Genomic DNA, 57,671 nt, shown 5'->3' on the forward strand with positions numbered 1-57,671 from the left:
CAATCTTCAGCCGCTTTCTACGAAACATGTTTCAACCACTTCTTCCGTGCTCCAAACGACAAAGACGGTGGCGATCTGGTTTATTACCAAGGTCACATCTCTCCGGGTATCTACGCGCGTGCCTTCGTTGAAGGTCGACTCACTGCGGATCAGCTCGACAATTTCCGTCAAGAAGTCGATGGCAAGGGTATCCCTTCCTACCCACACCCGAAACTGATGCCTGAATTCTGGCAGTTCCCAACCGTCTCTATGGGTCTTGGCCCTATCTCTGCGATCTATCAAGCCCGCTTCCTAAAATACCTCGATGGCCGTGGCTTGAAAGACACCACCGAGCAGCGTGTGTACGCCTTCTTAGGTGATGGTGAGATGGATGAACCAGAATCTCGCGGTGCGATTTCATTTGCTGCGCGTGAGAAGCTCGATAACCTATGCTTCTTGATCAACTGTAACCTGCAGCGCCTAGATGGCCCAGTAATGGGTAACGGCAAGATTATTCAAGAGCTTGAGGGCCTATTTAAAGGCGCTGGCTGGAACGTGGTTAAGGTTATCTGGGGTCACAACTGGGATGCACTACTGGCCAAAGACACCACAGGCAAACTGCTGCAACTGATGAACGAAACAGTTGATGGTGATTACCAGACCTTTAAGTCAAAAGATGGCGCCTACGTGCGTGAGCACTTCTTTGGTAAGTACCCAGAGACCGCAGCACTGGTTTCAGATATGACCGATGAGCAGATCTTCGACTTGCAGCGTGGTGGTCACGACTCTTCGAAGCTGTACGCAGCGTATAAAAATGCTGAGCATACCAAAGACCGTCCAACCGTTATTCTCGCTAAGACGGTGAAAGGTTACGGCATGGGTGAAGCAGCGGAAGGTAAGAACATCGCGCACCAAGTGAAGAAAATGGATATGACGCATGTACTTCACCTACGTGATCGCCTAGGTCTGCAAGATATCCTGACCGATGAAGCAGTAAAAGAGCTACCGTACCTGACTCTAGAAGAAGGCTCAAAAGAGCACGATTACCTGCACGCGCGTCGTCAGGCTCTGAAAGGTTACACACCTCAGCGTTTGCCTAAGTTTACTCAAGAGTTCGTCACTCCAGAAGTGGATGAGTTTAAGCCTCTTCTAGAAGAGCAAAAGCGTGATATCTCTACGACTATGGCGTTTGTTCGTGCGCTTAACGTGCTGCTGAAGAACAAAAACATTGGCGAGAACATTGTGCCAATCATCGCAGATGAAGCGCGCACCTTTGGTATGGAAGGTCTATTCCGTCAAATCGGTATCTACAACCCACACGGTCAGAACTATACGCCACAAGATCGCGATATCGTTTCTTACTACAAAGAGGCGACCTCAGGTCAGGTGCTTCAAGAGGGTATTAACGAGCTGGGTGCGATGTCATCTTGGGTAGCGGCGGCGACGTCATACTCGACCAATAACCTACCGATGATCCCATTCTACATCTACTACTCAATGTTCGGCTTCCAACGTGTGGGCGATATGGCGTGGATGGCGGGTGACCAACAAGCGCGCGGCTTCCTTCTTGGCGCAACTGCGGGCCGCACCACACTCAACGGTGAAGGTCTACAGCACGAAGACGGTCACTCCCATATTATGGCGGGCACAGTGCCAAACTGTATCTCTTATGACCCGACATTTGCTTATGAAGTAGCGGTGATCATGCAAGACGGTATTCGTCGCATGTACGGTGAAGACCAAGAGAACGTGTTCTACTACCTGACACTGATGAACGAGAACTACGCCATGCCAGCGATGCCAGAGGGTGCTGAAGAGGGCATTCGTAAGGGTATTTACAAGCTAGAGACCTACACTGGCGCGAAAGGCAAGGTTCAGCTGATGAGCTCAGGCACCATCATGAATGAAGTGCGCAAAGCAGCGCAGATCCTAAGCGATGAGTACGGTATTGCTTCAGATGTTTACTCGGTAACGTCTTTCAACGAAGTGACGCGCGATGGCCAAGCGGCGGAGCGTTTCAACATGCTGCACCCAGAAGCTGAGGCGCAGGTACCTTACATCGCACAAGTGATGGGCAGCGAGCCTGCGATTGCGGCAACGGATTACATGAAGAACTACGCCGAGCAGGTACGCGCATTCATTCCTGCAGAATCATTCAAGGTGCTGGGTACAGATGGCTTCGGTCGCTCAGACAGCCGTGAGAATCTGCGTCGTCACTTTGAAGTTAACGCCGGTTACGTCGTGGTTGCAGCGCTGACTGAACTCGCCAAACGAGGCGAAGTTGAAAAGTCTGTGATCAGCGATGCAATCAAGAAGTTCGACATCGACACTGAAAAAACTAACCCACTATACGCATAACACTGGCGCTTAATTAGAAGGAAGATTAGCAATGGCAATCGAGATTAATGTACCTGACATCGGTGCGGATGAGGTTGAAGTCACTGAGATTCTCGTCAGTGTTGGCGACAAGGTGGAAGAAGAGCAATCACTGATCACTGTTGAGGGCGATAAAGCCTCAATGGAAGTGCCAGCGTCTCAAGCGGGCATCGTTAAAGAGATCAAAGTGTCTGAGGGTGACACGGTTTCAACCGGCTCTCTGATCATGATCTTTGAACAAGAAGGCGCTGCTGCTGCGGCGCCTGCTCCTGCAGCACAGGCGGCTCCAGCAGCCCCTGTCGCAGCAGCAGAGCTAAAAGAGGTTCACGTACCAGATATTGGCGGTGATGAAGTTGAAGTGACTGAAATCATGGTTGCTGTGGGTGATAGCATCGAAGAAGAGCAGTCACTGATCACAGTGGAAGGTGATAAGGCTTCAATGGAAGTGCCTGCCCCATTCGCTGGTGTGCTAAAAGAGATCAAAGTCGCGGCGGGCGATACGGTTTCAACTGGGTCATTGATCATGGTGTTTGAAACGGCCGGCTCTGGCGCGGCACCTGCTCCTGCAGTAGCGGCTCCAGCCCCAGCAGCGCCGGCGGTTGCAGCGGCTCAGGATGTCAATGTACCGGATATCGGCGGTGATGAGGTTGAAGTCACTGAGATCATGGTTTCGGTGGGTGACACTATCGAAGAAGAGCAATCTCTTATCACGGTTGAGGGCGACAAGGCCTCAATGGAAGTACCGGCGCCATTTGCTGGTACGGTGAAAGAGATCAAAGTCGCTGAAGGCGATAAGGTATCAACTGGCTCATTGATCATGGTGTTTGAGACGGTTGGCGCAGCGCCATCCACAGCAGCCCCGGCGGCTGCAGCACCGGCCCCATCCGCACCTGCACCAGCAGCGAAGGCAGAGTCTGCCCCAGCCGCTGCGGGTGATTTCCAAGAAAACCACGAGTACGCTCATGCCTCACCAGTGGTTCGTCGCCTAGCGCGTGAATTTGGTGTCAACCTGTCGAAGGTCAAAGGCACAGGTCGTAAGAGCCGCATCCTCAAAGAAGACGTACAGAACTACGTCAAAGAGGCGCTTAAGCGTCTTGAATCGGGCGCAGCAGCGTCTGGTAAGGGTGATGGCAGTGCACTTGGTCTATTGCCGTGGCCAAAAGTGGACTTCAGCAAGTTTGGTGAGACGGAAACTAAGCCGCTGTCACGCATCAAGAAGATCTCTGGGGCCAATCTGCACCGTAACTGGGTGATGATCCCACACGTTACCCAGTGGGATAACGCAGATATCACCGAGCTTGAGAAATTCCGTAAAGAGCAAAATGCGATTGAAGCGAAGAAAGACTCAGGCATGAAGATCACGCCGTTGGTGTTCATCATGAAAGCCGTGGCGAAAGCGCTTGAGGCGTTCCCTGCGTTCAACTCTTCATTGTCAGAAGATGGCGAGAGCTTGATCCTCAAGAAATACGTGAACGTCGGCATCGCGGTCGATACGCCAAACGGTCTCGTGGTTCCTGTGTTTAAAGACGTCAACAAGAAGGGCATCTATGAGCTTTCTGAAGAGCTGATGGCGGTATCGAAGAAGGCACGTGCCGGTAAACTGACCGCAGCAGATATGCAAGGTGGCTGTTTCACCATCTCAAGCCTAGGGGGTATCGGCGGTACGGCATTTACGCCTATCGTTAATGCGCCAGAGGTGGGTATCCTTGGGGTGTCGAAGTCTGAGATGAAACCGGTGTGGAACGGCAAAGAATTTGAGCCGCGTCTGCAACTGCCACTCTCACTCTCTTACGATCACCGCGTGATCGATGGAGCGGAAGGTGCACGTTTCATTAGCTTCCTCAATGGCGCTCTATCTGATATTCGTCGCTTGGTTCTGTAACCTGCGGCATACTTGAGAGGCGGCAGCTGCCGCCTCGATTAAATTTAAAAGGCGAGAAAAGCCAAACATTTGTCGCCTAGCTCACAGGCTATGTTGATTTACTTTTCACACCATTAACATCTCGATAAACTATTGCTTGGTATGAAAAATATTTAGAACGACTCGGTCTAAACATAACAATCAACCCTCACTAAGCCTGTTAGGGATAATGACTACAAGAGGTCAAAATGAGCAAAGAAATTAAAGCCCAAGTTGTTGTACTAGGTTCTGGTCCTGCTGGTTACTCTGCAGCGTTCCGTTGTGCCGACCTAGGTCTAGAAACGGTTCTCGTTGAGCGTTACAGCACGCTGGGTGGTGTGTGTCTTAACGTGGGCTGTATCCCATCAAAAGCACTACTGCACGTATCTAAGGTGATCGAAGAAGCTAAGGCAATGGCCGATCACGGCGTAGTCTTCGGTAAGCCGCAAACGGATATCGAAAAGATCCGCATCTGGAAAGATAAAGTGGTTGATCAGTTGACTGGCGGTCTGACTGGCATGGCCAAGATGCGTAAAGTCACTGTAGTTAATGGTTACGGCAAGTTCACCGGACCGAACACGCTTGCAGTGGAAGGCGAGGGTGAAACCACTGTGGTCAACTTTGATAACGCTATCGTTGCGGCAGGTTCGCGTCCAATTCAACTGCCATTTATTCCGCATGAAGACCCACGTATTTGGGACTCGACTGATGCACTTGAGCTGCGTGAAGTACCGGAGAAACTTCTGATCATGGGCGGTGGTATCATCGGCCTTGAGATGGGTACGGTTTATCACTCTCTGGGCTCAAAAGTGGACGTGGTTGAGATGTTCGATCAGGTTATACCTGCGGCAGACAAAGACATCGTAAAGGTCTACACCAAGCGCATCAAGGATAAGTTCAACTTGATGCTCGAGACTAAGGTGACAGCGGTTGAAGCTAAGCAAGATGGCATCTACGTGTCGATGGAAGGCAAGAAGGCCCCTGCTGACGCTGAGCGCTATGACGCGGTTTTAGTGGCTATCGGTCGTGTGCCAAACGGCAAGCTACTCGACGCTGAAAAAGCAGGTCTTGAAGTTGATGAGCGCGGCTTTATCAATGTGGATAAGCAGATGCGCACTAACGTACCGCATATCTTTGCGATTGGCGATATCGTAGGTCAGCCAATGCTGGCGCACAAAGGCGTGCATGAAGGTCACGTCGCAGCAGAGGTGATCTCAGGTAAGAAGCACTACTTCGACCCGAAAGTGATCCCATCGATTGCCTATACCGAGCCAGAGGTGGCTTGGGTTGGTAAGACCGAAAAAGAAGCGAAGGCTGAGGGTATTAACTATGAGGTCGCTTCTTTCCCTTGGGCGGCGTCTGGTCGCGCGATCGCGTCCGATTGCTCAGACGGTATGACCAAGCTTATCTTCGACAAAGAGAGTCATCGCGTGATTGGTGGTGCGGTTGTTGGCACCAACGGTGGTGAGTTACTTGGTGAGATCGGTCTTGCAATCGAGATGGGCTGTGATGCAGAAGATATCGCCCTGACAATCCATGCTCACCCAACACTACACGAGTCAGTCGGCTTGGCGGCGGAAGTCTTCGAAGGTTCGATTACTGATTTGCCAAATAAAAAGGCTGTAAAGCGTAAATAATGGCCTCTAGATAGCAAAATGCCGCTGAATCAATCAGCGGCATTTTTTGTTTCTATCAGCCCAAGTTTACTGGGCTGGAGGAACAAATCACTATTTGTAGATGCAGAGCATTCTCAGATAATCATCGGTCAAGCTATCTAGGCACTCACCCTCTTCAGCGCGGTTAGCCTGTAGGAAGAGTGAGTACATCATGCCGTGGAACAGTGACGCCATATGGCGCGGCTCGTGCTCATCACATACCTCTTGACGCTCAATCGCTGCCTTGAACATGTTTTCTAGCAGCTTAAGGTTAGTCTGGTTGCTCGACAGGAATAGCGGCCAAACGTCGCTGCGTGTTGACGCGCTCCATTCAAACCAAACCTTAAGCCAACTGCAGTCCTCTTTGACCAACTGAATGATCGAGTTAGCGATACAGTTAAGGTTTTCTTTGATTGGTCTGTCTAGGTCGATGCAATCTGAAAGAAAGTTAGAATACTTGTATTCGATGAACTGAAGTACATCGTCAACTAAGTCTTCGCGAGTTGGAAAATAATTAAAAACCGTCGCAACAGAAACATTGGCGATTTCTGCTATATCTGCGTGGCCGCCACGGCCGATCCCACGACTGGCAAACACTTCCATCGAGATTTCCATTAGCTGCTCACGACGTTTTTGTGGTGATAAGCGAGTTCTAGGTCTAGATTTAGGTTTGTCCGGTGTGCCAAATTCGGGCTTTTGAGTAGATGAGTCCATAAGTATAAATACCTTGCCTAAGTAACGTTTATGCACGTCGGTTATTATTTATATGGTATCAACGTGCGGTGCAGCGATGAGCAACATCCCGATGAAGGGTAGAGACTCATATTATTTTTATAATTAGTCCTACTAAGTGTACTGATGCATATTCATTGGGTCAATAACATACAAATCGGACGTGTGCTACTAGGGAATAATCGACGCAAATATAACGTAGGCAGGTGGTTTGCTGGTGACATCAGCTATGGCATCGCCTTTGTCGATGATAGAATAGCGAAGTTTTTTCAGATAACGAGATGATTATGAAACATAAAGTAGAGATCATGATCACTGAACAAGAAGTTCAGGATCGAATTCGCGTGTTAGGTAAGGAGATCACTCAACACTATCAGGGCAGTGAAGACCTGGTGTTAGTTGGCCTTTTGCGCGGCTCATTTGTGTTTATGGCTGACCTTGCTCGTGCGATTGAGCTCACCCACCAAGTCGACTTTATGACCGCATCGAGCTACGGCAATGCAATGGAAAGCTCTCGTGATGTGAAAATTTTAAAAGACCTTGATGATGACATTAAGGGCAAAGATGTGCTTTTAGTAGAAGATATCATCGACACCGGCAATACTCTCAATAAGGTCAAAGAGATCTTGTCCCTGCGCGAGCCAAAGTCGATCCGCATCTGCACCCTGCTCGATAAGCCTTCACGTCGTGAGGTAGAGGTGCCGGTTGACTGGGTTGGTTTCTCTATTCCAGATGAGTTCGTGGTTGGGGTAGGTATTGATTACGCTCAGAAATACCGTCACTTGCCTTATATTGGTCGCGTCATACCACTCTAAGCGCACCAGTGTTTGTGTTGACTAGCCCACCTTAATGGTGGGCTTTTTGATCTGTGTCTCAGGGTTTTGATGATGATTGGCTTTTTTATGGTCGTTTTTTATCAAAATCAATTGCTTGTATATTACTTTGTTATAGCCTGTTTGATGATGTGCAAGGCAAGCTGAAAACAGTTTAGGATAAGAGAAATATGGATAAAGAAGTGCATGTAAATCCGCTGAGCTTTAAAGGGCAAGGCAGAGAGTTTTTTGGTATTTGGATCGTTAATATTCTGCTTTCGATAGTAACACTAGGCATTTACTCCGCGTGGGCAAAAGTACGTACTAAGCGTTACTTTTACGGCAATACTTTTGTTGCAGGGGACAGTTTCGAGTATCACGCGACACCGATGCAGATTTTACGTGGACGCCTGATTGCTGTGGGGCTGATGATCATACTTTTGATCGGCAATATGCTTTTTCCTGTGCTAAGCGGCCTACTTATGTTGCTTTTTTACATTGCATTGCCTTGGCTGTTGTGGAGCAGTGTGAGGTTTAATGCTGCGATGACCAGCTATCGTAATGTACGTTTTGCTTTTACCGCTTCGCTCAAGGACGCCTATAAAGTGATGCTTGGTAGAGGGTTCATCGCACTACTTGTCATGCTTGGCTTTATGATTTTGATGATACTAACGCTCGATTTTATGGCCGGCGCATTTATTCCGCTAGCCATCGTTGCACTTGTTGGGAGCCCCGCGCTGTATGCTTGGGTGCTGGCAGGTGTTTATCGCTATTTCGCCAATGGCTATTGCTACGGTGACTGGCGAGCTAGCGCGCAGATAGAGAATGGCTTCTTTGTGCGAACTTTTTACAAAGCGGCGGTATTAGGCGGGATAGTGGCATTGGTGGGCGTTACTTTTGCGTACCTTCCAATGTTTAATACGACTGGGCATCCCATTGTGACGGTCGCAAGCACTTACTTGGGCACTCTGACGGTTATGATTATCCTAACTGCTTATGTAAAGGTGCGTACTCGAAACTTTATCTTTTCTCGTTTGGTCGTGGAGCAGCTCGATAACCAAGAGAGCCACCCCTCAAGCTGTGATGCACAAACCCAAGATACAGAAAGCAAATCGAATCAATTTGGGCTAGGTTCCTCTTTCACAGTGTCTAGCTATTGCAAACTGGTGGTGACAAACTTCCTATTGCAACTATTTACTCTAGGTATCGCACGCCCATGGGTTATGGTGCGTACGGCCCGCTATAGCGCAGAAAATACCACGGTAATGGGGGATATGAGCCTGCTTGTTGCTAGTGATATCAATACTCAACCCAAGTCCGCAGTAACCGATGAGGTTTCGCAAGCCTTGAATGTCGACTTCGGACTAGGCTGATAATGTTGATTAATGGAACTGCGTTCGCACCCAATTCATCGAAGCGACACACTGCTCAATTAGATCTCGCACAAAAAGAACAAGTTTGCTTGATCATAGGTGGGGAGCGTTTTATTGCAGCTCGAGAGCAGCTTAACATTAGTGCCCAAGTGGGCAACTTACCGCTCCGATTTCATCTACCTAACGGTTGGATATTCGTCGCTGAGCGCAGCGCTCGCCTCGACCAATGGCTAAACGATAGCCGTCCGGGTTGGCTGGAGCGCGCCGAGTCTAACATTTTTGCGTGGCTTGCGGCGAGCCTGGCCTGTGTTGCGCTGCTTCTCGCCAGTTATTGGTATCTGTTACCATGGGCGACTCAGCAAGTGACACAAGCGGTTCCTGATAGTGTTGTCGTCCAACTCGGCGAGCGAGTATTTGAAAGTCTGGACACACACTGGCAGCCCAGTCAAATAGCAGTGCAAGACCAAGATGCTATCCGCGCTCGTGTCATAAGCCACATTGATCAGTTGGGCGAACTTCGTTATCCGGTTGAGGTGGAGTTTCGCGCTGTAGTTGGGGACGCCAATGCGTTTGCGCTACCTGGTGGAAAGTTAGTACTGCTAGATGGCTTAGTTGCAATGGCCGAGACACCAGAGCAATTAGACAGCGTGATCCTCCACGAGCTTGGTCATATTCATCACCAGCATATGATGAACCGTGTCGTGCGCAGCAGTATCCTCTCGATTGCGGTAGCATTGATCACTGGAGAGAGCTCTGGGATCATCGATAACCTTACCGGCATGGGGGTATTTTTACTTAACAGTGGCTATTCACGTGAAGCGGAAATGGAAGCCGATCAGTATGCCAAGCAAGCGATGCAGCTAATATACGGTACAAGCGAGCCGATGGCAGAGATGTTTGAGCGCCTAGCAGAAAAACATAGTCACGATGTGCCGAAATGGTTAAGTACTCACCCGGAAATGCAGCAGCGAATCATAGAGGCCCGAGTCGAGAATCGAGAATCGAGAGGCGAGTAATATGCGCTGTCATACCTCGACTCTCGCAGCAACGCGATCTCGCTTCTCGCCTCTTCCCGCAGGGAATAAAAAAGGCAGCGGAAACGCTGCCTTTTTTTTATAGTGCCGCAATCGTTGTTTTCTGCTCTTCAAGCTTAGTTAGGGTCTCTTTGTAGCCCTCAAGCTTTTCACGCTCTTTGGCGACAACCGCTTCTGGCGCTTTCGCTACGAAGCCTTGGTTACCTAGCTTGCCTTCGATACGCTTGATCTCACCGTGAGTCTTCTTGATCTCACCGTCAAGACGAGCCAGCTCGGCGTCTTTGTCGATAAGGCCTGCCATTGGGATCATCAGTTCAGACTTAGCCACTAGCGCGGTTGCGCAGGCTGGAGTCTCTTCGCCAGCTTCAAGGATGCGCACAGACTCAAGCTTAGCGAGAGAAACCAGCACTTGCTTGTTGGCCTCTAGGCGAGCTGCGTCTTTCTCATCAGCCGCTTTTAGCATCACCTCTAGAGGCTTACCTGGGTTGATGTCGTACTCAGCACGCAGGTTACGGATGCTAGAGATAAAGGTCTTCACCCACTCGATATCATCCAGTGCGTCTTGGTTGAAGTTTGCTTCATCATATTGAGGCAGAGCCTGTAGCATAATGGTGTCGCCTTCAACGCCGTCAACTAGCGGCTTGATGCTTTGCCAGATAGTCTCGGTGATATATGGGATCACTGGGTGAGCCAGGCGTAGCGTCTTTTCAAGCACAGTGATTAGCGTACGACGAGTACCACGTTGTTGTGCCTCGTTGCCTTTCCATAGAACAGGCTTGGTCAGCTCTAGGTACCAGTCACAGAATTGGTTCCAGATGAACTCGTAAATCGTGTTCGCAGCCATATCAAGACGGAAGTTATCAATGTGACCATTGAACTCTTTCGCTGCTAGCTCGAACTGAGACTCGATCCACTTATCTGCTAGAGAGAATTCAATCTCACCTTCACCAAAGCCACAATCTTGCTCTTCGGTGTTCATCAGCACGTAACGGCTTGCGTTCCATAGCTTGTTACAGAAGTTACGGTAACCCTCTAGGCGCTTCATATCCCAGTTGATGTCGCGGCCTGTCGATGCCATCGCAGCTAGGGTAAAGCGCAGTGCGTCAGTACCGTATGGTTCGATACCATTTTCGAACGTCTTACGCGTGTTCTTCTCGATCTTCTTCGCTAGCTGAGGCTGCATCATGTTGCCAGTGCGCTTCTCAACCAGAGACTCAAGATCGATACCGTCAATCATGTCGATTGGGTCAAGTACGTTACCTTTAGATTTCGACATCTTGTCGCCATTTTCGTCACGGATAAGGCCGGTCACGTAAACCGTCTTAAACGGTACTTGTGGCTTGCCGTCGTCGTCTTTACAGAAGTGCATGGTCATCATGATCATGCGTGCAACCCAGAAGAAGATGATGTCGAAACCGGTGACCAGCACATCTGATGGGTGGAAGGTCTTCAGATCATCCGTGTTTTCTGGCCAGCCCTGAGTACCGAACGTCCAAAGTGCAGAAGAGAACCAAGTGTCCAGTACGTCATCGTCTTGGCGCAGAACCACAACTGGTGCGAGACCATTCTTCTCACGAACTTCTTCTTCAGTGCGGCCAACATACACGTTGCCATCGTTGTCATACCAAGCCGGAATGCGGTGACCCCACCAAAGCTGACGAGAGATACACCAGTCTTGAATGTCACGCATCCAAGAGAAGTACATGTTTTCGTATTGCTTAGGTACAAACTGGATCTCGCCATCTTCAACTGCTTTGGTCGCTGTTTCAGCAAGCGGCGCTGTGCGCACGTACCATTGGTCGGTAAGCATCGGCTCGATAACCACGCCGCCACGGTCACCGTAAGGCACTGTTAGGTCGTGATCTTTGATTTCTTCGAGAAGACCGAGCTCATCAAATTCTGCCACGATCGCTTTACGTGCAGCAAAACGCTCTAGGCCTTGGTATTTTTCAGGTAGCTCAGTTGAGTAAACATCACTTGGCTCACCATTAGTGGTGAATACCTCTGCCGCAGCGCGAATATTGGCGTCAAAGGTCAGGATGTTAATCATCGGCAGGTTGTTACGCTTACCCACTTCGTAGTCGTTGAAATCGTGCGCAGGGGTGATCTTCACACAACCTGTGCCTTTCTCCATATCCGCGTGCTCATCGCCAACGATTGGGATGCGGCGGTTAACGATCGGCAGAACCAGCTCTTTACCGATCAGATCTTTGTAGCGTGGATCTTCAGGGTTTACTGCAACGCCAGTATCACCCAGCATGGTCTCTGGACGCGTGGTTGCCACCACGATGTAGTCTTTGCCTTCCGCTGTCTTAACGCCATCCGCTAGCGGGTAGCGGAAGTGCCACATGTGGCCTTTCTTGTCTTTGTTCTCAACTTCTAGGTCTGAGATCGCCGTGTGCAGCTTTGGATCCCAGTTAACTAGGCGCTTACCACGGTAGATAAGGTCATCTTCGTAGAGGCGCACGAACACTTCTTGTACGGCATTCGATAGGCCGTCATCCATAGTGAAACGCTCACGATCCCAGTCTACTGATGCACCTAGGCGACGCAGCTGTTTAGTGATAGTGCCGCCAGACTCGCCCTTCCATTCCCAGATTTTGTCGATAAAGGCATCACGACCGTAATCGTGCTTGGTTTTGCCTTCTTCTGCTGCGATCTTGCGCTCAACAACCATTTGAGTTGCGATACCGGCGTGGTCAGTACCCACCTGCCAAAGGGTGTTCTTGCCCTTCATGCGCTCAGCACGGATCAGGGTATCCATGATCGTATCTTGGAACGCGTGGCCCATGTGTAGGCTACCAGTGACGTTCGGTGGCGGGATCATGATGCTGTATGATTCTTTCGTCGTGTCACCGTGTGGCTTAAAGTAGCCTTTTTCTTCCCAAGCTTGGTATAGAGCTTGTTCAATTGAAGTTGGGTTGTATGTCTTTTCCATAGCGCTCTTTTAATGGATACGTTGATGGTTAATGCGAAGTCAATCTTTATAAGTGAGGGATCTTGGTCAAGATCGCCTTATGTATAAGGATTGACCGTTACTGATATTCAATATCGATAGTTTGCAGCTGATAGCCGCTCTGACGGTAGATTTTATATCTTTCTCTCGCCAGTTGCTTGGCTTTTTCTTCGCAAGGGACGAAGTCTACCACTTCGGCAAACTTGTGCGCAAAGGTTGTGTTATTTTCCGCCAAATTAATTACCAGTTGGCGATTCCACAAGGGCTTGACCCCAGGGTAACCAATCTCGATGCTGGTGCCGTACTTTGGTCCTTCCCCAACTAAGTTGTGGGCAATAAACTCACTCGGCTCGACCTGCCAAAAAAGCTCCGCCAGTGACTCCGCTTGCGCCTTATCATGCCCATTGATATAGACCTTAGCACCTTGCTTGGCAAAGTGCTGAGCAAGAAACACGCTGTAAGCAAGCAGGCCCGGCACTTTGGCTTGCTCACTGTCTGGCTTAATGATGTAGAAGGTCGCGGTTGCCATGGTTTGCCTGTTCTCCAAAAAGAAAAAAGGGCCTTACGGCCCTTTTAAAATCAGAATCTTACTCTTCTGTTTCTTGGCCACTGCGATTCAGCAGGAATTGGACAAGCATCGAGACCGGACGGCCCGTCGAGCCTTTTGCTGCGCCAGATTTCCAAGCAGTACCTGCAATATCAATGTGGGCCCAGTTGTACTTTTTGGCAAATTTAGCCAAGAAGCAGCCAGCCGTGATGGTACCCGCTGGGCGGCCACCAATGTTCTGCATATCAGCAAATGGGCTCTTGAGCTGCTCGTGGTACTCATCCGCCATCGGCAGGCGCCACGCGCGATCGCTAGCTTGCTCAGAAGCGTTGACCAACTCGTGCGCCAATGGATTGTGATTCGACATCACGCCACTGATGTGATGGCCAAGGGCAATCACACAAGCGCCGGTTAATGTAGCGACATCCACCACACAGTCTGGCTCAAAGCGCTCAGCGTAGGTGAGGGCATCACACAGAACCAAGCGACCCTCGGCGTCGGTATTAAGCACCTCAACCGTTTGACCTGACATCGTGGTCAGGATATCGCCTGGGCGGTAGGCATTGCTGCCTGGCATGTTCTCACAACCGGCTAATACGCCAATCACGTTGATAGGCAGGTTGAGTTTCGCCAGTGCTTTCATCGCACCGAATACTGAAGCGGCGCCACACATGTCGTACTTCATCTCATCCATGCCTTCGCCAGGCTTAAGAGAGATGCCGCCTGAGTCAAAGGTCAGGCCTTTACCGATCAAAACGATAGGTTTGGCGTCAGACTCTGGGCTGCCTTGGTATTCGATCACCGACATCATTGACTCGTTCTTCGAGCCTCGACCAACGGCAAGGTATGAGGTCATACCGAGCTTCTCCATCTCCTCTTCACCAATCACTTTGGTTGTGATCGACTCATAGTCGTCGGCTAAACGACGTGCCTGAGAGGCGAGGTATGCTGGGTTGGCAATATTTGGTGGCATATTGCCAAGATCTTTCGACGCCTTGACGCCAGATGAGATAGCCAAACCGTGGCTAATGGCTTTTTCACCTAGGCTTAACTCACGGCGGGTTGGTACGTTAAACACCAATTTACGCAGTGGGCGACGAGTTTCAGGTTTTTGGCTCTTAAACTGGTCAAAGGTGTACAGTCCATCTTTGGTTGCCTCAACGGCCTGACGCACTTTCCAATAGGTGTCGCGTCCTTTGACGTGCAGCTCGGTCAAAAAGCACACAGCTTCCATCGAGCCAGTTTCGTTAAGGGTGTTGATGGTCTTTTGAATGATCTCTTTGTATTGACGCTCACCCAACTCGCGCTCTTTGCCGCACCCAACCAGCAGAACGCGCTCTGAGAGCACACCCGGTACTTGATGCAGCAGTAGCATCTGACCTGGTTTTCCTTCTAGATCTCCGCGGCGCAGTAGTGAGCTGATGTAGCCGTCACTGATTTTATCAAGTTGCTCGGCAACTGGAGAAAGTCGGCGCGGCTCAAACACGCCAACGACGATACAGGCGCTGCGTTGCTTCTCCGGACTACCACTTTTTACACTGAACTCCATGCGTACTCCTACATCCTAAAGACAAATAGTGCTAAATGTTAGATAATGACGATTCTTTTTCACCTGCGTATTTGCTTTGGCGAAGTTGAACCTCTATTTAACATTGAGACAAAATAGATAAAATTAAAAGGTTCATCCAGAAATTATAGTTATTCGACCAAAAAAACAAGTTTTGTATAGGTAATTTCAGCGTGATTATTGTTCGATATTTGATCCGGGAAACACTGAAAAGCCAATTTGCTATCTTCTTTGTCCTGTTTTTAGTGTTTTTCAGCCAGAGTTTTATTCAAGTTTTGGCCGATGCCTCCGATGGGGATGTGCCAGCACGAATGATCCTGTCTATTGTAGGCCTAAATATGCCTGCCATGGGCCTTCTGATGCTGCCACTCAGTCTGTATATCGGTATCTTGCTGACCTTTGGTCGCTTGTATGCAGAGAGTGAGATCACGGTGATGAATGCCACCGGGATTGGCAATAAATTTCTTGTGCGGGCATCGCTGTATCTTGCGGTGATTACCGGCACGCTTGCTGCCTTCAATGCACTGTGGTTAGCCCCCTGGGCACTGGATAAAGAGGCGAGAATGCTCGAAGAGTTTGCCGCCGAGAACAGCGTTGAGCTGCTCAAAAAAGGGCATTTCCAGCGCACTCCGGATGGGTCTTCGGTGGTGTTTATCGATGATATTCAAGGTCAGGAGCTGCAGAGTGTGTTCGTGGCTCAGCTGCGACCAAAAGACTCGATCTTACCGAGCGTGATGTTCTCTAAATCCGGCTTAGTGCAGGAGACCAGTGATGGGCGCCAAGTGATCAATATGTACGACGGAACGCGCTACGAGGGCCTGCCCACGCGTGTTGACTATCAGATCACCCACTTTGAGCAGTACGCTGGGGTGATTGGTCAGCGTGAGGTTAAACGTCGTGATCGGAAATGGGTCGCGATGCCAACGCTTGACCTGATTGAGAACCCGCATCCGCGAGCACAAGGGGAGTTGCATTGGCGTATCGCTTTGGTGGTGTGTATCCCGCTGCTTACCATGCTGGTGGTGCCGCTATCCGCGGTTAACCCACGTCAGGGACGTTTTGCCAAAATGGGGCCGGCTATCTTGATCTATCTGGCGTACTTTTTGTCGATCAGTGCCACCAAGTCAGCAATCGAGGATGGACGGATAGCCAGTGAAATCGGCATGTGGCCGATCCATTTTGCCTTGCTAATCTCGGCGATCAGTGCCAACAGTTTTGACAGTATTTTCGCGCGTAAGATTAAAGATAGACTAAGACAGAAAAGGATAGCCAAGGCTCGTGTTTAAGTTAATAGATTGGTATATCGGTCGCACCATTATCGTTACTTCGTCAATGGTGCTTGCAACGTTTGTAGGTCTCTCAGGCATCATCAAGTTTGTTGACCAAGTGCGGCGCGTCGGTGATGGCAACTATGACCTGCTGCAGGCCCTGTTGTACGTGCTGCTCAGCTCACTGCGCGACATAGAGATGTTTTTCCCTATGGCAGCGCTACTTGGCGCGCTGATTGGTCTTGGCGCTTTGGCGGCGAGCTCAGAGTTGGTGGTGATGCAAGCGGCAGGTGTGTCTAAGCTCAACATTGGGGTATCGGTGTTGAAAACCGCGGTACCACTCATGATTGGTGTTACCTTGATTGGTGAGTGGGGGGCACCTCAGGCGCAGGTGATGGCGCGTGATATGCGCGCGGCGGCGCTGTCTGGCGGTAAGATCCTTTCTGTACGTACTGGTGTGTGGGCGCGTGACGCTAATGACTTTATTTTCATTGCTAAGGTCGAGGATGAACACCTATATGGCGTTAATGTCTGGCGCTTTGATAACCAGCGCGACTTAGAAAAAGTGATATTTACCGAGCAAGCGCAGTTTGTCGATAATAATGTCTGGCAGATGCAAGAAGCGGTGGTGACCAGCTTTAGTGATGGGGTGGAAATCTCCAAGCAGCAGGTCGATAACTTCGAGTGGCGTACCTCACTTGAGCCAGATAAATTGGCAGTGGTGAACGTGAAACCGGAAGAGCTGCCTATCAGTGGCTTGTGGGATTATGTCCAATACCTCGAGGCCTCTGAGCAAGATCCATCGCGTTATCAGTTGGCACTGTGGCGAAAACTCACTCAGCCATTTTCAATTGCGGTGATGATGTTGATGGCGCTGTCGTTTGTGTTTGGTCCGCTGCGTAGCGTGACGATGGGGGCCCGAATTTTATCCGGGGTCGTCGCCGGTTTTGCTTTCTACATATCGAGTGAATTCTTTGGGCCATTAAGCCTAGTGTACGGTTTCTCTCCGGCTATTGGTGCGATAGCACCTAGCGTGGTGTTCTTAGTCGTGGCAGTGGCACTATTGCGGCGCAATCTCTAGGGCGAACCCGTTTCTCAACTCACTTCAATATAAAAGGAAGGCAGCAGCCTTCCTTTTTTTAATGATTATTTTAATATGCCGGTGTTGAGGATTTTTTCCATCGCAGCAGGGTAGTTCCTATCAAGGCTGTCATTATCTCTACAGCGCACACCAAGGTCTTTCAGCACGCCATCGCCAATGCCGTACACCACGCCATGGATCTCGATCTCCTGTCCACGCTCCCAAGCCGATTGTAGAATCGTCGAATTACCGAGGTTGTAGACTTGCTCAGCCACGTTGATCTCACACAGCTTGTCACCCCATTGCTCACGGGGCAGCTTTTCTAGTGAAGATTTGTGGGTGCGATACAGGTCGCGGATGTGCAGCAGCCAGTTGTTGATCAAACCCAGTTGTGGGTTATCGATCGCTGCATTAACGCCACCACAGCCATAGTGACCACAAACAATGATGTGTTTCACTTTGAGCACGTCTACCGCGTACTGCACAACTGACAAGCAGTTGAGGTCGGTGTGAACGACTTGGTTAGCCACGTTGCGATGAACAAACAGTTCACCGGAATATAACCCAGTCAGGCGCTCTGCTGGAACACGACTGTCTGAGCAACCAATCCATAGAAAGCCGGGGCTCTGTCCCTCTTCAAGCTTGGTAAAATACTCTGGGGTCTCGGCCTTAATCGACTCGGACCACTTGGAGTTGTTGTCAAATAACTCTTTAATCTCAGGCATCTTGCTTGTTAACCCTATCTCAAAAACTCAAGACACTATACACAATCTTGTTATCGTGTTCCTTATTTAATCGTTTGCTTTTCACTGCTCAGACTTCTTCGCAGAGGCGAAAAAGCAGAGTCGAGAATCGAGATCGGGCTTTGCCCTGCGAGAACGCTTCGCTCGAGGTGGAGTAACACTTGACAGTGGTGGTAAAGGTTGAAAAATTTTCTCGCTTCTCGCTTCTCGCTTCTCGCTTCTCGCTTCTCGCTTCTCGCTTCTCGCTTCTCGCTTCTCGCTTCTCGCTTCTCGCTTCTCGCTTCTCGCTTCTCGCCTCTATATTTCCAATAGTATGGAAATATAAATTGTAGTTGTGTTGGTTCGGCGATAGACTGTGCGCATTGCTAGCGACTGTCGTGTTTGCTAGCGCTTTCCATATAGACAGTGAAGAATAGCTATGTACGCGTTAGAAATTGAAAACCTGCGTAAGACCTACGCGGGTGGCTTTGAGGCGCTCAAGGGGATCAGCCTTAAAGTGCAAAAGGGCGATTTTTACGCCCTGCTTGGGCCAAATGGAGCCGGCAAGTCGACCTCGATTGGGGTGGTGTCATCTTTGGTCAACAAAACCTCGGGTGAGGTGAAGGTCTTTGGCTTTGATATCGATACGGATCTCGAGCTTGCTAAGCAGAACTTAGGTTTAGTACCTCAAGAGTTTAACTTTAACCAGTTTGAAACCGTTGAGCAGATCGTACTGCAGCAAGCGGGTTACTACGGTGTGCCGCGCGATGTAGCTAAGCAGCGAGCGCAAAAGTATCTGACCAAGCTGGATTTGTGGGAGAAACGCGCTGAGCGAGCACGCAACCTTTCGGGTGGGATGAAACGCCGCTTGATGATCGCACGCGCCTTAATGCACGAGCCGAAACTGTTGATCTTAGATGAGCCAACGGCTGGGGTTGATATTGAGCTGCGCCGGTCAATGTGGGAGTTCTTGAAGGAGATTAATCACTCTCAAGGGATCACGATTATCTTGACCACTCACTACCTTGAAGAGGCAGAGATGCTGTGTCGCAATATCGGTATCATCAACCGTGGTGAGCTGATTGAAAACACCAGCATGAAGGATCTGCTGAGTAAGCTGCACGTTGAGACCTTTATTCTTGACCTGGCTGAGGACTCAGCTGCGCCAACCCTTAGCGGTGTCAATAGCCAACATTTCGTCAATGGCTCGCTCGAGATCGAGATTGAGAAGACCCAAGGCCTGAACGATATCTTTACCCAGCTCTCTGAGCAGGGGATTCAAGTGCTATCGATGCGCAACAAGGCCAACCGCCTTGAAGAGCTGTTTGTGACCATAGTGCGTGAGCAGTCGGGCGCAAACTCTGGCTCGGTTAAGTAAGGATTTATTATGTATCAACTGTACTGGACGGCATTTAAAAGCCTGCTGACCAAAGAGATCAATCGTTTTACTCGCATCTGGGTGCAAACCTTGGTGCCGCCTGCGATCACTATGACGCTCTACTTCATCATTTTTGGTAGCCTGATTGGCTCAAGAATTGGGGAGATGGGCGGTTTTAGCTACATGGAGTACATCGTTCCTGGTCTGATTATGATGTCGGTGATCACCAACTCATACTCGAACGTCGCCTCGTCGTTCTTTAGTGCTAAGTTTCAGAAGAACATTGAAGAGCTATTGGTCGCGCCGGTACCAAACTACGTGATCATTGCTGGCTTTGTGATGGGCGGTGTGACGCGCGGCCTACTAGTGGGCGCGATCGTCACCCTCGTCTCGCTGCTGTTTGTTGATCTCCAGGTACAAAACTGGGGCATCATTATTGCGACGGTGTTTATGACCTCGGTGGTGTTCTCGCTCGGCGGTTTGATTAACGCAGTATTTGCTAAGACCTTCGATGATATCTCAATTATCCCAACCTTTATCTTGACGCCGCTGACCTACCTTGGCGGGGTGTTCTACTCTATCAGTTTGCTGCCGGATTTTTGGCAGGGAGTGTCACAGGTCAACCCAATCGTCTACATGGTCAACGCGTTCCGCTACGGCTTCCTTGGCGTATCTGATGTCGGGATCGTGACCTCATTTGGTGTGCTAAGTGTATTTGTCTTGGCCCTGTACGGCGTGGCGCATCACTTGGTGAGCAAGGGGATTGGGCTACGCTCTTAACCGTCACAAAGCCAATGTCATCAAAAAAGGTCAGCGCAAGCTGACCTTTTTACTATCTGTAACCCAAGCGCTCTAGGCGCTTAATCTGCTGCAGAGTTTGATGTTTCGGCTTCCACATCATCTTTTTCGGTTGCTAGATCGATGGTTTGATTATCAATCAAACGCACATTACCAAGGAAGGCCGACATCAGGATCACCGCTTGAGTTGACTCCGGTGTTACCGCTTGTAGAGTACGAGCATCGCGAATGAAGATTTCATCTGGATTAAGACCAGCAGCACGCAGCTGATCATTGGCATCTTCAATCACAGAAGCGTAATCATCACGACCGCCGCGCACAGCACTGCTGATCCAGCGCATGGTGCGGGCCAAAACAGGCGCACGCTGGCGCTCATCGATGGTCAACAGATTATTGCGTGAGCTCATCGCAAGACCATCCATCTCGCGCACGGTCGCAACGCCAATAATCTCCATATCCATTGCCAAGTCTTCAACCATCTTGCGGATCACCGCTAGCTGTTGGAAGTCTTTCTCACCAAAGCATGCCACGTCAGGCTGAACAATATTGAACAACTTAGTGACCACGGTTGCCACGCCACGGAAGTGACCTGGTCTTGAGGCCCCCTCAAGCATGGTCGACAGTCCAGGGACCTCAACCGAGGTATGAGAGTCAAGTCCTTGTGGGTACATCATCTCAGGCGTTGGAGTGAACACTACCTCGACCGCTTCTGCTGATAACTTCTCAAGATCAGCGTCCATGGTGCGAGGGTAGTTGGCTAAGTCGTCAGCACGGTCAAACTGCATTGGGTTGACAAAAATACTCACCACCACCACATCCGCGTGCTCGCGAGCCTTGCGGACCAGTGTAAGGTGGCCGTCGTGCAGGTTGCCCATGGTGGGAACAAACGCCACTTTACGTCCTTCACGCTTGTAAAGCTTGATCTGCTCGCGCAGTAACGCAATATCATCAAATGACTGCATGCTGGTTCCTCTAAGCTATTGTGTGCGCAGCATCCGGGAAGCTCCCTGCTTCCACTTCTTGGATGTATTTTGCAACGGCTTGGCGCATATCGCCAGTCTCGGCTAGGTAGTTCTTTGAGAACTTCGGCATATAATTGGCAGAAATGCCAAACATGTCATGCATCACTAGGATTTGACCATCAGTGCCATTACCAGCACCAATGCCAATCACCGGCACATCCAGTACCTCGGTGATGCGCGCCGCCAGATCCGCAGGAACACATTCTAGTAGGACAATTTGCGCGCCCGCTTGTTGCAGTGCAAGAGCATCACGCACCATACGGTCAGCCTTGTCTTGCTCGCGGCCCTGCACCTTGTAGCCACCAAAGATATTCACCGACTGAGGGGTTAGACCTAGATGCGCACACACAGGTACGGCGCGCTCAGTAAGCATTTTCACCGTATCAACCAACCAGTCACCACCCTCAAGCTTGACCATGTTGGCACCGGCACGCATCAGCTTACCTGCGCTCTCACACGCTTGCTCAGGGGTTGCGTAGCTCATAAACGGCATATCGGCCATCAATAGGCTATTTGGGCTACCAGCGCGCACACAGCGCGTGTGGTAGGCGATATCATCGACAGTCACTGGTAGGGTGTCGTTTTGACCCTGTAGAACCATGCCCAGTGAGTCACCGACCAACAGTACCGGCATTTCTTGGCCTTCAAAAAGTTGCGCAAAGCTCGCATCGTAAGCGGTAGAGCTGGCAAATTTACGACCTTCGTGTTTCCACTTCATTAGGTCGTTGATATTGATTTTTTTCATGATTTTTCCTTACTAGGATTTGGCTATGATTGCCAAATGTCGAGCCCGTTTTTATCAACCTGGTTTAGAAGGTCAGAGAGCTCGCTCCCATCAGGGAGTGTTAAACTTGGTGCGATTTCTGCGAGCGGATAGAGGACAAATTCTCTCACTTTCATCCCATAATGTGGGATGGTGAGGCGCTCGGAATCTATCACCTCATTGCCGTAAAGAATCAAGTCGAGATCTAGGGTTCTTGGTCCCCAGCGTTCATCCTTACGGACACGCCCTTGCTCAAGCTCAATCGCTTGGGTGCAATCGAGCAGCTCAAGGGGCGTTAATTCGGTGTGGATCTCAGCCACCGCGTTGATGTAGTCAGGCTGATCCTGAGGCCCCATCGGGGTGCTAGAGTACAGCTGAGAGCTACAGATAAACTGAGATTTTGGCAGTGTCTTTAATGCTTCGATGGCTCGCAGTGCCTGTTCGACCGGTTGCGCCATGTTACTGCCAATGGCGATGTACACGGTGATCATGACTGCGGCTTACTCTTCTTGCTTCGGCTGCGACGGCGGCGTGGAGACTTACCCGTCCCTTTCTCATCGAGATCGGCAACCATCGCTTGACGCATGGTGCGCCCAGCCGTTTGGAATTTTGCCCACCAGTCAGCGAGCTGTTTGGTTTCGCCCTGTTCAATCTCTCCACGCATCTCTAGGAAGTCAAAGCCAGCGCGGAATTTATTGAGCTCCATCAAGCGAAACGCGCGTTTACCCGTGCGACGCGGCAGGCGCAACTGCAACTGCCAGATCTCGCGAATGGTAGCGGTATGGCGACGTGGGATCGCAGTGCTACGCACCTGCTCATCCAGCACGACGTTACCTGCTTCCATGATCGCGTCGTACTCGGTCATTTTACGCGTGGCAACAAACTCATCGGCGAGCGCTTTGACCGGGTACCACAAGATAGCCGCAAACATAAACGCAGGGTTGATACGCTTGCCTTCATCGTGGCGCAGATCGGTTGAGTCCAAAGACAGGTCAAGCATCTGTTCGGTCAGCGACTCGTAGTCGTCAGTAAAGTGCTCTGCCACGCGTGGGAAGAGCTGCTGGAACAAGTTGTATTCACGCATCAGGTGATAGGTCTCAAGACCAAAGCCTGACTGGAGCATCTTAAGGGACTCTTCGTACAGGCGCGCGGCTGGGATATCGCGCAGCAGCGGAGCTAAGTATTCAATTGGCTCTGCCGTGTCTTCTTCGATATCAAAGTCGAGCTTAACCGCAAAGCGGATCGCGCGCAGCATGCGCACTGGATCTTCGCGATAACGCGTCTCAGGGTCACCGATCAGACGCACTAGCTTATCTTCCAAGTCTTCTACACCGCCGGCGTAGTCATGGATGCTGTAGTCTTCGATGCTGTAGTACATCGCGTTAATGCTGAAGTCGCGGCGCTCGGCATCTTGGTCAATGGTGCCGTAGACGTTATCGCGCAGCAGAAGTCCGGCATCAGACTTTTGTGAGATATTCTTGCTGGTCTCTTGATGATGACCACGGAACGTCGCCACCTCGATAATATCGCGGCCAAACATAATGTGAGCTAGACGAAAGCGACGGCCGATTAATCGGCAGTTACGAAACAGCGCCTTGATCTGCTCTGGCGTGGCGTTGGTTGCAATATCGAAGTCTTTCGGTTGGCCACCAAGCAGGAGATCGCGAACTCCGCCACCGACAAGAAAGGCTTGAAAACCTGCCCCATTGAGTCGGTAAAGGACTTTTAGCGCGTTATCACTGATCTGTTTGCGCGAAATATTGTGCTGCTCGCGAGCAATAATATTTAGCGACAGTTCTGGATATATCATCGATGTTTGGTCGTTTATGTTCATGAAGTTTCGATATTTTGTGTGTATTTTACGGCGGCAATCTTGAATGCGGCGCACAATTTGCGGCTAATAATAGCCTAGACCGAGCCATTTGAGAATCTTGGCGTGATCTCGGTGCTCTCTGGCAGTTGGCTCACATGCCAGTGGCGCACGCCCCAAGCGATGATTTCTTCTATCGTACCGTCGCTCAATGACGGTTCGATGGCAAAGCCCAAACACGCCATTGCATCGAGCAAAGTCGCCTTGGTATCGAGCGCATCAATCGCCGGTGCATGGTTCTGTTTTGACAGTTTATTGCCGTTGCTATCCAGTGCCAAAGGCAGGTGGAGGTAGCTGATCAGTGGCTGATTGAGTTGATGATAGAGCGACATCTGACGCCCGGTTGGCTCAATCAGGTCGGCCCCGCGCACCACTTCGGTCACCCCTTGGTCGATATCATCCAGCACCACCGCAAGGTTGTAGGCATACAAGCCATCACGGCGACGGATAATAAAATCCTCGGCCGCCAGTGCACTCGGTAGTTGGATACGGCCGTGTTTTAGGTCGTTAAACTCTGTGACCGGTTGTTGGATATGCAGTCTTACCGCGCAGTCAGTTGAGTCACTGATTTGCAATGGTCTGCAGTGCCCATTGTAAAAGCCACCCATGGCTTTGATTTGCTTGCGAGTGCAGCGGCAGTAGTAAGCCTCGCCTGAGTTCAACCATTTATCTATCTGCGCTTGATAGAGGCCATGACGCTGACTCTGGTACACCACCTCACCGTCCCAGCCAAGCTGATAGGCTTCCAGGGTACGTAAGATGGAATCGGCAGCACCGGGCTGCTCGCGTGGCGGGTCGAGATCTTCAATCCGTACCAGCCATTGCCCCTGTGAAGACTTGGCTTGAAAATAGCTGCCGAGCGCGGCAATCAAAGAACCAAAGTGTAGCGGCCCTGATGGTGAGGGCGCAAAGCGACCGACGTAGTGACTCATGCCTTATCCTAGCTTGGTAAAACAACCTTTCTAAAAACAACAAAAGGGAGCCTAGGCTCCCTTGTGACAATCAGTCGAGACCAATTAACCCTGCATCTGACGCTCTTTGATCTCTGCAAGTGTTTTACAGTCGATACAAAGATCAGCGGTCGGACGTGCCTCTAGACGACGGATACCGATTTCGATACCACAAGACTCACAAAAGCCAAAATCGTCTTCTTCGATTTTGGTTAGGGTCTTTTCAATCTTCTTGATCAGGCGACGTTCGCGGTCGCGGTTACGTAGCTCTAAACTGAACTCCTCTTCCTGAGATGCACGGTCTACGGGATCTGGGAAGTTAGCCGCTTCGTCCTGCATATGGTGAACGGTACGGTCTACTTCTTGATGTAACTGGTCGCGCCAAGCTTTCAAAATTGCTTCAAAGTGAGCCATTTGCTCCGGTGACATATACTCTTCACCTGGCTTTTCTTGGTACGGCTCAACTCCAGCAATAGCTAGGATGCCTAGCGCTTTTTTCTTAGATTCTGGCATACAGCATCTCCTAATAACACCTAGCCAACTGTTTCCTACAGTTGGTATAAGGCGGGTATCTATAGCAGAAAGCAGCAAGTGTGGCAAACGATCCGGGACAAACTGTCTATCTATGTGAACACGACGGCATTTTTATTGCCCAGTGTGTACAAATTGTACAGCGTTTTGCAGTTGGATCTCTCGCTGAGTAAGTACTGCTTTATAGCACAGTACTTCGACACCTGCTGAATGTGCTTGTTTCAACAATTGATGATATTTCGCGTCTATATGGTGGGCAGCAGCGACTTTTTCAATCCCTGAGTGCAAAATAGTGAACAATAAAACTGCCCTTTGCCCTGATTGTGCGACCTCTTGCAGCTCACGCAGGTGTTTTTGGCCGCGTGTGGTGACCGCATCGGGGAAGTAGCCTTGTCCTGGGTCCTGCGCATCGAGCAGGGTGACACTTTTGACCTCTATATAGCAAGAAGGGCGCTGATTATCCTCGAGCAATATGTCAATTTTACTACTCTCCTGGCCGTATTTTACCTCGGTGCGTAGTGACTCGTAGCCCTGAAGCTCGCTGATGGTACCGTTATGAATCGCCTCAACAGCCAGCTGGTTAGCACGAATGGTGTTAATCGCGATCATATCGCCGTTGGGCTTTTCAGTCAGCTCCCAACTGTTGGGATATTTGCGCTTGGGGTTGTCGGAGGTGGAGTACCATATAGTATCACCGGGATCGGCGCAGCCAGTCATGGCGCCTGTGTTGGCGCAGTGGATGGTACGCACTGAGCCATCGGCAAGGGTGATGTCGGCCAAAAAGCGCTTGTAACGCTTAATCAATGTCGCCGATTCAAGGGGAGTATCAAATTTCATAATCGGTGGTGAATTCAAAGGTTGTTGAGCGATTATGTCAGCCCGGTCTTCGCAAGGTCTCGGTAAGGTCTAAGCAAGAGAGCTGCATCCGTGCTGACTTGGGGTTAGAATATGGGCAAACATTACATCACAGGAATCGTGAGTTGTCACAACTACCTATCATCTCTGTTCTGCCGCAACTGCTTGAGGCGGTTAAGCAATCTGCCCAAGTTATCCTCAAAGCGGCGCCCGGTGCCGGTAAGTCAACCTATTTCCCCCTTAAGTTGCTTGAGCAGCATCAAGGCAGTGGCAAGATCATCATGCTCGAGCCGCGTCGTCTTGCGGCGAAAAGCATTGCCAGTTACCTTGCGGCGCAGTGTGGCCAGAAAGTCGGTGAGCAGATTGGTTATCGGATCCGAGGAGAAAATAAGGTCAGTCGTGATACCCGGCTTGAGATTGTGACTGAGGGGATTCTAACTCGGATGATCCAGTCGGACCCTGAGCTTATGGGGGTAGATGTGATTGTGTTTGATGAGTTTCATGAGCGTAGTCTGCATGCGGATACGGCATTGGCACTCAGTCTAGAGATCCAGTCGGCATTGCGTGATGACCTAACTTTAGTTGTTATGTCGGCAACGCTTGATGACGAGGCGCTGCAAAAGCTTCTGCCTGATGCGCGCTATATTGAATCGCAAGGGCGCGCCTATCCCGTCGAACATCGCTATCGACCACTGACCCCCAATGAGCGCCTAACCAACGTGATGAGCGCTCAGATCCAGCAATTGATGGCTAGCCAGTCAGGCTCGCTGTTGGGATTTTTGCCAGGTGTCGCGGCCATTAGGCAGGTGGAAAATCGGCTGCGAGAGTCCGGTCAGCTCAGCAAGGATATCGATGTGTTGCCACTTTATGGCAGTTTGGACTTCAAGCAGCAACAACAAGCGATCGCTCCCTCGAGTAATGGGCGGCGCAAAGTGGTGCTGGCCACCAATATCGCGGAAACCTCATTGACCATTGAGGGCATTCGTATGGTGGTGGACTCGGGCCAAGAGCGAGTGGCGCGCTTTGACCTCACTACTGGGATCACACGTCTGGAAGAGGTGCGCATAGCTCAATCTTCTGCTCAGCAGCGCAGTGGCCGCGCCGGGCGACTGGAGCCCGGTGTGTGTGTGCGCCTTTACTCCGAGACGCAAATGACCTCGCAGCCTCTAGTGCCATCACCGGATATCCTCCACTCCGATCTGGCTCCTTTGGCGATGGAATTGCTCAACTGGGGAACGCAAGACCCCAGTGAACTGTTGTGGCTCGATACGCCAGCACCAGCGGCAATGAATCAAGCATACGACCTATTGGCATCGCTTGGACTGATTGATGCGCAGCGGCGTCTGACCTCGATGGGTAAGCAAGCCTATCAACTCGGATTAGAGCCTCGTTTAGCGACTATGCTGCTGCAAGCCAAAGCGCAGTCGCCTCAGTTGCTTAATGAGGCGATTGTTGCGGCGGCGTTGACGGAAGAGCCGGAGCGCAATGTGGTTGACCTTGGCCATTCGCTGCACCGCTATCAATCGGGGCGTCACGACAGACAATCACTGCTCAAGCGACGTATTGACAGTCTGGCGCGTAAGCTTGGTACGACAATCGACCCGAAGCTGTTGAGTGAGGGAGGCTTGGCTTTAGCACTGGCGCATGCTTACCCAGATCGTATCGCGCAAAAGCGTCGCCGCGAAGGGCAGGAATACCGCCTCGCTAACGGACATGGTGGTCAGGTATATGATCCGACGTTGTTTGCTGAACCGGGGTATATTGTCGCTGTGGATCTGATGGGCACCAGTGGCCAAGCAAGCGTGATCCAATTAGCTTGTCGCCTCGAATTGGAGGAGCTTGAAGTGCTCTCTCCCCATTTTATGACAGTCAGTGAGCAGGTTGACTGGAGTGACAGTAAAGGGCGCCTTGTTGCTGAGCGGCGCACGTGTCTTGGCAAGCTGATTGTGCGCACAGAATCTCTGCCAGAGCCTGATAAGAGTCAAATGGCTAGGGCACTCCTTAGCTATGTGCAGCGTAAAGGTCTGGGGGTACTCAATTGGAATAAAACGGTTGAGCAGCTTCACCAACGGATACTATGTGCAGTGGATTGGCTGCCCGAGCAACCATGGCCTACCATGGATAAGCTCTCACTCAAAAACGAGCTTGAGCAGTGGCTGATGCCTTATCTAAATGGTATTAATAGCGCCAAGCAGCTGACACAAGTCGATATTCAAGCCGCTTTGCTGGCGCGCCTCGGTTGGCCACTCGATCAGCAGCTCAATGAGTGGCTACCAGAGAAAATTATTTTACCCACAGGACGCGCTCAGTCGTTATATTACCAGCAAGGACAAGAGCCAACGCTCTCGGTGAGAATGCAGGAGATGTTTGGTGAGCCGCAATCGCCAACGGTGGCGCAGGGGCGAGTGCCAGTGGTGATTGAACTGCTATCGCCCGCACAACGGCCTCTGCAGATCACCAAAGACCTAGCCGGTTTTTGGGCTGGCTCCTACAAAGAGGTGCAAAAAGAGATGAAGGGACGCTACCCCAAGCATGTGTGGCCAGATGATCCTGCAGCGCATCAAGCGACCACCAAGACCAAGCGTCAATTGGGGAAATAAAAGACGATAATCATGAGCGAATCGAAGAAAAATCCGCCCACCAAGCGCCGCGCAACGGCCGCGAAGAAAACGCCAGCTAAAGCAAAGCCCACAAAACGGACCACTTTGCGCACCAAACGTAGCATCAAACGCAACTGGCTTAGATCATTGTGGTCTCTGTTTTGGAAGGGCTCATTGGCCTTGGTAGCCGTTTTGCTCGTAGTGGGGATCTATTTAGACACTCTAGTGCGACAGAAGTTTGACGGGCAGTTGTTTGATCTACCGACGGTGGTTTACGCACGCGTCTTGACCCTGACACCGGGTCAAGAGTTCAGTATTCAAGAGATGCGCAATGAGCTTGATGTGCTCAATTATCGTAAGGTCGCCACGCCAAGGTATCCCGGAGAGTACTCTTCCTCATCGACACGCATCGAGCTGATGCGTCGCGGCTTTGAGTTCACCGATGGCAAAGAGGCTGAACGCCATGTAATGTTGCACTTTAACGACTTACAGTTGGAGCGCATCCAGTCACTCGACCGTGGTCGTGATCTTGGCTATCTGCATATTGACCCTAAGCTGCTTGGCATGCTGGAAAAAAACGTCGATGAGCAGAGACTGTATCTCAAACGTGAACAGTTCCCAGATATTATGGTTGACGCCCTGCTGGTCACAGAAGATCGCCACTTCTATCAGCACGACGGCGTGTCTCCAATTGCCATTGTGCGGGCATTCTTGGCCAATATTAAGGCGGGGCGCACGGTTCAAGGGGGGAGTACCCTAACGCAGCAATTGGCGAAAAATTTATTCCTCTCTAGCGATCGTACCTTGTGGCGCAAGCTTCGCGAAGCGTATATCGCCATTATACTTGACTATCGTTACGATAAAGACCGAATCCTAGAGGCGTACCTTAACGAGGTCTACATAGGTCAAAGCGGTGGGCAGGCCGTACATGGATTTGGTCTTGCCTCTCGACTGTACTTCGGTAAACCTCTTCAAGAGCTGCGCATCGATCAGCTCGCACTGCTAGTTGGGATGGTCAAAGGACCGTCTTACTACAATCCCGTTCGCTTCCCAGAGCGCGCCAGGCAGCGCCGCGATTTGGTGCTGCGCCTAATGATGCAGAATCACCAGTTGACCCCGAGTGAGTACGAAGAAGCGATCGGTCGACCACTGGATATTCAGGATAATCCTCACATCGCAAGTCGTCAGCCAGCGTACTTTCAACAGGTGAATCGCGAGCTAAGCGAAAAGGTCGGCAGCGCGTTTCGCTCTGGTGTTGGACTGCGGGTTTTTACCTCACTTGACCCAGTCTCACAAACCAAGCTTGAGAAAGCGATTGCGACTAAGGTCCCTGAGCTTGAGCGTGTTGGTGGTGATGGGCTTGAGGGAGCAGCGATCGCCGTCGATCGTCAAACGGGTGAGATCCGCGCTATGGTGGGTGGCAAGCGCACCGGCTATGATGGCTTTAATCGTGCGCTCAACGCCAGTCGTCAGATTGGCTCATTAGCCAAGCCCGCGGTGTATCTAGCGGCCCTGTCTCAGCCTTCAGAGTACCAGTTATCGACCACGCTGCTGGACAAGCCGATTACCTTGCGCGGTAATCAGGGCAATGAGTGGAGCCCGAGAAACTACGATCGTCAATTCCGTGGTGAGGTTCCGCTTTACGAGGCGCTGTCTAAGTCACTGAATGTGCCTACCGTGCAGCTCGGAATGGATCTTGGCCTACCTAAAGTGATTGATACGTTTGAAAAGCTTGGCGTCGATCGCGAAGAGATCCGTGAGGTGCCCTCGATGCTGCTTGGCTCGTTTACCCTAACGCCATATCAAGTGGCGCAGATGTATCAAACCCTGACCAACAGTGGGCGTATCGCTCCGTTGTCGGCACTGCGCTCGGTCGTAGATAACGATGGTCGGGTGTTGTTTGACTCACTACCACGCGTCTCCAAAGCTGTGCCTGAACAGGCGGCGTGGCTGACCACTTACGCAATGAAACATGGCGTAGTCAGTGGTACTGGACGTTATCTCCATTCTCAATTTGCTTGGGCGCAACTGGCAGGTAAAACCGGTACCAGTAATGATACGCGCGATAGTTGGTTTGTTGGGGTCGATGGGCGAGAGGTGACCACGGTTTGGCTAGGTCGAGATGACAACTTACCGACCAACCTTACCGGCTCGAGTGGTGCTCTGCGTGTTTACGCCCATTATCTGGGCGATCGAGTACCACAAAGGCTGGTTTTGCCATGGCCACAACAGATTTCAACGGTTGGGTTTAGCCATCAAAATAACGGCGCACTGGCGTACAACTGCCGCAGTGAGTTTAAGCTGCCGGTATGGGATCCGGAAGAGCGATTTAAGCAAGGTTGCGAATCGAATCCAATTGGGTGGTTGAAAGGGCTATTTTCCCGCTAGAATGTAATTTGCCCTTTAATCACTTACATAGGAAGAATATGTTTCGATGTCTGCTGCTCAGTTGTTTTCTGATAAGCGCTTCAACCTTGGCTTTTGCCTCATCACATGTGTCAGATGCATCTTCTGATACGATTAAAGCGCGGCCGAAGATAGCTTTAGTACTTGCTGGTGGTGGTGCAAAAGGAGCGGCCCATATTGGGGTATTGAAGGCACTGGAAGAGATGCAGATCCCCGTCGATTACATCACGGGTACCAGTATGGGCGCCTTTGTTGGTGGTCTTTATGCGACTGGGATGTCTGCAGATGAGATCGAGAGCTTTATCTACAGTGTCGATTGGAATGGCGGCTATCGTGATCGGATTGAGCGCAGTGAGCGGCAGATTCGCGATAAAGAGCATGAGGACAGGTATACCATCAACCCCCAGCTTGGTATTGGTTGGGGGGAGTTTCGTGCTCGCCGAGGTATCGTCCAAGGGCAGGGCATGCTGAAGCTGTTGCGTGAAACGACAGGTAACGTGGCCAAGCTTGACTCGTTTGATCAACTGGCAGTCCCATATCGTTCGGTGGCAAGTGACATTGTCGAGCTTGAGCCAGTGGTGATCGATGATGGTTTTTTGGTTGATGCGATGATGGCCAGTATGTCGGTGCCCGGCGCGCTGCCACCGTATGAGATTGATGGGCGGCTGCTGGTGGATGGTGGCGTGACCAATAATATGCCAGTGGATGTGGCTTATGAGATGGGGGCCGATATTGTCATTGCTGTAGACATTAGTAGCGATTACAAAGATTTGGATGAGTTTACCAATTTGTTTACCGTTGCTGATCAGATATCAAACTACATGGTGCGCCGCAGTACACGCGAACAAAAGGCCCTTCTGGATGATGATGATATTTTCTTACGCCCTGAGGTGGGCGATATGCAAACCACCGAGTTTGAGCGCATGCCACATGCCTTCAATAAGGGGTATCTCATCGCTCAAGAACAGCGTGAGCAGCTGCAGGCGTTGTCTGTCTCTGGAGAAGAGTTTCAGGCCTATATCGACCTTAAACAGTCAAGAAGAGCAGAGCTCGCCTTTGGTCATCAGCTGACGATAGACAGAATTGAATTCGATAATGATTCGCACTTTAGTGATGAGGTGGTCAATAGCCGACTGAAGATCCCCCAAGGTGAAGCGATCAGTTTTGAGCAGCTTGAGGAGAGTGTTGACAGTCTGTATGCCCTCGATCGTTTTGAACTGATCTCCTACGAGTATGAGCAGCGTGAGCAGGAGAATGTGCTGCGAATCGATGTTCGCGAGAAAAAGTGGGGGCCTAACTACCTGCGCTTGCGTTTTTTCCTTGAAGATGATTTTGATACCACCAGCCAGTACGCGCTAGGTGCCTCGGTTAACTTTACCGATATTAACCGCCATGGTGCTGAGCTTACTACCAGTATAGAGATGGGGACCGATAAACTCGCTGCAGCTGGTTTTTATACCCCGTTGACCTCGAGTTTAAATTGGTTTGCGATCGCCGATGTCACCTACACAGAACAGCAACGAACGATGCCGATCGACGTAGAGACAGACAGTATTCCCGACCCTAGCTTGGGCGCACTTGACGATTTTGTTCCAGTTACCTATAGCTCATTGGAGACAGAGCTTGCACTTGGCTTTCAAGGAGAGTTATGGCGCAGGTTCAAAGCCGGTGGCCGCTATACGGTGGGCAGTTCAGATTTCACTACACTGCGATCAGCGGGCAGTGTTGATTTTGACCGCGTTGGTGCCTTCGTTAACTTCCGCCATGATACTTTGGACAGCCTCGCGCTGCCGAACCGTGGTTATTATTTCGATATTGAATACCTCTATTCGATCGATTCAATTCGACCAAACAGCAGCTTCGATTTCATTGAGCGGATTGATAATGACGAGGTTCAAGAGTTCTCGGTCGAGATGATTGGGGCACATAGCCACAAGCGCCATACCTTGGTTGGTAATTTCAACTATGGCGTTGTACACAACGCCAAGGGTGAGTTTCCTATTGCGCCAAAAGAGCTGGGTGGCTTTTTGAAACTATCAGGGATCTCGCGCAATAGCCTGATTGGTAATAACCTAGTCTATGGCAGTATGGTTTACCGTTATCGTTGGTTTGATAACGACTTTGGTATGTTCAAATCACCGATCTATCTTGGAGCTTCTCTCGAATATGGCGGGGTATGGAACGATACGGACGTAGAGTTCTACAATGCTGACCTGTATAGGGCTGGCTCTGTGTTTGCCGGGGTTGATTCGCCGATTGGCCCGATAATGTTCGCTTATGGTCGCACCGAACAAAATATGGATTCGGTCTACCTAATCATCGGCACTTCATTTAAGTAAACGGTTAAAAAAGCTCAGCTTTGCCACAACTTGCTATGTTGGTCAAGCTGATGAGATTTTAATTTTGCGTTAAATTTGCTATCTTACGTCCCACAGTTTGGCCTCTTCGACGCTGTTCATCCAAATTTTGCAGTGACCACAATCGATTTGAATGAGCCAAAGGCGCTGGAGAAGCCAAGTTTTCCAAGGATGTCCACTCCTATTCTAACTATAAGGATGGACCGCAATGAGAGGAAATAGTCGTGCTTGAAGCCTACCGTAAACACGTCGCAGAGCGTGCTTCTGAAGGAGTTGTCCCTAAACCATTAGACGCTGAGCAAGTGGCGGCACTTGTTGAGTTGCTAAAGACTCCACCCGCAGGTGAAGAAGAGTTTATTCTTGACCTACTTGAGAATCGTATCCCCCCAGGTGTTGATGAAGCCGCGTATGTTAAAGCTGGGTTCCTCACTGCTGTCACAAAAGGTGAGGTAGAATCACCACTAGTAAGCCGCGAAAAAGCCGCCAAGTTACTTGGCACGATGCAAGGCGGCTACAATATTGAGCCTTTGATCAGCTTGCTCGATGATAGTGAGCTTGCACCGATTGCCGCTGAAGCTTTGTCGCATACTCTACTGATGTTTGATGCGTTCTACGATGTCGAAGAGAAAGCCAAAGCGGGTAACGCACTGGCACAGCAAGTGATCCAGTCTTGGGCAGATGCTGAGTGGTTCTTGTCTAAGCCAGAGCTGGCAGAAAAAGTTACCCTAACCGTATTTAAAGTCACTGGTGAAACCAACACCGATGATCTCTCTCCTGCCCCTGATGCTTGGTCACGTCCCGATATCCCAGTGCACGCGTTAGCGATGCTGAAAAATGCGCGTGAGGGCATCAATCCTGATAAGCCGGGCGAAATCGGCCCAATCCAGCAGATTGAAGAGCTAAAAACCAAAGGTCATCAACTGGTTTATGTTGGCGATGTTGTCGGTACCGGCTCATCGCGTAAATCGGCGACCAACTCTGTGCTGTGGTTTATGGGCCAAGATATCCCATGTGTACCAAATAAGCGTGGTGGCGGTTATGTGCTTGGCGGCAAGATTGCCCCGATTTTCTTCAATACTATGGAAGATGCGGGCGCGCTGCCAATCGAGGTTGACGTGACTAAGCTCAATATGGGCGATGTGATTGATGTCTACCCATATGAAGGCAAGGTATGTAACCAAGATACAGGCGCTGTACTGGCTGAGTTCTCGTTAAAAACGGATGTGCTGATTGATGAGGTACGTGCTGGTGGTCGTATTCCACTGATCATTGGCCGTGGCTTGACTGATAAGGCGCGTCAGTCGCTTGGCCTTGAGCCATCGGATGTATTCCGCAAGCCAGGTGAGGTTGCCGACTCAGGCAAAGGCTACACACTGGCGCAAAAAATGGTGGGTAAAGCATGTGGTGTTACTGGTATTCGCCCAGGCACTTACTGTGAGCCGAAGATGACCACCGTTGGCTCGCAAGACACCACCGGTCCTATGACTCGTGATGAGCTAAAAGATTTGGCTTGTCTTGGTTTCTCTGCTGACTTGGTGATGCAGTCGTTCTGTCATACCTCGGCCTATCCGAAACCAGTCGATGTGAATACTCACCACACCCTGCCAGATTTCATTAAGAACCGTGGCGGCGTCTCGCTTCGCCCGGGTGATGGTGTTATCCACTCTTGGCTGAACCGTATGTTGCTACCTGATACGGTAGGTACAGGTGGTGACTCACATACTCGTTTCCCACTGGGGATTTCTTTCCCTGCTGGCTCTGGTCTTGTCGCCTTTGCCGCGGCAACAGGTGTTATGCCTTTGGATATGCCTGAGTCTATCTTGGTGCGCTTTAAAGGTGAGATGCAGCCAGGGATTACGCTACGTGACCTTGTGCATGCCATCCCTTATTACGGCATCAAACAAGGCCTGCTGACGGTAGAGAAAGCCGGTAAGATCAATGAGTTCTCGGGTCGCGTACTCGAGATTGAGGGCGTTGAACACCTCACTGTTGAGCAAGCTTTCGAACTTTCAGATGCTTCGGCAGAGCGCTCGGCAGCAGGCTGTACAGTTAAGCTTTCACAAGCCTCTATCGAAGAGTACCTTAACTCGAACATCACCATGCTTAAGTGGATGATTGCTGAAGGTTATGGCGATCGCCGCACCATTGAGCGCCGCATCGTCGCGATGCAAGAGTGGTTGGACAAACCTGAGCTGATGGAAGCTGACAGTGATGCAGAATACGCGCACGTGATTGAGATTGATCTCGCTGAGATCAAAGAGCCAATTCTTTGTGCGCCGAATGATCCAGACGATGCTCGTCTGCTATCAGAGGTGCAAGGCACTCAGATTGATGAGGTATTTATCGGCTCGTGTATGACCAACATTGGTCACTTCCGCGCAGCAGGTAAGCTTCTCGATAACTTTACCGGTCAACTCGATACACGCCTATGGGTGGCTCCGCCAACCAAGATGGACCGCGATCAGCTTACCGAAGAGGGCTACTATGGCATCTTTGGCCGCGCTGGGGTACGTATTGAAACTCCAGGCTGTTCACTGTGTATGGGTAACCAAGCTCGCGTGGCAGAGAAGTCGACTGTGATGTCTACCTCAACGCGTAATTTCCCGAACCGTCTTGGTACGGGCGCGAACGTGTACCTATCTTCAGCAGAGCTTGCCGCCGTTGGCGCCATCATGGGACGCATTCCAACACTCGAAGAGTATCTAGAATACGCTCAGCAGCTGGATGCAACTGCCGCCGACACGTACCGCTACCTAAACTTCCACACTATGGAGCAGTACACCAAGCGCGCTGAGGAAGTGATCTTCCAAGAACCTGCTTAAAACCAGAGGCGAGATCGCTGCGCTGCGAGAAGCGAGAGGCGAGTGTTTTATCACTCGCTATGAGCGTCTCGCTCCCCCTTAGGGAAACACTTGCCCTTACTCTGAGCCCCTGTTTTGAGAGGCTCAGTCGTTTTATTTTCTGAGGACTTCTCGCCTCTCGCCTCTCGATTCTCGCCTCTTCATTTCAATGAATAAATAGCAGCCACATTGCGCACGGTTAGCTCAATGTTCTGTGCCGCCTCTGCGAGGGCGGTGGGGAGGTCGACGGCGGCATTGACGACGGCAAATACGGCGTCGATGCCGTGTTGGTGGACAACGTCGCAGTCGCTGGCTAGGCAGCCGGCGATGCCGATGACGGGGAGGTCGTATTTTTTGGCGGTGCGTGCGACACCGATGGGGGTTTTGCCGTGGATGGTTTGGCTGTCGATGCGGCCCTCGCCAGTGATCACCAAGTCGGCATCGGCGATGACCTGATCAAGGTTGACTGCATCCATGACAATGTCGATGCCTGGGCGAAGCTCAGCACCTAGTAGGCCAACGAGGGCGGCGCCGAGGCCGCCAGCAGCGCCTGCGCCAGGCATGTTGATGACATCGCGATTAAGTTGGGCTTTCATCAGCTCGGCATAGTGGGCGAGATTGCTATCAAGCTTAGCAACCATTTCTGGCGTGGCGCCTTTCTGTGGACCGAATACATGCGAGGCACCTTTAGGGCCACATAGTGGGTTGTCGACATCACATGCGACTTCTAGGCGAACCTGGCTAAGGCGAGGATCTAGATCGGTTAAGTCGATGTTGGCTAGACTGGCAAGTTCGCCACCGCCGTAATCCAGCTCTTGTCCTTGCAGGTCGAGCATGCGGATGCCAAGAGCCTGAGCCATTCCAAGTCCACCGTCATTGGTGGCGCTACCGCCGATACCGATAATAATATGCTCAACGCCCTTATCTAGCACCGCTTTGATCAGCTCGCCAGTACCGAAGGTGGTGGTTTTGAGTGGATTACGCTTATCAGGCTCAACCAAGTGCAAGCCTGAAGCGGCGGCCATCTCAATAATGGCAGTCTTACCATCGCCGAGCAGGCCGTAAAACCCTTCGACCTTTTGACCTAAAGGACCCGTCACAGGGTGGGTGATGATGCGACCACCAGTGGCATCCACCAAAGATTGCACAGTACCCTCACCCCCATCAGCCATGGGCAACTTGATGTATTCGGCCTGAGGAAAAACCTGTCTAAACCCAGCTTCAATCGCTTGAGCAACGCCCATAGCAGTGAGACTTTCTTTGTACGAATCTGGAGCAATTACAATTTTCATTTCAATACCTTAAGACGTTAAACAAACAGACCAAATACACCAAACATCATCACAGAGACAAAGGCGATCATCAGACCCACCACCGACTAATAAGGGATCAGCTTGAAGCGCTCGCGGATATCCATGTGCACCGCACTGCCAGTGGCATGGAAGAAGCTGCCACTGGCATATGATCGAGCACCATGGCGCCAAAGAGCATGCCATAAGCGGGTGGGACCTTTTTCAGGATAAGGGCGATAGTAACAACCAGTGCCGAAAGTACGCCAAGGGAAGAGACTTCGATCATGTTCTATTTTCCGGGTAAAGCGAGTAAGGGCTTTTCGCCAAATATAGGGCTAGAAGCGCAGTGAGTCTTTAGTCGAGCGGACAAATAAACATCGGCTGAGAGGCGTAAAAATTGTGCAGCTGCACAATTTTAATGGTTGCAATGGAATAGGTTGATGGCGATATAGAGCTGAATCATATCATCTATATTGTTGATATTTAATGAGGTTATCTGGTGTATCTTTTCGATTCGATAGCGTAGGGTGTTCCGGTGAATATGCAGCTTTTTACAAGTGAGAGCTGAGTCGCAATTTTGCTTAAAATAAGTCTTGAGGGTCTTAATCAGCACGCCTTTGGTGTCTTGATTTTTGAGCAATAGATAAGGGGCCTCCAGCTGCTCACATCGCCACGAGTCATCAAGCAGGCTACTCATGATCACGGGAAGACGATGATCTTGGTAGAAAAACACCTCTCCTGGTCGATTGGCTACGCTATCAAGCGTGAGTTTTGCGGTGTCATAAGAGCGTGCGAGACCCGATAAGCCGGAAAAGTGGTCGCCAAAGGCCATTTTTATCTTAAAGCTTGCCTCTATTTTGACTCGCTTTAGTAATTGATTAATCCGTTTGCTCTCAGCTTGGCGAGACCATCCGTCAGCGGTGAGGCTAATCGGTTTAAGCACGACGACTTCATGATTGGACACCGACAAGATCCCAACTAGGTTATCTCGCTCAGGGTACTCGAGCAGATGAACCAGTTGCTGAAGGTTTTCCAGCGTTGGTGCTTGACTGCCGCTTGGAAGCACTTTGACTACCGCCGCAATGCGTGGCTGGCTGAGATCTAAGTCGAGCCGCTGTGCAATGGCCTTGAGCTGGAGCTCATTGAGGCTGCTGCCACGGATCAGCTGTAAGACGAGTTCTTCGCGATGGCGCTTGTTCCATTCCACCTGTGACATCAAAGCGGCTTGCTCAATGATGAGCTCTGCGGTCATTTTGACCAATTCACCAAAATGATGCACCTGCTCAAGTGTGCCAGAGATGCCGATCGCGCCAATGACCTGTTGGTCAAACAGGATAGGTAAGTTTATTCCCGGCTTAACGCCTTTAAGCCGCTCTGCGGTGGCTTCATCAATCTCAACCACCCGTGATTCAGTGATGGCAAGCACTGCACCCTCGTGCTTCTGGTGTAGACGGATGGGGTCGCTTGAGCCAATGATGCGACCTTGGTTATCCATCACATTGATCGCATGGGGGATAATCTTCATAGTTCGCTCGACAATCTGTCGTGCAATCAATTCGTTAAGTTGCATTAGTGGCTCCAAATAGCAAAGTTGGCGCAATCATGGCACTAGCATAGCTAGAGCAATTCGATCGTCAATCCAAACCAGTGGTACAATAGCACGTAATTCCCCACAGATAATCTCATCAAGCTCAGGTTGATTTATGGATTTTGAATTTAAAAAGAACACCTTACTCGGAACCTACACGGTTTACTGCAGCATGGGTCACGAAGCCATTGCCCAGTGGGTTGAATCTGAATTAGGCACAGATATCAGTGCTATCGACAGCTACTTGGCGCAAATCGACCAGGCTCGCGCAAATCCGTTCCAAGAAGTGCGATCTTTAGGGCAGGGCTACAGCCTATCCATCTATGACCATGAGGTGACTATCAAGGCCCATACCGTGTCAGACGACAGTGATGCTTGGCAGGACGAGGAGCTGAGCAGTTATTCCGATGAGACTGAGTCGATGTGTGGCTTGGATGATTTTGAATCCCTGCTGATCCAGTGGCGAGGGTTTATCGACTAGCTTGCACCGTTATGGTGAGTTGTTAACGCTTTGCTTCATTTTTGTGAGTTCGGCGCACCAAAATAGTGCGCCTTTTTTGTGCGTAAAATCACGAATGTGATGTAAGTGATTGATTGTATTGAATTAAAAAAGTTGGCACGTAGTTTGGATTAGTAGAGTCACACCAGACTTAAGATGTTTTCGGAGAGGAAGCGATGAAACTAATCAATGCGATTGTTAAACCATTTAAATTAGACGACGTGCGTGAAGCACTTGCTGATGTAGGTATCGAAGGGATGACGGTATCTGAAGTAAAAGGCTTTGGTCGTCAAAAAGGCCACACGGAGCTGTACCGTGGCGCAGAATACCAGGTGGATTTCCTACCTAAAGTAAAACTAGAAATTGCCACTCAAGCAGAGAATGTTGACCGCGTCATTGAAGCGATCACTAAGGCCGCGCACACAGGTAAAATTGGCGACGGTAAAATCTTCGTTTATGACCTAAGCCAAGCGGTTCGCATCCGTACCGGTGAAATGGACACAGAAGCATTATAACAATTCAAAGGATTGGAGAATAACTATGGAACTTTCAGTAACAGTAGCTGAATTACGTTACGCACTAGATACCTTTTTCTTCCTCATCTCAGGTGCGTTGGTGATGTGGATGGCAGCAGGCTTTGCCATGCTAGAGGCCGGTCTTGTGCGCTCTAAAAACACCACCGAAATCTTGACTAAAAACTTCTGTCTATACGCTATCGCTTGTACGATGTTCTTGCTTGTGGGTTACCACATCATGTACGTCGACAATGGTGAGGGCGGTTGGCTACCATCGATTGGCGGCCTAATCGGCGAGCAAGCGGCGGATGCTGACCACTCGCTAGAGTCAGACTTCTTCTTCCAAGTTGTGTTTGTAGCGACAGCAATGTCTGTTGTTTCAGGCGCGGTTGCTGAGCGTATGAAGCTGTGGTCTTTCCTTATCTTTGCTGTCGTACTCACTGGCTTTATCTACCCAATGGAAGGGTACTGGACTTGGGGCGGCGGTTTCCTAGCGGAAGCAGGATTTAGTGACTTCGCAGGCTCAGGTATCGTACACATGGCGGGCGCTGCAGCGGCATTGTCTGGTGTGCTTCTACTTGGTGCTCGTAAAGGTAAATACGGTAAAAAAGGCGAAATCTTCCCAATTCCTGGTTCAAACATGCCACTTGCTACACTGGGTACGTTTATCCTTTGGCTAGGTTGGTTCGGCTTTAACGGCGGCTCTCAGCTAATGGTTTCTGATTTCGAGAACGCAACGGCAGTCGGTCAAATCTTCCTAAACACTAACGCAGCGGCAGCAGCTGGTGCCATCGCAGCGCTACTTGTTTGTAAGACAACTTGGGGCAAAGCTGACCTAACAATGATTCTTAACGGTGCGCTAGCAGGCTTGGTGGCCATCACGGCAGATCCACTTTCACCATCACCACTAGCTGCATGTAGCGTGGGTGCGGTAGCTGGTGCACTGGTTGTATTCAGCATCATCGGTCTAGACAAGATTAAGATTGACGATCCAGTGGGCGCTATCTCAGTTCACGGTGTGTGTGGCTTCTTCGGTCTAATGGTTGTGCCACTAAGCAATGCAGACACTACCTTCGGTGCTCAGCTTCTTGGTGCAGTGGTTATCTTTGGCTGGGTATTCGCGGCAAGTATGGTGGTTTGGGGTATCCTAAAAGCGACTATCGGTATCCGTGTCAGCGAAGAAGAAGAGCTAGAGGGTATGGACATGCACGACTGTGGTGTTGGTGCTTACCCAGAGTTTGTTACGGTGAAATAATCACCAAATAGAAAACTTATTTACAAAAACCTGCCCAATGTGGCAGGTTTTTTTGTGTTTGAACGTTGCAATGAGGATGTTGCTAAATATAATAACGAAAGTGATAAACGTTATCATTCCCGATTTGATTTGCATCTGACTGCAGATCACTCATTTTGACAATCGCTTATTTGCCGATTGTTATCAGACAATGGAAGACTTACGATGAAAAAAATGCTGACTCTCTCTGCTTTAGTCTGTGCGACCCTCGCACCGGCGGCAATGGCTTCTGGCGAAGTGAATGTTTACTCTTACCGCCAGCCTTTCTTGGTTGAGCCAATGTTTAAAGAGTTTACGCAAGAGACCGGCATTAAAGTCAACGTGATGTTTGCTAAGCAAGGTATGGCTGAGAAGTTGGCGCAAGAGGGGCAGTACAGCCCTGCTGACGTTCTTTTAACCACGGATATTAGCCGCTTAGCTGAGCTTACCGACAAAGGTTTGGTGCAAGCTGTAGAGAGCGAGGTGATCGAGCAAAACGTGCCAGCGCAATATCGTGATACTGACAACGAATGGTTTGCACTTACTCTACGTACTCGTAATGTCTACTCCTCTCGTGATCGTGTCGGCAAGCTGGGTGAAGAGTTCAACTATGCTGATCTCGCTAACCCTGAATTCAAAGGTAAAATTTGTACTCGTCAGGGCAAGCACCCATATAACATCTCGCTAGTGTCATCGATGATTGCGCACCACGGCGAAGCAGAAACTAAGGCGTGGCTAGAGGGCGTAAAAGCCAACCTAGCGCGTAAGCCTCAGGGCAATGATCGCGGCCAAGTAAAAGCAATCCGCGAAGGCTTGTGTGATGTATCTCTAGGTAACAGCTACTACCTAGGCAATATGGTCAATGATGCCGAGCAGAAAGCTTGGGCGGAGGCGGTTTACATCAACTTCCCGAATCAACAAACTGAGGGCACTCACGTTAACGTATCTGGTATGGCGATGGCTAAGTACGCGCCTAATCAGGATAACGCACTGAAACTGATGGAGTTCCTTACTGCAGATAAAGCCCAGCAGATGTACGCTGAGGTTAACTTTGAGTACCCAGTGAAAGAGGGTGTGAAGCGCTCTGAGCTGGTTGAGTCTTGGGGCGACTTCAAGCCAGATAGCATCGCTCTCGATGAGATTGCGTCATACCATTCTGCGGCTATCCGCCTGTTAGACGAAGTGAAGTTTGATCTCTAGTAAATACAGGAGTATAAATTGCCCCTTACTTTATTAAGGTCTATTAAGAGTGACCCAGCGCTGCGCTGGGTTTTGCTACTCAAAGAATGAAAACAACAATTTTAACTTGGAAGACCAGTAGTTTCGCTTTGGCCGTGCTGCTGGTTTTGCCTATTTTAGCCATCTTTTACACCGCACTTGGTGATGCAGACGATATCTTCGCTCACCTGATGGCGACGGTGATGCCTACCTATATCTCGAATACCCTTTTGCTAGTCGCTGGCGTGATGCTGCTGTCACTGGTGTTTGGTATTCCTTCAGCTTGGCTGATGGCCATGTGCCGAGTGCCTGGCGCGGGTGTGTTGCAGTGGGCGCTCGTCCTACCCCTAGCCATGCCGGGCTACATCGTTGGTTATATCTTCACCGACTGGTTTGATTTTGCTGGGCCGGTGCAGATCATGCTGCGCGATATGACTGGTTGGGGACCAGGAGAATATTGGTTTCCCGATATTCGAACCTTAGCCGGGGCAACCTGGGTGTTGTCCCTAGTGCTGTATCCGTATGTCTACCTGCTGGCCCGTGCGGCCTTTATGGAGCAGAACGTCTCGCTGCTGCAGTCGGCGCGGCTGCTAAAATGTTCACCTTGGGAGAGCTTTGTGCGCATCTCACTGCCACTGGCGCGCCCTTCGATTGCAGTGGGTTTGTCACTGGTTGCGATGGAGACAATAGGTGACTTTGGTACGGTAAACTACTTCTCTGTCAGTACCTTGACTACGGCAGTTTATGATACTTGGCTTGGTTACTCTAGCCTGTCAGCCGCGGCCAAAATCTCAGCGGTCATGCTGGTGTTTGTGGTGCTGCTGCTCAGTGCTGAGCGCTATAGCCGACGTCGACAAAAGCTGTTTCAAACCACGTTTAGCAGTCATGAAGATTTTCGCTATGAGCTGCACGGCTGGAGAAAATGGCTCGCAGCTGGTTGGTGTTGGGGGCTGGTGACGATTGCGTTTATTCTGCCGCTTGGGCAGTTGATCAAGTACGCGATGGCCTACTTTGAGCAGAGCTGGACCAGTCAGTTTCAGGAATACGCGATCAACAGCCTGCAGGTATCCATCAGTGCCGCAGTAATCGCAACGGCGGTGGCCATCGTGGTGAACTTTAACCATCGACTCATAGCCAGTCGCTCTAACGTGGCGGCGATGCGCTTATCATCAATGGGCTATGCAGTGCCAGGCACAGTGCTCGCGATTGGTATTCTAGTGCCGGTGATTGCACTTGATCATTTTGTCAACGATATCGCTCGTTGGATGGAGTGGGGCAGACCCGGACTGATTTTCTCAGGCTCGATGTTTGCAATCGTGTTTGCCATGGTCGTGCGCTTCTCGGCAGTGGCGATTGGCAGTATTGAGAGCAGCCTAAGCAAGGTTTCTCCATCGCTAGATATGGCTTCACGTACTATGGGCTGCGATTCAAACCGGATGCTGTGGCGCGTGCATCTGCCGTTGATCCGCCGCGGCGCATTGATTGCAGGCTTACTGGTCTTTATTGAGGCGATGAAAGAGCTCAATGCGGCGCTATTGTTGCGCCCGTTCAATTTTGAAACGCTGGCGACCTATGTGTACAACTTTGCCTCTGATGAACAGCTTGAGCTTGCCGCCATGCCTGCTGTGCTGCTGGTGTTGGTCGGCTTAATCCCCTTGATTGTAATTAACCGCTCGCTTGAGCACTCTCATTAACTGTTTGGAGCATCGACTATGAGCTGCGCACTTTCTGTTCAAAATCTTACCTGCCAGTACGATGACCAAACCGTGTTGGATACCCTGTCGCTTGAAGTGGCGCATGGTGAGATCGTCTGCCTGCTTGGCGCGAGTGGTTGTGGTAAAACCACGCTACTTAAGTCGATCGCCGGCCTGATCCCACTAAAATCCGGCCACATGAGTCTCAATTGCATGCTGATCGACGACGGCGAGCACTGGATACCACCTGAGCAGCGTAATATCGGCATGATCTTCCAAGATTATGCACTGTTCCCACACCTAACGGTGGCGGAGAATATTGCGTTTGGTCTACGTGATATGGATAAGTCGGCCAAACAAGCCAAGGTGAAAGAGATGCTATCACTGGTGCATCTTGAGCCGTATGGCGATCGCTATCCGCACCAACTCTCTGGTGGTCAGCAGCAACGTGTGGCAATTGCTCGCGCGCTGGCATACAAGCCCGATCTGCTACTACTCGATGAGCCGTTCTCGAATATCGATACCCAAGTGCGTCACGAGCTGATTGGTGAGATCCGCCGCCTGTTTAAAGAGCAGGGCGTGACGGCGATCTTCGTTACCCACTCGCGTGAAGAGGCGTTCGCCTTTGCTGACAAGATGGCGGTCATGAATCAGGGCGTGATCGAGCAGTATGGCACGGCGTCGGAGCTGTACTTCGAGCCGTCTAGCAAGTTTGTTGCCGATTTTCTTGGTGGAGGTAGCTACCTTAAAGCGACTCGTGTTAGTGAAGATACTTTTGAGACTAGCCTTGGCATTATCGAAGCCAAAGCACAAGATCAGATAGAGCTTGGTAGTGGGTGTGAGTTACTCTTGCGCCCGCAACATATCGTGATCAATGCTTCAGACGAGAGCAAGATCACTGTGCTCGAACAGCAGTTTATGGGAGATCACTGTCGTTATGTCATCGATATCGATAGCCACAGCTTGTTGGCGACCTCACCGCAGCCTTTGCAGCGAGGGCAGGCGGTAAGTGTTGAAGTGGACACGCAAGGGATTTTGGCTTACCGCTGAAAGACAGGGACGAGAATCGGGTTACACTTCGTTCCGAGGGGCGAGTAATAAGACGCGCGCGTAGAGCGCCTCGCGCCTCGAAGGGCTGTGCCCGTACTCGTATCTCGCCCCCTCGCGCTACGCGCGGCGAGCGTGATATATGGTGAACTTGTTGGTTTTAGCTGGGGTATCACAGCGGCCAAAAGCAGCTTCAATAATTGGGATGTATTTTAGGAAGCTGTTGGCGACAACGAACATCTCACCTTGGGATTTGAGGTATTTCGGTGCCTCGGCGAGCAAGGTTTCGGTGGCGCTGTAGCTGGTATCGAGACCAGAGTGGAACGGTGGGTTGGTGACTAGGTAGTCTAGGTCCGGGTTAATGTCACTGAACACATCGGAGGCCAGCACTTTACCTTTTAGGTTATTGGCGGCTAGTGTGGCTTGGCTCGAAGCAATGGCTAGGGCACTAATATCACACATCTGAAGGTCAATTTCTGGGTTGAGTTTTGCCATCACAGCGCCAAGCACGCCTGCACCGCAGCCAAAGTCGAGTACACGACCTCGCAGCTTAGGCAGGTTATCGAGCAGTAAGCGGCTACCAATATCAAACTCACCATGGCTAAATACGCCTGGCAGGCTGTGGATCTCTAGCGTTTGGTCGGCGTAGGTCACGGAGTACTGCTTAAACCAGTCTGTCAGTTCAAACGGCTCCGGTGTCTCTGTGCATTGTCCCCAGTAGAAAGAGCAGCGGCGCGCTGAGTCATACTTAGTGATGCGCCCATAAGAGGCAAACATTTTCTCGACGCTTTTCACTCCAGAGCGATTCTCACCCACGACAACAATTTCGGTATCTTTGCCCAGTTTGGCCATCAGCATGCGTAGTAAAAATTCCGCCTCCGCTTTCGCTTTAGGCCAGTAGAGCAGCACCATATCGGCTGGGGTTTCCATGCTGAGCTCGGCGGCAAATTGGCTTTTGATCGATGAGTAATTTTGTATCTGTCGATAGTAGCCGTAGTGAGTGGTGAACACGCTGACTGAGTTACAGTGTTTTTGTAGCTCGACCGGGAACAGGTCTTCAATCTCTCCCGCGACTAAGACGTGTTTACCAGCAAAGTACTCAAGTTGACGCTCGGCTACCTGGCTTGGGGCAATATAAGCAGACATACAAAATCCATCAAAAGTGAAAAGGCGCGCGATTGTCTCACAACCAAGCGCCCGCTTGAAGTCGGGTTAGTTATTATCTTGGTAATCGAGGAAGCTTTTGAACTCTTCTTCGTAAATATTAAACAAGGTAATGGTGATAGCAAAAATCAGTGGGCCATAAATCAGACCAATCAAGCCGAACAAGTGGATACCACCGAGCAGCGAGAAGAAAATCATTAAAGTGTTCATTCCTGCGCTGCCCTGCATCAGCAGTGGGCGCAAGATATTATCTATCGAGCCGACGATCGCGATACTCCAGATGGCAAGGAATGCGGCCCAGCCTACCTCACCAACCAAGAAGAGGTAAGCCGTGGCAGGTATCCAGATTAGTGCCGTTCCGACCACAGGAATAAAAGAGGCAAAGCCCATCATGGTTCCCCAGAAAAGCCCCGGAAAGCCGGCGAGCCACATACCGATACCGCCAGCAAAACCTTGCGCAATCGCAGTCAGAAATGAGCCCATGACCGCAGACTTAGAGACCTGCTCAATCTCATCCAACAACTTGTCTTCTTGGCTGCGGGAGAAGGGCAGGATATGGCGCATCACACTGATGATCTTGTCGTGGTCACGCAGCAAAAAGAACAGCACAAACAGCATCAAAAAGAACGACACCAAGAAGTTGGTCGCATCGCCCAGGACTTTGGCGCTTATGCTCACAAGCCCTGTCCCAAGAGTTGAGGCAAACTGCGCGGCTTTCTGGGCAATTTGCTGTGGGTCGATATCATCAAACGGTAAGTAACTGTTCACAAAGCTGAGCCCTTTTCCCACCCAAGGGTGATTAAGCAGCTCTTCAATCCCACCCTGAGTCACCCACTGATAGGCGTTTTGCGAAAAGCTTGAGCCTTGCTGAATAATTGCACCAAACACAAACAGCAGTGGAATCACGATAATAAACGTCAGCACAATGCATGACAGCAGCGCAGCAAGGTTAGGTGAGCTAGGCATCTTGCGCTCAAACCACTCATGCATCGGAAACATCAGCAGCGAGATAATAAAGGCCATCACGATAGAGTTGATATAAGGTGCAATCAACAAGTAACAGGCAATCGCAGCAGCAATCAGCGCAACGATTAAAACTCGATGACTCGAGGTGATCTTAACTTTTTCACTCATACCAGGGTCTCTACCGTGTCGGCTTTTGGTTTCAGGACTTTCTTTATAATGGATGTAAAACAGAGGGTTATCAACATAAAACAAAGGGGCGAGGAGCGGGGACGGGCGTTGCCCTACGGGGGACGAGGAAGAGCAGAGGCGGGAATCGAGAAGCGAGATGCGAGGAAATTACCGCGCACTGCGGATTCCTCACATAATCTCAGGTACGAGGGGCTAGGACGGGCTTTGCCCTACGGGGAGCGAGGAGTGTATCACGTGTTGTATACTCCTCGCTTATGTGGACTCCCCCTTGTCAACAGCAGTAATTAACAAATAAAGAATAAATGCGTGCTTATGTACGAGCTCTGATTGAGAAGCAATCTCTGGCTCTGTGATATTTACGCGAACTCGTGGTCAACTCTCCTCGGCGAGCTTAATGCTCCTAGCGAGATACTGACTCTACGAGCTGATTTTCATCTTTTATTGAGCATTACTGTTGTTTAACGCTTTAAGCCTCTAAAGGCTCGGCTTTGTATTCGGTATTTTTGGTTAGCATAGAGAACGCTGTTCTGACTGTTTTATTTGCTAAAGCCACAGCAGCACAGCGCTTTCCTCGTCGCTCAACCAACTGTTGGATCCACTGTTCTTTTTTGGTTCTGGCTTCGCGGCGCATTACTTGATTTATCACCGACATCGCTCCACTCACCAAGTAGCTCCTAACCATTTTATTTTTGACATACTTACCTATGGAGCCCAGTTTGGTCTTACCACCAGAAGAGTGCTGTATTGGGGTCAAGCCAATACAAGCTGCTGCATCACGCCCTGTTTTGAAAAACCCCATCTCGCCACAACCAAGAGAAATATATAGATTAATCGCATTCAAAGGGCCTACACCCTCTATCGCCATAAGCTTTTTGCATTCCTTCTGCCTATGTGCAGCTTTTTCTATACAGCTATCATATTGGTCGACGTTTTCAACATGGGTTAAATACTGTTGCCAGGCCGTATTAAGTGCCACCCTAAATTCACTAGAAAAACCATTCTCTGCATCTTCTAGAGCCGATGCAACAACACCGTTTATTCCCCCTTTACTCGGCGAAATACGGATATTGAACTCGAGTAATAGAGAAGAGAGTTGATTGAGACTGGCGACCTTGTGTTTCACTGCAAGGTCTCGTAGGCGAATAAGGCTTTGCTTCTCTTGTTGCTCTTTAGATTTGCCATTAATAAACTGAATATCAGTAACTTGCGAAGCCTGAACGATAGCTAATGCATCATTCTTATCGGTCTTTTGGTTTTGTCGAATACTGGCAACCAGCTTAGCTGAAATGAGTCTGGCATCATGCCCGCACGCTATAGCTTGTTGCTTCCAGTAGTTAGAGGTGCCACACGCTTCGAAAACGATGGTCATCGGTTTAGACGTTATAAGCCAGTGGTTAAAATCCTGAGGTGTCATTGCCTTATTGGAACGCACTTTGCTGTGTTGCGTAACACAAACTTGGATTTCACTCTTTGCTAAATCAACACCAGATACTATACGTTTCATATTGGACTCCTTTTAACATTTAGGCTTTACAACTCAAATGTTAGTCAACCTTTCGGGGTTGGGGGAGTCCAATTATCTCCTCGGAACGAAGTGTAACCCGCTCCCCGCCCCCTAAACCGCGTGCGGTGAGTTTATTCCGCGAGTGCAGCAAAACAGCGATCAGCGGCCGCCAAAGTGTTTTGAATTTGCTCTTCGCCGTGTGCGAGGGAGGTGAAGCTTGCCTCGAATGCGGATGGGGCTAGGTAGACGCCCTCTTCTAGCATTAGGTGGAAGAAGCGCTTGAAGCGTTTGATGTCGCACTTGGTGACGTCTTCGTAGCAAGTGATCTCGGTTTGATCGGTGAAGAAGAAGCCGAACATGCCGCCGACTTGGTTAACTAGCAGTGGGATACCGTGCTTGTCGGCGCTGGCTTTAAAGCCATCGGCCAACTGCTTGGTGATCTCGGCTAGGCGCTCTTCGTTGCCCGCTTGACGCAGGAGAGACAGAGAAGCTAGGCCTGCTGCCATCGCGACTGGGTTACCAGATAGCGTACCTGCTTGGTAAACCGGGCCAGTTGGGGCGATGTACTGCATGACGTCTTTGCGGCCACCGAAAGCGCCGACTGGCATGCCGCCACCGATTACTTTACCTAGGGTAGTAAGGTCTGGCTTGATATTGTAGTGTGCTTGCGCGCCGCCCAGTGCCACGCGGAAGCCGGTCATGACCTCATCAAAGATCAACAGCGCGCCTTCTTGGTCACAGATTTCACGCAAGCCCTCGTGGAAGCCTGCGATAGGTGGGATACAGTTCATATTGCCCGCGACAGGCTCGACAATAATACAGGCGATTTCGCCAGGATTAGCGCTAAATAGCTCGCGTACTGACTCAAGGTCGTTAAACGTTGCGGTTAGGGTATGTTTGGCAAAATCCTCTGGAACGCCCGGTGAGCTTGGCTGGCCTAGGGTGAGTGCGCCTGAGCCGGCTTTGACAAGTAGGCTGTCAGCATGACCGTGGTAGCAGCCCTCGAACTTGATGATCTTGTCGCGACCAGTAAAACCACGCGCAAGACGAATTGCGCTCATGGTGGCTTCGGTGCCCGAGCTTACCATGCGTACCTGCTCCATCGAAGGCACCAACTCACTCACCAGTTCCGCCATCTCAATCTCGGTCGCGGTTGGGGCGCCAAAGCTCAGGCCACGCTGGGCTGCTTCAATCACCGCATCGCGGATCGCTGGGTGGTTGTGACCTAAGATCATCGGACCCCAAGAGCCAACATAGTCGATGTAGGCTTTGTCATCAGCATCAAAAATCAGTGGGCCATCGGCACGCTCGATAAAGATAGGTGAGCCCCCAACGCCATTAAAGGCGCGCACGGGTGAATTTACGCCGCCAGGAATGGTTTGCTGAGCTTTTTGATAAAGTTGTGCTGATTTGGTCATTCGACAATCCTCTTGTTATTTTTACGGGACCAACTGGCAAGCATTGTACCCCTTCACACATTCAAGTAACAGGTTTCCTAGGCTCATCGCGGCGTAATACTTGAATGGTTCACTCAGGTATTAGATAATCCCACCAAACTATAAACGTAAGATCGCGTTGTTATCTCTAGTGCTTAGATACTAAGCTTATGTAAAACAACGAGTTCGGCTCTATGGGAGAGTATTTGTGAGCGAAGTAAGTATTCCATTGTCGTTTTCTGAAGCGGCAGCAACACGAGTAAAAACTCTTATCGCTGAAGAAGAGAACCCAGCGCTGAAATTGCGCGTGTACATCACCGGTGGTGGTTGCAGTGGTTTCCAATACGGCTTTACCTTTGATGAGGATGTGAACGAGGGCGATACCACGATTGAAAACTGTGGTGTGACTCTTGTGGTTGACCCGATGAGCTTGCAGTACCTTGTCGGTGGTGTGGTGGATTACACCGAGGGGCTTGAGGGCTCGCGTTTCTTCGTCGATAACCCAAATGCTACCACGACCTGTGGTTGCGGTGCGTCGTTTAGCGTATAACATCAGTGAGTAAATAACTCATGTGATGCAGCAGTTGGTGTGAGCCAACTGCAGATGCTTACGTAGGTGTGAACAAGGAACCCGGTGCTACATGCGCCTGTTCACATGTAAGTAAATAATTAAAAGGATTTTGTATGTCAAACCTCCCCTATGCTGGCTTGGGGAGACTAGGCTCGGCGATCACTCAGCGCCCTTGGCTAATCTCTCTTTTTCTCCTTGTCTCGCTTGGTCTGTGGCTGATGATGGGACCTGCGCAAGCAGACAATGACCCTAATCGCCAATCCGACCAACAAGTGCCGCTTGCCAAAGTGGTCTATCAAACCTTTCGTGCCGAAAACACCTTTAAAAGCATTGATCTTTACGGTCGCACTGCGCCAAACAAAGCTGCCAACCTTGGTGCTGAATTTGCCGGGAAAATTGACCAACTGGCGATAAAAAAAGGCGATAAAGTGACTAAAGGTCAGGTGGTTGCCACGATAGATAAGGGTGACCTTGATATCCAGATGGCACGTGCACAAGCCATGCTCAAGGTGCGTAACAAAGAGTTCAACGCCGCGCAGTCGCTGAAAAATCGAGGCTTACAGGGTGAGGTAGCGTTTGCTAGCGCTGAGGCCTCACTAGCGGAAGCCAAGGCAATGGTCAGCGCCGTGCGCCTGGCGCTGCGTAATACCCAAGTGACTGCTCCGTTCAGCGGCATTATCGACACCTTACATATTGAGCAAGGCGACTATGTCGCGGTCGGTGACCCCATTGCCCATCTCATTGACCTTGAAAAAGTGGTGATTGAGGCGGATGTTAGTGAGCGACACGTGCAAAGCCTCGAGCTAGGACAAAATGCCGCTATTCGCTTTATCCAAGGCGATAGCGCGACAGGCGTAGTGCGCTATATCTCGCGCGTCTCTTCCCCTGCGACCAACACCTTCCCGATTGAAATCGAAATAGACAACCCCGAGCAGCGCATTCCGGCTGGGATTAGCTCTGAGGTGACACTGGCGCTAAGAGAGATTATGGCGGTCAAAATTACCCCAGCGATGTTGGCGCTTGATGAGTCCGGCGATCTTGGCGTGAAGACGTTAGTCGATGAGCAAGTTCACTTTGTGCCAATCCAACTCGTCAAAGCTGAGCAAGATGGCGTGTGGCTATCGGGGCTCGGTGATGAGGTGGATATCATCACTACAGGACAGGGTTTTGTGCGTGATGGCGACCAGGTGATCGCGACACGAGCAAGCAATCAAGCAAGCCAATAGGGGGCAGTAATGTGGTCTATCATTGATGCGGCGCTGTCGCGCTCGCGCACCATGTTAACGCTATTGGTGCTGATCCTTATTGCAGGCACGCTCACCTATATCACGATTCCTAAAGAATCGAGCCCGGATATTACCATCCCAATCATCTATGTTTCCGTCGGGCATCAGGGCATCTCGCCAACCGATGCGGAGCGATTGTTAGTCAGGCCGATAGAACAAGAGCTGCGTTCTATTGAGGGCGTCAAAGAGATGACCTCGACCGCTGCGGAGGGTCATGCCTCGGTGATGCTCGAATTTAGTGTCGGCGTTGATTTGGCCAAAGCGATGGCAGATGTGCGTGATGCTGTGGACCAAGCCAAGCCTAAGTTGCCTAGTGATAGCGATGAACCCACCGTCAATGAGGTGACCCTGGCCTCAGAAGAGCCAGTGCTGTCGGTGGTGCTCTACGGTACCGTCCCAGAACGCACGATTGTGCAAATTGCGCGTCAACTGAGAGATCGTCTGGAGAGCTATCGCCAGATCCTTGAGGTGGATATCGCAGGGGATCGTGAGGACATCGTTGAGATCATCGTTGATCCGCTGTTGATGGAGAGCTACAACCTTGATCAGCAAAGTATCTTTAATCTTGTTGCGTTGAATAATCGGGTTGTGGCAGCAGGTTTTGTTGATACGGGCTATGGGCGCTTCTCCGTTAAAGTTCCCTCAGTGTTCTCTACTTTGCAAGACGTGCTTGAGCTTCCAGTCAAAGTGGATGGGCGTCAGGTGATCACCGTTGGTGATGTGGCCACAGTGCGCCGGGCCTTTCGTGATCCAGACTCTTTTGCGCGTATGGATGGCAAATCGGCGGTAGTGTTAGAGGTGAAAAAGCGCGCTGGCGAGAACATCATCGATACCGTTGCTCTAGTAAAAGCCGTAATGGAGGCGGCGCAGCAGCGTGAAGACTGGCCGAGTAATTTGCTAGTAAAATATACCGGCGACCAATCCAAAGATGTGCAGATGATGCTTAACGATCTGCAGAACAATGTGTTATCAGCCGTGATTCTGGTGGTGATCGTGATTATCGCCATCTTGGGTGTGCGTACGGCTCTGTTGGTGGGCATTTCAATTCCGGGCTCGTTTTTAACTGGGTTACTAGTCCTGTCAGTGTTTGGTTTGACGGTCAATATTATCGTGTTGTTTGCGCTGATTATGGCGGTTGGCATGCTGGTGGATGGGGCGATTGTGGTCACCGAGTTTGCTGACCGACGTATGCAAGAGGGCACACCTCGTAAGCAGGCTTATCGTGATGCAGCCAGACGTATGGCATGGCCAATTACGGCATCGACCGCGACCACTTTGGCCGCCTTTGCGCCCTTATTGTTTTGGCCTGATGTCACCGGTGAGTTTATGAAGTACTTACCGCTGACCCTAATTGCCACTTTGTCTGCCTCTCTGGTTATGGCGATGCTGTTTGTGCCCGTGTTGGGCGGCCTAATCGGTAAGCCACAACATGTCAGTGAGGCCAACCGGATAAAAATGGTCGCTCTGCATGAGGGGGACTTTTCTAAAGCAACCGGGATAACCAAGCTTTACTATCACACCCTAGCGATCGCTATTCGCCATCCACTTAAGATCTTATTGGCTGCAATACTAATGGCAGTTGGGGTAGGGTTTGCTTATAGCAAAGCAGGATTAGGTGCAGAGTTCTTCCCGGAAGTCGATCCACCTCATTTTACGGTCAAGGTGCGCTCATATGGGGATCTGTCCATCTATGAGAAAGACAGCATTATGCTTGAGATTGAGCAAGTCGTGCTTAATCACGATGAGTTCGACAGTATTTACACTCGCACCGGCGGTGATAACGAGATTGGTCAAATCCAGATCACGCCCGTCGATTGGCAGTATCGACGCTCAATAAAGGCCATCATCGATGAGCTTGAGCAGCAGACGGCCAATTTTTCTGGGGTCGAGATTGAGTTTAAGTTCCCTGATGCCGGGCCACCTGTTGAACATGATCTGGTAATTGAAATGACCTCCAGTGAGCCGTCGGTGCTCGATGGCGCGGCTAAGCAAGTACGCGCTTGGGCCGATGGCAATGCGGCGCTGACCAATATCAGTGATTCATCGAGTAAGCCGGGCATTGATTGGCAAATTGATATCAAGCGCGATGACGCAGCTCGCTTTGCCGCCGATGCCACTTTAGTCGGTAACACGGTTCAATTTGTGACTAATGGACTTAAGATAGGGGAGTATTTGCCGGATGATGCCAGTGAAGAGGTGGATATCTTGGTGCGCTACCCTTCGAGTAAGCGAGATATTGGTCGCTTCGATGAGTTGCGAGTGAAAACGGCAACGGGCCTAGTACCTATTACTAACTTCGCCCAAATTACCCCCGACCACAAGCAAGATACCATTACTCGAATTGATGGCGAGCGAGTGATCAATATCCAAGCGGATATGCGCGAAGGGTATAACCTAGCGCTCGAGTTGCCTAAGATAGAACAAGTGCTCAGCGCACTGCCATTGCCTGCAGAAGTTGAGTTTAAGATCCGAGGTCAAAATGAGGAGCAAGAGAACTCCTCGGCCTTCCTGCAAAGTGCGTTTATCGTCGCGCTCGCTGTGATGGCGCTGATCCTGATTACTCAGTTCAATAGCTTCTACCAGGCACTGTTGATTCTAAGCGCGGTGTTGTTTTCCACTGTTGGAGTGTTCGCGGGACTACTGATCTTCCAAAAACCCTTTGGCGTCATCATGTCAGGGATTGGCGTGATTGCCTTAGCGGGGATCGTGGTAAACAACAATATCGTTTTGATTGATACTTATAACCAACTGCTTAAGCGCGGTTTAAGCAAGCACGAGGCTATCTTACGCACCGGTGTGCAGCGTTTGCGTCCAGTATTGCTCACCACGGTTACAACCATCTTAGGTTTAATGCCGATGGTGCTGGAGATGAACGTTGATCTGATCAATCAGAAAGTAGAATTTGGCGCACCCAGCACCCAGTGGTGGTCGCAGCTCGCGACCGCTGTCGCGGGTGGGCTGGCGTTTGCTACTGTACTGACGCTGGTGCTCACCCCTTGTTTGCTGATGCTTGGGCGTGGTCAAGGTAAGAGCGACAGTGCCAATCAGGATAACTCGACTCGAGAGGTATCCGTTCGCGATATCACCCAGCGGCCGCTGCAACGCCACGATCACAAGGCAAGCTAATTGGCGACCATTAAATCGCTGTAGCGGCTCAGTTTCGCCAGGTGGGTCGTTGCGTTGGCGATAAATTGGCTCTTGGCTTGCCCCTTGAGTGATGGGGATAGGGGTAGGTCTACAGTGCGCGGATTTTTGTGCACGCCATTGACTAAAAACTCGTAGTGCAAGTGTGGCCCGGTGACTCGGCCTGTGCCACCCAATGTGCCGATGGTCTGCCCCTGTTTTACTCGCTGACCGGTTTTGACGCTGCGTTTAGTTAGGTGGAGATACTTGGTCATATAGGTGCGGGTGTGGCGGATAAACACATAGTGGCCGTTGAACTTGTTGTAGCCAGACTTTTCTACTATCCCATCGCCTGCAGCCCAGATAGGGGTCCCTACGGGCGCAGCGTAGTCTGTGCCGTTGTGTGGTACCACGCGGCCTGTCACAGGGTGGCGACGTACTGGATTAAAGTTGGAGGTGACGCGGCGAAAATCCAATGGAGCACGTAAAAAGGCTTTTTTCATCGCTCGGCCATGTTGATCAAAGTACTCGCCGCTGCGCTCATCAAGGATGGCGATAAAGGTTTGTCCTTGATTGCGAAACGAGGCGGCAATGATCAGGCCGGTTGACACCACTTCTCCCTCCACCAGTTGCTCTTGATAGAGCAGCTCAAAATGATCGCCCTTGCGAATATCCAGAGCAAAGTCAATATCCCAACTGAAGATACCCGCCAGCTCCATGATCTGGTTTGCCGTCAGACCGGCCGAGATCCCCGCATTCCAGAAGTTGGAGTGAATGGTCGCTTGCGCGTAGTTGTATTGGGTGATGACTGGCTTTTTGGCCAGTTGCGATTCGAATCCATCCGCAGCGCGGGTAACGATAAAGGTCTCTGTCGCACTGCGTGGGCGGCGCAGCTCAATCAGGTCACCATCATCATCAAATCCGAACTCAAGCGTATCGCCGGGCATGAGGCGGGAGAGTTGGCGCTCGATATCCGGGTTGGTGGAGGTTAATTGGTAGAGTAGCCGTGAAGAGAGGTTGAGACGCTTAAATAAGATAGCGGCACTCTCGCCATTGCCGACTTGGTGTTTTTGCCAATTGAGGGAGGTATCACTGGGCAGCGTAAGGGTGGGAGCCAGCCTGCGCAGGTTTATTTCAACTGGGTATGGCTGACCCACTTTATAGTGGTTGTCAAAATGCGCCAGTGTGTGCGGTTCGGGCAGAAAAAACGCAGCAAAGGCCATCAATGCGAGTGATAGCCCAATTAGGATACGGTGGAGCCAAGGGAGACGCTTAAATATTGACAATATCATCGGCGCGATTCGCTTATTGGTTGTTTTTTTGCTCTAGGATCAGTCTAACTGGTTTCAATTGTTGCGGCGATTAAAGTACACTGTCGGACTATTAAATTTTCCGAATATGTGTGGGAGCGAACAAGAATGGCGAGCATTGAAGCTGCACTGGCTGAGATTACGCGCGGTGTTGATGAACTGATTCCAGAAGAAGAACTGATTGCGAAACTGAAAGAGGGTCGTCCTCTGCGCATCAAACTGGGCGCTGATCCAACGGCACCCGACATCCACCTGGGTCACACGGTTATCCTGAACAAGCTGCGTACTTTCCAACAGCTAGGTCACGATGTGACGTTTTTGATTGGTGACTTCACCGGTATGGTGGGTGACCCAACGGGTAAGAACACCACGCGTCCACCACTGACTCGCGAAGACGTACTGCGTAATGCTGAAACGTACAAAGAGCAGGTGTTTAAGATTCTAGATCCTGCTAAGACTAAGATTCAATTCAACTCTGAGTGGCTATCTGAGCTCGGTGCTGAGGGCATGATCCGCCTAGCAGCAAACCAAACGGTTGCTCGCATGCTAGAGCGTGATGACTTTAAAAAGCGCTACACCACAGGCCAGCCAATCGCTATCCACGAGTTCATGTACCCACTGCTA

The 57,671-nt window shown here is 50.6% G+C and carries 43 protein-coding genes and 1 pseudogene (2 of these 44 only partly in view); 24 read left to right on the top strand and 20 right to left on the bottom strand.

What is annotated here, in order from left to right; translation table 11 throughout:
• From aceE to lpdA, 3 genes are all read left to right on the top strand, one after another.
• A protein-coding gene (gene aceE, locus ACZ5R2_RS04820; RefSeq protein ID WP_464901243.1) for a pyruvate dehydrogenase (acetyl-transferring), homodimeric type crosses the window boundary here: on the top strand, nucleotides 1-2,337 show its 3' portion. Its footprint begins 327 nt before the window's first position; 2,337 of the gene's 2,664 nt are visible here — the last part of the coding sequence; its start codon lies beyond the left edge, outside the window; the stop codon is at nucleotides 2,335-2,337.
• 31 nt (nucleotides 2,338-2,368) lie between these two features.
• Nucleotides 2,369-4,237, top strand: coding sequence for a pyruvate dehydrogenase complex dihydrolipoyllysine-residue acetyltransferase (gene aceF / locus ACZ5R2_RS04825; RefSeq protein ID WP_464901244.1), 1,869 nt, complete (start codon nucleotides 2,369-2,371; stop codon nucleotides 4,235-4,237).
• Nucleotides 4,238-4,464: 227 nt separating this feature from the next.
• Nucleotides 4,465-5,892 (top strand): dihydrolipoyl dehydrogenase, encoded by a 1,428-nt coding sequence (gene lpdA / locus ACZ5R2_RS04830; protein WP_464901245.1) that lies wholly within the window; start codon nucleotides 4,465-4,467, stop codon nucleotides 5,890-5,892.
• A gap of 90 nt (nucleotides 5,893-5,982) precedes the next feature.
• Here the strand turns inward: lpdA and ACZ5R2_RS04835 are convergent, their stop codons facing one another.
• Nucleotides 5,983-6,624: a TetR family transcriptional regulator gene (locus ACZ5R2_RS04835; RefSeq protein WP_464901246.1), complete on the bottom strand. Its 642-nt coding sequence runs from the start codon at nucleotides 6,622-6,624 to the stop codon at nucleotides 5,983-5,985.
• A gap of 305 nt (nucleotides 6,625-6,929) precedes the next feature.
• On the opposite strand from ACZ5R2_RS04835, the gene hpt reads away from it, so the two are divergent.
• The 3 genes from hpt (at nucleotide 6,930) to ACZ5R2_RS04850 (ending at nucleotide 9,843) form a co-directional block, all read left to right on the top strand.
• Complete coding sequence (gene hpt, locus ACZ5R2_RS04840; RefSeq protein WP_464901247.1) at nucleotides 6,930-7,457, top strand: hypoxanthine phosphoribosyltransferase; 528 nt, start codon at nucleotides 6,930-6,932, stop codon at nucleotides 7,455-7,457.
• A 188-nt stretch (nucleotides 7,458-7,645) separates the two neighbouring features.
• Nucleotides 7,646-8,827, top strand: a complete 1,182-nt coding sequence (locus ACZ5R2_RS04845; protein ID WP_464901248.1) for a YjgN family protein — start codon at nucleotides 7,646-7,648, stop codon at nucleotides 8,825-8,827.
• 2 nt (nucleotides 8,828-8,829) lie between these two features.
• The gene (locus tag ACZ5R2_RS04850; protein WP_464901249.1) at nucleotides 8,830-9,843 is read left to right on the top strand and encodes a M48 family metallopeptidase; all 1,014 of its coding nucleotides are present in this window, start codon (nucleotides 8,830-8,832) and stop codon (nucleotides 9,841-9,843) included.
• A 97-nt stretch (nucleotides 9,844-9,940) separates the two neighbouring features.
• Here ACZ5R2_RS04850 and ACZ5R2_RS04855 read toward each other — a convergent pair whose 3' ends face one another.
• The 3 genes from ACZ5R2_RS04855 to pepA all read right to left on the bottom strand — a co-directional run bounded on the left by ACZ5R2_RS04855 (nucleotide 9,941) and on the right by pepA (nucleotide 14,913).
• A complete protein-coding gene (locus ACZ5R2_RS04855) occupies nucleotides 9,941-12,799 on the bottom strand; it encodes a valine--tRNA ligase (RefSeq protein ID WP_464901250.1) in 2,859 nt (952 codons plus the stop codon).
• Between the two features lie 97 nt (nucleotides 12,800-12,896).
• Complete coding sequence (locus tag ACZ5R2_RS04860; protein WP_464901251.1) at nucleotides 12,897-13,346, bottom strand: DNA polymerase III subunit chi; 450 nt, start codon at nucleotides 13,344-13,346, stop codon at nucleotides 12,897-12,899.
• A gap of 58 nt (nucleotides 13,347-13,404) precedes the next feature.
• A complete protein-coding gene (pepA, locus tag ACZ5R2_RS04865; protein WP_464901252.1) occupies nucleotides 13,405-14,913 on the bottom strand; it encodes a leucyl aminopeptidase in 1,509 nt (502 codons plus the stop codon).
• Nucleotides 14,914-15,104: 191 nt separating this feature from the next.
• On the opposite strand from pepA, the gene lptF reads away from it, so the two are divergent.
• Together lptF and lptG are read left to right on the top strand one after the other, a co-directional pair.
• Nucleotides 15,105-16,217, top strand: a complete 1,113-nt coding sequence (lptF, locus tag ACZ5R2_RS04870) for an LPS export ABC transporter permease LptF (protein ID WP_464901253.1) — start codon at nucleotides 15,105-15,107, stop codon at nucleotides 16,215-16,217.
• Complete coding sequence (gene lptG, locus ACZ5R2_RS04875) at nucleotides 16,210-17,280, top strand: LPS export ABC transporter permease LptG (protein WP_464901254.1); 1,071 nt, start codon at nucleotides 16,210-16,212, stop codon at nucleotides 17,278-17,280. The genes lptF and lptG overlap by 8 nt, the downstream gene beginning before the upstream one ends.
• A 65-nt stretch (nucleotides 17,281-17,345) precedes the next feature.
• Here lptG and can read toward each other — a convergent pair whose 3' ends face one another.
• On the bottom strand, nucleotides 17,346-18,005 hold the full coding sequence (gene can / locus ACZ5R2_RS04880; RefSeq protein ID WP_464901255.1) for a carbonate dehydratase: 660 nt from the start codon (nucleotides 18,003-18,005) through the stop codon (nucleotides 17,346-17,348).
• Nucleotides 18,006-18,441: 436 nt separating this feature from the next.
• Here can and ACZ5R2_RS04885 point away from each other — a divergent pair, with 436 nt between their 5' ends.
• Together ACZ5R2_RS04885 and ACZ5R2_RS04890 are read left to right on the top strand one after the other, a co-directional pair.
• On the top strand, nucleotides 18,442-19,380 hold the full coding sequence (locus tag ACZ5R2_RS04885) for an ABC transporter ATP-binding protein (protein WP_464901256.1): 939 nt from the start codon (nucleotides 18,442-18,444) through the stop codon (nucleotides 19,378-19,380).
• Nucleotides 19,381-19,389: 9 nt separating this feature from the next.
• Nucleotides 19,390-20,160 carry an ABC transporter permease gene (locus ACZ5R2_RS04890; RefSeq protein ID WP_464901257.1) on the top strand — a complete coding sequence of 257 codons (771 nt, stop codon included), beginning with the start codon at nucleotides 19,390-19,392 and terminating at the stop codon, nucleotides 20,158-20,160.
• An 80-nt stretch (nucleotides 20,161-20,240) separates the two neighbouring features.
• Here the strand turns inward: ACZ5R2_RS04890 and panC are convergent, their stop codons facing one another.
• From panC to sfsA, 7 genes are all read right to left on the bottom strand, one after another.
• Complete coding sequence (gene panC / locus ACZ5R2_RS04895; RefSeq protein ID WP_464901258.1) at nucleotides 20,241-21,140, bottom strand: pantoate--beta-alanine ligase; 900 nt, start codon at nucleotides 21,138-21,140, stop codon at nucleotides 20,241-20,243.
• A gap of 10 nt (nucleotides 21,141-21,150) precedes the next feature.
• Nucleotides 21,151-21,945 carry a 3-methyl-2-oxobutanoate hydroxymethyltransferase gene (gene panB / locus ACZ5R2_RS04900; protein ID WP_464901259.1) on the bottom strand — a complete coding sequence of 265 codons (795 nt, stop codon included), beginning with the start codon at nucleotides 21,943-21,945 and terminating at the stop codon, nucleotides 21,151-21,153.
• A gap of 23 nt (nucleotides 21,946-21,968) precedes the next feature.
• Entirely contained in the window at nucleotides 21,969-22,454 is a 486-nt protein-coding gene (gene folK / locus ACZ5R2_RS04905; protein WP_464901260.1) for a 2-amino-4-hydroxy-6-hydroxymethyldihydropteridine diphosphokinase, read from the bottom strand.
• Nucleotides 22,451-23,797 (bottom strand): polynucleotide adenylyltransferase PcnB, encoded by a 1,347-nt coding sequence (pcnB, locus tag ACZ5R2_RS04910; RefSeq protein ID WP_464901261.1) that lies wholly within the window; start codon nucleotides 23,795-23,797, stop codon nucleotides 22,451-22,453. Before pcnB ends, folK begins: the two co-directional genes overlap by 4 nt.
• 74 nt (nucleotides 23,798-23,871) lie before the next feature.
• Nucleotides 23,872-24,765: a tRNA glutamyl-Q(34) synthetase GluQRS gene (gene gluQRS, locus ACZ5R2_RS04915; RefSeq protein WP_464901262.1), complete on the bottom strand. Its 894-nt coding sequence runs from the start codon at nucleotides 24,763-24,765 to the stop codon at nucleotides 23,872-23,874.
• 84 nt (nucleotides 24,766-24,849) lie between these two features.
• Entirely contained in the window at nucleotides 24,850-25,296 is a 447-nt protein-coding gene (gene dksA / locus ACZ5R2_RS04920; protein WP_438459139.1) for an RNA polymerase-binding protein DksA, read from the bottom strand.
• A gap of 132 nt (nucleotides 25,297-25,428) precedes the next feature.
• Entirely contained in the window at nucleotides 25,429-26,151 is a 723-nt protein-coding gene (sfsA, locus tag ACZ5R2_RS04925) for a DNA/RNA nuclease SfsA (RefSeq protein ID WP_464901263.1), read from the bottom strand.
• A 143-nt stretch (nucleotides 26,152-26,294) separates the two neighbouring features.
• Between sfsA and hrpB the strand changes: the two genes are divergently transcribed.
• The 4 genes from hrpB to acnB all read left to right on the top strand — a co-directional run bounded on the left by hrpB (nucleotide 26,295) and on the right by acnB (nucleotide 36,354).
• Entirely contained in the window at nucleotides 26,295-28,769 is a 2,475-nt protein-coding gene (gene hrpB / locus ACZ5R2_RS04930) for an ATP-dependent helicase HrpB (protein ID WP_464901264.1), read from the top strand.
• Nucleotides 28,770-28,781: 12 nt separating this feature from the next.
• Nucleotides 28,782-31,157, top strand: a complete 2,376-nt coding sequence (gene mrcB / locus ACZ5R2_RS04935) for a penicillin-binding protein 1B (protein ID WP_464901265.1) — start codon at nucleotides 28,782-28,784, stop codon at nucleotides 31,155-31,157.
• Nucleotides 31,158-31,195: 38 nt separating this feature from the next.
• A complete protein-coding gene (locus ACZ5R2_RS04940) occupies nucleotides 31,196-33,514 on the top strand; it encodes a patatin-like phospholipase family protein (RefSeq protein ID WP_464901266.1) in 2,319 nt (772 codons plus the stop codon).
• A gap of 242 nt (nucleotides 33,515-33,756) precedes the next feature.
• Entirely contained in the window at nucleotides 33,757-36,354 is a 2,598-nt protein-coding gene (gene acnB, locus ACZ5R2_RS04945) for a bifunctional aconitate hydratase 2/2-methylisocitrate dehydratase (protein ID WP_464901267.1), read from the top strand.
• Nucleotides 36,355-36,533: 179 nt separating this feature from the next.
• Here acnB and ACZ5R2_RS04950 read toward each other — a convergent pair whose 3' ends face one another.
• The 3 genes and pseudogenes from ACZ5R2_RS04950 to ACZ5R2_RS04960 all read right to left on the bottom strand — a co-directional run bounded on the left by ACZ5R2_RS04950 (nucleotide 36,534) and on the right by ACZ5R2_RS04960 (nucleotide 39,234).
• Nucleotides 36,534-37,664, bottom strand: coding sequence for a glycerate kinase (locus ACZ5R2_RS04950; RefSeq protein ID WP_464901268.1), 1,131 nt, complete (start codon nucleotides 37,662-37,664; stop codon nucleotides 36,534-36,536).
• Between the two features lie 17 nt (nucleotides 37,665-37,681).
• Nucleotides 37,682-37,854 (bottom strand): annotated as a pseudogene (locus ACZ5R2_RS04955) (GntP family permease); the annotation flags it as partial.
• Between the two features lie 225 nt (nucleotides 37,855-38,079).
• The gene (locus ACZ5R2_RS04960) at nucleotides 38,080-39,234 is read right to left on the bottom strand and encodes a sugar diacid recognition domain-containing protein (RefSeq protein WP_464901269.1); all 1,155 of its coding nucleotides are present in this window, start codon (nucleotides 39,232-39,234) and stop codon (nucleotides 38,080-38,082) included.
• Nucleotides 39,235-39,367: 133 nt separating this feature from the next.
• Here ACZ5R2_RS04960 and ACZ5R2_RS04965 point away from each other — a divergent pair, with 133 nt between their 5' ends.
• The 6 genes from ACZ5R2_RS04965 (at nucleotide 39,368) to ACZ5R2_RS04990 (ending at nucleotide 45,501) form a co-directional block, all read left to right on the top strand.
• Nucleotides 39,368-39,733: a YacL family protein gene (locus ACZ5R2_RS04965; RefSeq protein ID WP_464901270.1), complete on the top strand. Its 366-nt coding sequence runs from the start codon at nucleotides 39,368-39,370 to the stop codon at nucleotides 39,731-39,733.
• A 194-nt stretch (nucleotides 39,734-39,927) separates the two neighbouring features.
• Nucleotides 39,928-40,266 carry a P-II family nitrogen regulator gene (locus tag ACZ5R2_RS04970; protein WP_164649095.1) on the top strand — a complete coding sequence of 113 codons (339 nt, stop codon included), beginning with the start codon at nucleotides 39,928-39,930 and terminating at the stop codon, nucleotides 40,264-40,266.
• A gap of 25 nt (nucleotides 40,267-40,291) precedes the next feature.
• On the top strand, nucleotides 40,292-41,521 hold the full coding sequence (locus tag ACZ5R2_RS04975) for an ammonium transporter (protein WP_438459129.1): 1,230 nt from the start codon (nucleotides 40,292-40,294) through the stop codon (nucleotides 41,519-41,521).
• Between the two features lie 204 nt (nucleotides 41,522-41,725).
• On the top strand, nucleotides 41,726-42,739 hold the full coding sequence (locus ACZ5R2_RS04980; protein ID WP_464901271.1) for a Fe(3+) ABC transporter substrate-binding protein: 1,014 nt from the start codon (nucleotides 41,726-41,728) through the stop codon (nucleotides 42,737-42,739).
• A gap of 86 nt (nucleotides 42,740-42,825) precedes the next feature.
• The gene (locus tag ACZ5R2_RS04985) at nucleotides 42,826-44,451 is read left to right on the top strand and encodes an ABC transporter permease (RefSeq protein ID WP_464901272.1); all 1,626 of its coding nucleotides are present in this window, start codon (nucleotides 42,826-42,828) and stop codon (nucleotides 44,449-44,451) included.
• An 18-nt stretch (nucleotides 44,452-44,469) separates the two neighbouring features.
• Nucleotides 44,470-45,501, top strand: coding sequence for an ABC transporter ATP-binding protein (locus ACZ5R2_RS04990; RefSeq protein ID WP_464901273.1), 1,032 nt, complete (start codon nucleotides 44,470-44,472; stop codon nucleotides 45,499-45,501).
• Nucleotides 45,502-45,618: 117 nt separating this feature from the next.
• On the opposite strand, the gene rsmC is transcribed toward ACZ5R2_RS04990, so the two are convergent.
• The 4 genes from rsmC to hemL form a co-directional block, all read right to left on the bottom strand.
• Nucleotides 45,619-46,644: a 16S rRNA (guanine(1207)-N(2))-methyltransferase RsmC gene (gene rsmC / locus ACZ5R2_RS04995; RefSeq protein ID WP_464901274.1), complete on the bottom strand. Its 1,026-nt coding sequence runs from the start codon at nucleotides 46,642-46,644 to the stop codon at nucleotides 45,619-45,621.
• Nucleotides 46,645-46,710: 66 nt separating this feature from the next.
• Complete coding sequence (locus tag ACZ5R2_RS05000) at nucleotides 46,711-47,796, bottom strand: AI-2E family transporter (RefSeq protein ID WP_464901275.1); 1,086 nt, start codon at nucleotides 47,794-47,796, stop codon at nucleotides 46,711-46,713.
• A 487-nt stretch (nucleotides 47,797-48,283) separates the two neighbouring features.
• Nucleotides 48,284-49,321, bottom strand: a complete 1,038-nt coding sequence (locus ACZ5R2_RS05005) for an IS110 family RNA-guided transposase (RefSeq protein WP_464900814.1) — start codon at nucleotides 49,319-49,321, stop codon at nucleotides 48,284-48,286.
• Nucleotides 49,322-49,452: 131 nt separating this feature from the next.
• On the bottom strand, nucleotides 49,453-50,739 hold the full coding sequence (gene hemL / locus ACZ5R2_RS05010) for a glutamate-1-semialdehyde 2,1-aminomutase (protein ID WP_464901276.1): 1,287 nt from the start codon (nucleotides 50,737-50,739) through the stop codon (nucleotides 49,453-49,455).
• 226 nt (nucleotides 50,740-50,965) lie between these two features.
• Here hemL and erpA point away from each other — a divergent pair, with 226 nt between their 5' ends.
• The 3 genes from erpA (at nucleotide 50,966) to ACZ5R2_RS05025 (ending at nucleotide 55,740) form a co-directional block, all read left to right on the top strand.
• Complete coding sequence (erpA, locus tag ACZ5R2_RS05015) at nucleotides 50,966-51,307, top strand: iron-sulfur cluster insertion protein ErpA (protein WP_438473824.1); 342 nt, start codon at nucleotides 50,966-50,968, stop codon at nucleotides 51,305-51,307.
• A gap of 134 nt (nucleotides 51,308-51,441) precedes the next feature.
• Nucleotides 51,442-52,554: an efflux RND transporter periplasmic adaptor subunit gene (locus tag ACZ5R2_RS05020; RefSeq protein ID WP_464901277.1), complete on the top strand. Its 1,113-nt coding sequence runs from the start codon at nucleotides 51,442-51,444 to the stop codon at nucleotides 52,552-52,554.
• Nucleotides 52,555-52,563: 9 nt separating this feature from the next.
• Complete coding sequence (locus tag ACZ5R2_RS05025; protein WP_464901278.1) at nucleotides 52,564-55,740, top strand: efflux RND transporter permease subunit; 3,177 nt, start codon at nucleotides 52,564-52,566, stop codon at nucleotides 55,738-55,740.
• On the opposite strand, the gene ACZ5R2_RS05030 is transcribed toward ACZ5R2_RS05025, so the two are convergent.
• Complete coding sequence (locus tag ACZ5R2_RS05030; RefSeq protein WP_464902310.1) at nucleotides 55,737-57,026, bottom strand: peptidoglycan DD-metalloendopeptidase family protein; 1,290 nt, start codon at nucleotides 57,024-57,026, stop codon at nucleotides 55,737-55,739. The two genes, ACZ5R2_RS05025 and ACZ5R2_RS05030, sit on opposite strands and share 4 nt — an antisense overlap.
• A 129-nt stretch (nucleotides 57,027-57,155) precedes the next feature.
• Here ACZ5R2_RS05030 and tyrS point away from each other — a divergent pair, with 129 nt between their 5' ends.
• Nucleotides 57,156-57,671 carry the beginning of a tyrosine--tRNA ligase gene (gene tyrS / locus ACZ5R2_RS05035; protein WP_464901279.1) on the top strand. The gene runs 672 nt beyond the window's last position, so 516 of the gene's 1,188 nt are visible here — the first part of the coding sequence; its start codon is at nucleotides 57,156-57,158; the stop codon falls past the right edge of the window.

The organism is Vibrio sabulosilitoris, from assembly GCF_055391395.1.

Coding starts and splice junctions, on each gene's coding strand:
- aceF (WP_464901244.1), top strand. CDS start 2,369: ATGGCAATCGAGATTAATGTACCTGACATCGGTGCGGATGAGGTTGAA.
- lpdA (WP_464901245.1), top strand. CDS start 4,465: ATGAGCAAAGAAATTAAAGCCCAAGTTGTTGTACTAGGTTCTGGTCCT.
- ACZ5R2_RS04835 (WP_464901246.1), bottom strand. CDS start 6,624: ATGGACTCATCTACTCAAAAGCCCGAATTTGGCACACCGGACAAACCT.
- hpt (WP_464901247.1), top strand. CDS start 6,930: ATGAAACATAAAGTAGAGATCATGATCACTGAACAAGAAGTTCAGGAT.
- ACZ5R2_RS04845 (WP_464901248.1), top strand. CDS start 7,646: ATGGATAAAGAAGTGCATGTAAATCCGCTGAGCTTTAAAGGGCAAGGC.
- ACZ5R2_RS04850 (WP_464901249.1), top strand. CDS start 8,830: ATGTTGATTAATGGAACTGCGTTCGCACCCAATTCATCGAAGCGACAC.
- ACZ5R2_RS04855 (WP_464901250.1), bottom strand. CDS start 12,799: ATGGAAAAGACATACAACCCAACTTCAATTGAACAAGCTCTATACCAA.
- ACZ5R2_RS04860 (WP_464901251.1), bottom strand. CDS start 13,346: ATGGCAACCGCGACCTTCTACATCATTAAGCCAGACAGTGAGCAAGCC.
- pepA (WP_464901252.1), bottom strand. CDS start 14,913: ATGGAGTTCAGTGTAAAAAGTGGTAGTCCGGAGAAGCAACGCAGCGCC.
- can (WP_464901255.1), bottom strand. CDS start 18,005: ATGCCTGAGATTAAAGAGTTATTTGACAACAACTCCAAGTGGTCCGAG.
- ACZ5R2_RS04885 (WP_464901256.1), top strand. CDS start 18,442: ATGTACGCGTTAGAAATTGAAAACCTGCGTAAGACCTACGCGGGTGGC.
- ACZ5R2_RS04890 (WP_464901257.1), top strand. CDS start 19,390: ATGTATCAACTGTACTGGACGGCATTTAAAAGCCTGCTGACCAAAGAG.
- panC (WP_464901258.1), bottom strand. CDS start 21,140: ATGCAGTCATTTGATGATATTGCGTTACTGCGCGAGCAGATCAAGCTT.
- panB (WP_464901259.1), bottom strand. CDS start 21,945: ATGAAAAAAATCAATATCAACGACCTAATGAAGTGGAAACACGAAGGT.
- folK (WP_464901260.1), bottom strand. CDS start 22,454: ATGATCACCGTGTACATCGCCATTGGCAGTAACATGGCGCAACCGGTC.
- pcnB (WP_464901261.1), bottom strand. CDS start 23,797: ATGAACATAAACGACCAAACATCGATGATATATCCAGAACTGTCGCTA.
- gluQRS (WP_464901262.1), bottom strand. CDS start 24,765: ATGAGTCACTACGTCGGTCGCTTTGCGCCCTCACCATCAGGGCCGCTA.
- dksA (WP_438459139.1), bottom strand. CDS start 25,296: ATGCCAGAATCTAAGAAAAAAGCGCTAGGCATCCTAGCTATTGCTGGA.
- sfsA (WP_464901263.1), bottom strand. CDS start 26,151: ATGAAATTTGATACTCCCCTTGAATCGGCGACATTGATTAAGCGTTAC.
- mrcB (WP_464901265.1), top strand. CDS start 28,782: ATGAGCGAATCGAAGAAAAATCCGCCCACCAAGCGCCGCGCAACGGCC.
- ACZ5R2_RS04940 (WP_464901266.1), top strand. CDS start 31,196: ATGTTTCGATGTCTGCTGCTCAGTTGTTTTCTGATAAGCGCTTCAACC.
- ACZ5R2_RS04950 (WP_464901268.1), bottom strand. CDS start 37,664: ATGAAAATTGTAATTGCTCCAGATTCGTACAAAGAAAGTCTCACTGCT.
- ACZ5R2_RS04960 (WP_464901269.1), bottom strand. CDS start 39,234: ATGCAACTTAACGAATTGATTGCACGACAGATTGTCGAGCGAACTATG.
- ACZ5R2_RS04965 (WP_464901270.1), top strand. CDS start 39,368: ATGGATTTTGAATTTAAAAAGAACACCTTACTCGGAACCTACACGGTT.
- ACZ5R2_RS04970 (WP_164649095.1), top strand. CDS start 39,928: ATGAAACTAATCAATGCGATTGTTAAACCATTTAAATTAGACGACGTG.
- ACZ5R2_RS04975 (WP_438459129.1), top strand. CDS start 40,292: ATGGAACTTTCAGTAACAGTAGCTGAATTACGTTACGCACTAGATACC.
- ACZ5R2_RS04980 (WP_464901271.1), top strand. CDS start 41,726: ATGAAAAAAATGCTGACTCTCTCTGCTTTAGTCTGTGCGACCCTCGCA.
- ACZ5R2_RS04985 (WP_464901272.1), top strand. CDS start 42,826: ATGAAAACAACAATTTTAACTTGGAAGACCAGTAGTTTCGCTTTGGCC.
- ACZ5R2_RS04990 (WP_464901273.1), top strand. CDS start 44,470: ATGAGCTGCGCACTTTCTGTTCAAAATCTTACCTGCCAGTACGATGAC.
- rsmC (WP_464901274.1), bottom strand. CDS start 46,644: ATGTCTGCTTATATTGCCCCAAGCCAGGTAGCCGAGCGTCAACTTGAG.
- ACZ5R2_RS05000 (WP_464901275.1), bottom strand. CDS start 47,796: ATGAGTGAAAAAGTTAAGATCACCTCGAGTCATCGAGTTTTAATCGTT.
- ACZ5R2_RS05005 (WP_464900814.1), bottom strand. CDS start 49,321: ATGAAACGTATAGTATCTGGTGTTGATTTAGCAAAGAGTGAAATCCAA.
- hemL (WP_464901276.1), bottom strand. CDS start 50,739: ATGACCAAATCAGCACAACTTTATCAAAAAGCTCAGCAAACCATTCCT.
- ACZ5R2_RS05020 (WP_464901277.1), top strand. CDS start 51,442: ATGTCAAACCTCCCCTATGCTGGCTTGGGGAGACTAGGCTCGGCGATC.
- ACZ5R2_RS05025 (WP_464901278.1), top strand. CDS start 52,564: ATGTGGTCTATCATTGATGCGGCGCTGTCGCGCTCGCGCACCATGTTA.